55 protein-coding genes and 3 tRNA genes (2 of these 58 only partly in view) are annotated in these 56,584 nt (G+C 65.8%); 26 read left to right on the top strand and 32 right to left on the bottom strand.

Going from position 1 to position 56,584, the window contains the following annotated elements; all coding sequences use genetic code 11:
- Window positions 1–1,208 carry the 3' portion of a MinD/ParA family ATP-binding protein gene (locus AC4LGL_RS18360; RefSeq protein WP_491840020.1) on the top strand. Its footprint begins 259 nt before the window's first position, so 1,208 of the gene's 1,467 nt are visible here — the last part of the coding sequence; the start codon falls outside the window, past its left edge; its stop codon occupies window positions 1,206–1,208.
- A 10-nt stretch (window positions 1,209–1,218) separates the two neighbouring features.
- Here AC4LGL_RS18360 and AC4LGL_RS18355 read toward each other — a convergent pair whose 3' ends face one another.
- Entirely contained in the window at window positions 1,219–2,010 is a 792-nt protein-coding gene (locus AC4LGL_RS18355; protein ID WP_491840019.1) for a transcriptional regulator, read from the bottom strand.
- Window positions 2,011–2,396: 386 nt separating this feature from the next.
- On the opposite strand from AC4LGL_RS18355, the gene AC4LGL_RS18350 reads away from it, so the two are divergent.
- Complete coding sequence (locus tag AC4LGL_RS18350) at window positions 2,397–2,690, top strand: WhiB family transcriptional regulator (RefSeq protein WP_491840018.1); 294 nt, start codon at window positions 2,397–2,399, stop codon at window positions 2,688–2,690.
- Between the two features lie 238 nt (window positions 2,691–2,928).
- Here AC4LGL_RS18350 and AC4LGL_RS18345 read toward each other — a convergent pair whose 3' ends face one another.
- Entirely contained in the window at window positions 2,929–3,195 is a 267-nt protein-coding gene (locus AC4LGL_RS18345; protein ID WP_491840017.1) for a DivIVA domain-containing protein, read from the bottom strand.
- A gap of 45 nt (window positions 3,196–3,240) precedes the next feature.
- On the opposite strand from AC4LGL_RS18345, the gene AC4LGL_RS18340 reads away from it, so the two are divergent.
- Window positions 3,241–4,209, top strand: a complete 969-nt coding sequence (locus AC4LGL_RS18340) for a pirin family protein (protein WP_491840016.1) — start codon at window positions 3,241–3,243, stop codon at window positions 4,207–4,209.
- Here the strand turns inward: AC4LGL_RS18340 and AC4LGL_RS18335 are convergent.
- From AC4LGL_RS18335 to AC4LGL_RS18320, 4 genes are all read right to left on the bottom strand, one after another.
- Window positions 4,206–4,709, bottom strand: a complete 504-nt coding sequence (locus tag AC4LGL_RS18335; protein WP_491840015.1) for a pyridoxamine 5'-phosphate oxidase family protein — start codon at window positions 4,707–4,709, stop codon at window positions 4,206–4,208. The genes AC4LGL_RS18340 and AC4LGL_RS18335 overlap by 4 nt on opposite strands.
- Window positions 4,710–4,792: 83 nt before the next feature.
- Complete coding sequence (locus AC4LGL_RS18330; protein WP_491840014.1) at window positions 4,793–5,950, bottom strand: hypothetical protein; 1,158 nt, start codon at window positions 5,948–5,950, stop codon at window positions 4,793–4,795.
- A gap of 1 nt (window position 5,951) precedes the next feature.
- On the bottom strand, window positions 5,952–8,417 hold the full coding sequence (locus tag AC4LGL_RS18325) for a GAP1-N2 domain-containing protein (RefSeq protein ID WP_491840013.1): 2,466 nt from the start codon (window positions 8,415–8,417) through the stop codon (window positions 5,952–5,954).
- A complete protein-coding gene (locus AC4LGL_RS18320; RefSeq protein WP_491840012.1) occupies window positions 8,414–10,435 on the bottom strand; it encodes a SaeA-related protein in 2,022 nt (673 codons plus the stop codon). The genes AC4LGL_RS18325 and AC4LGL_RS18320 overlap by 4 nt, the downstream gene beginning before the upstream one ends.
- Before the next feature lie 163 nt (window positions 10,436–10,598).
- Between AC4LGL_RS18320 and ygiD the strand changes: the two genes are divergently transcribed.
- Together ygiD and rfbA are read left to right on the top strand one after the other, a co-directional pair.
- Window positions 10,599–11,372, top strand: a complete 774-nt coding sequence (ygiD, locus tag AC4LGL_RS18315; RefSeq protein ID WP_491840037.1) for a 4,5-DOPA-extradiol-dioxygenase — start codon at window positions 10,599–10,601, stop codon at window positions 11,370–11,372.
- Between the two features lie 99 nt (window positions 11,373–11,471).
- Window positions 11,472–12,338 (top strand): glucose-1-phosphate thymidylyltransferase RfbA, encoded by an 867-nt coding sequence (rfbA, locus tag AC4LGL_RS18310; protein ID WP_491840011.1) that lies wholly within the window; start codon window positions 11,472–11,474, stop codon window positions 12,336–12,338.
- 32 nt (window positions 12,339–12,370) lie between these two features.
- On the opposite strand, the gene AC4LGL_RS18305 is transcribed toward rfbA, so the two are convergent.
- A complete protein-coding gene (locus tag AC4LGL_RS18305) occupies window positions 12,371–13,399 on the bottom strand; it encodes a sensor domain-containing protein (protein ID WP_491840010.1) in 1,029 nt (342 codons plus the stop codon).
- Window positions 13,400–13,905: 506 nt separating this feature from the next.
- Here AC4LGL_RS18305 and AC4LGL_RS18300 point away from each other — a divergent pair.
- Window positions 13,906–14,427 carry a lipoprotein LppJ family protein gene (locus AC4LGL_RS18300; protein ID WP_491840009.1) on the top strand — a complete coding sequence of 174 codons (522 nt, stop codon included), beginning with the start codon at window positions 13,906–13,908 and terminating at the stop codon, window positions 14,425–14,427.
- Between the two features lie 460 nt (window positions 14,428–14,887).
- On the opposite strand, the gene AC4LGL_RS18295 is transcribed toward AC4LGL_RS18300, so the two are convergent.
- Window positions 14,888–14,970 (bottom strand) — tRNA-Leu (locus tag AC4LGL_RS18295).
- Between the two features lie 274 nt (window positions 14,971–15,244).
- Between AC4LGL_RS18295 and AC4LGL_RS18290 the strand changes: the two genes are divergently transcribed.
- From AC4LGL_RS18290 to pknB, 7 genes are all read left to right on the top strand, one after another.
- Entirely contained in the window at window positions 15,245–16,768 is a 1,524-nt protein-coding gene (locus AC4LGL_RS18290; protein WP_491840008.1) for an FHA domain-containing protein, read from the top strand.
- Between the two features lie 131 nt (window positions 16,769–16,899).
- Window positions 16,900–17,367 (top strand): FHA domain-containing protein FhaB/FipA, encoded by a 468-nt coding sequence (locus AC4LGL_RS18285; protein WP_029110475.1) that lies wholly within the window; start codon window positions 16,900–16,902, stop codon window positions 17,365–17,367.
- Window positions 17,368–17,425: 58 nt separating this feature from the next.
- Complete coding sequence (locus AC4LGL_RS18280) at window positions 17,426–18,946, top strand: PP2C family protein-serine/threonine phosphatase (protein ID WP_491840007.1); 1,521 nt, start codon at window positions 17,426–17,428, stop codon at window positions 18,944–18,946.
- Entirely contained in the window at window positions 18,943–20,358 is a 1,416-nt protein-coding gene (locus tag AC4LGL_RS18275; protein ID WP_064885491.1) for a peptidoglycan glycosyltransferase RodA, read from the top strand. The genes AC4LGL_RS18280 and AC4LGL_RS18275 overlap by 4 nt, the downstream gene beginning before the upstream one ends.
- Window positions 20,355–21,833 (top strand): D,D-transpeptidase PbpA, encoded by a 1,479-nt coding sequence (pbpA, locus tag AC4LGL_RS18270; RefSeq protein ID WP_491840006.1) that lies wholly within the window; start codon window positions 20,355–20,357, stop codon window positions 21,831–21,833. Before AC4LGL_RS18275 ends, pbpA begins: the two co-directional genes overlap by 4 nt.
- A gap of 31 nt (window positions 21,834–21,864) precedes the next feature.
- Window positions 21,865–23,127, top strand: a complete 1,263-nt coding sequence (locus AC4LGL_RS18265) for a protein kinase domain-containing protein (RefSeq protein WP_491840005.1) — start codon at window positions 21,865–21,867, stop codon at window positions 23,125–23,127.
- Window positions 23,124–24,995 carry a Stk1 family PASTA domain-containing Ser/Thr kinase gene (gene pknB, locus AC4LGL_RS18260; protein WP_491840004.1) on the top strand — a complete coding sequence of 624 codons (1,872 nt, stop codon included), beginning with the start codon at window positions 23,124–23,126 and terminating at the stop codon, window positions 24,993–24,995. The genes AC4LGL_RS18265 and pknB overlap by 4 nt, the downstream gene beginning before the upstream one ends.
- Here the strand turns inward: pknB and AC4LGL_RS18255 are convergent.
- Complete coding sequence (locus tag AC4LGL_RS18255; RefSeq protein WP_491840003.1) at window positions 24,973–25,647, bottom strand: aminodeoxychorismate/anthranilate synthase component II; 675 nt, start codon at window positions 25,645–25,647, stop codon at window positions 24,973–24,975. The genes pknB and AC4LGL_RS18255 overlap by 23 nt on opposite strands.
- A gap of 17 nt (window positions 25,648–25,664) precedes the next feature.
- Window positions 25,665–26,414: a DUF881 domain-containing protein gene (locus AC4LGL_RS18250; protein ID WP_055119247.1), complete on the bottom strand. Its 750-nt coding sequence runs from the start codon at window positions 26,412–26,414 to the stop codon at window positions 25,665–25,667.
- Between the two features lie 94 nt (window positions 26,415–26,508).
- On the opposite strand from AC4LGL_RS18250, the gene crgA reads away from it, so the two are divergent.
- Together crgA and AC4LGL_RS18240 are read left to right on the top strand one after the other, a co-directional pair.
- Window positions 26,509–26,793, top strand: a complete 285-nt coding sequence (gene crgA / locus AC4LGL_RS18245; RefSeq protein WP_003883285.1) for a cell division protein CrgA — start codon at window positions 26,509–26,511, stop codon at window positions 26,791–26,793.
- Between the two features lie 155 nt (window positions 26,794–26,948).
- Complete coding sequence (locus AC4LGL_RS18240) at window positions 26,949–27,365, top strand: PH domain-containing protein (protein WP_491840002.1); 417 nt, start codon at window positions 26,949–26,951, stop codon at window positions 27,363–27,365.
- A gap of 86 nt (window positions 27,366–27,451) precedes the next feature.
- Here the strand turns inward: AC4LGL_RS18240 and AC4LGL_RS18235 are convergent, their stop codons facing one another.
- Window positions 27,452–27,979 (bottom strand): peptidylprolyl isomerase, encoded by a 528-nt coding sequence (locus AC4LGL_RS18235; protein ID WP_055119243.1) that lies wholly within the window; start codon window positions 27,977–27,979, stop codon window positions 27,452–27,454.
- A gap of 153 nt (window positions 27,980–28,132) precedes the next feature.
- Here AC4LGL_RS18235 and cwsA point away from each other — a divergent pair, with 153 nt between their 5' ends.
- Window positions 28,133–28,531 (top strand): cell wall synthesis protein CwsA, encoded by a 399-nt coding sequence (gene cwsA / locus AC4LGL_RS18230; protein WP_491840001.1) that lies wholly within the window; start codon window positions 28,133–28,135, stop codon window positions 28,529–28,531.
- A 15-nt stretch (window positions 28,532–28,546) separates the two neighbouring features.
- On the opposite strand, the gene AC4LGL_RS18225 is transcribed toward cwsA, so the two are convergent.
- From AC4LGL_RS18225 to AC4LGL_RS18205, 5 genes are all read right to left on the bottom strand, one after another.
- Entirely contained in the window at window positions 28,547–29,188 is a 642-nt protein-coding gene (locus tag AC4LGL_RS18225) for an Rv0361 family membrane protein (RefSeq protein ID WP_491840000.1), read from the bottom strand.
- 115 nt (window positions 29,189–29,303) lie between these two features.
- Window positions 29,304–30,173, bottom strand: coding sequence for a hypothetical protein (locus AC4LGL_RS18220; RefSeq protein WP_491839999.1), 870 nt, complete (start codon window positions 30,171–30,173; stop codon window positions 29,304–29,306).
- Window positions 30,174–30,498: 325 nt separating this feature from the next.
- The gene (locus tag AC4LGL_RS18215) at window positions 30,499–30,951 is read right to left on the bottom strand and encodes a hypothetical protein (RefSeq protein ID WP_491839998.1); all 453 of its coding nucleotides are present in this window, start codon (window positions 30,949–30,951) and stop codon (window positions 30,499–30,501) included.
- Window positions 30,948–31,247 carry a hypothetical protein gene (locus tag AC4LGL_RS18210; protein WP_491839997.1) on the bottom strand — a complete coding sequence of 100 codons (300 nt, stop codon included), beginning with the start codon at window positions 31,245–31,247 and terminating at the stop codon, window positions 30,948–30,950. Before AC4LGL_RS18210 ends, AC4LGL_RS18215 begins: the two co-directional genes overlap by 4 nt.
- Before the next feature lie 224 nt (window positions 31,248–31,471).
- Window positions 31,472–32,263: a TIGR04255 family protein gene (locus tag AC4LGL_RS18205; RefSeq protein WP_491839996.1), complete on the bottom strand. Its 792-nt coding sequence runs from the start codon at window positions 32,261–32,263 to the stop codon at window positions 31,472–31,474.
- Between the two features lie 985 nt (window positions 32,264–33,248).
- On the opposite strand from AC4LGL_RS18205, the gene AC4LGL_RS18200 reads away from it, so the two are divergent.
- Complete coding sequence (locus AC4LGL_RS18200; RefSeq protein WP_491839995.1) at window positions 33,249–33,518, top strand: site-specific integrase; 270 nt, start codon at window positions 33,249–33,251, stop codon at window positions 33,516–33,518.
- Window positions 33,519–33,629: 111 nt separating this feature from the next.
- Here the strand turns inward: AC4LGL_RS18200 and AC4LGL_RS18195 are convergent.
- The 11 genes from AC4LGL_RS18195 to dnaA all read right to left on the bottom strand — a co-directional run bounded on the left by AC4LGL_RS18195 (window position 33,630) and on the right by dnaA (window position 46,095).
- Window positions 33,630–33,702: transfer RNA gene (locus tag AC4LGL_RS18195), tRNA-Ala, on the bottom strand.
- A 153-nt stretch (window positions 33,703–33,855) separates the two neighbouring features.
- Window positions 33,856–33,929 (bottom strand) — tRNA-Ile (locus AC4LGL_RS18190).
- A 56-nt stretch (window positions 33,930–33,985) separates the two neighbouring features.
- On the bottom strand, window positions 33,986–34,888 hold the full coding sequence (locus tag AC4LGL_RS18185) for a DUF3566 domain-containing protein (protein ID WP_491839994.1): 903 nt from the start codon (window positions 34,886–34,888) through the stop codon (window positions 33,986–33,988).
- A gap of 52 nt (window positions 34,889–34,940) precedes the next feature.
- On the bottom strand, window positions 34,941–37,445 hold the full coding sequence (gyrA, locus tag AC4LGL_RS18180; protein ID WP_491839993.1) for a DNA gyrase subunit A: 2,505 nt from the start codon (window positions 37,443–37,445) through the stop codon (window positions 34,941–34,943).
- Between the two features lie 89 nt (window positions 37,446–37,534).
- Window positions 37,535–37,816 carry a putative quinol monooxygenase gene (locus tag AC4LGL_RS18175; RefSeq protein ID WP_491839992.1) on the bottom strand — a complete coding sequence of 94 codons (282 nt, stop codon included), beginning with the start codon at window positions 37,814–37,816 and terminating at the stop codon, window positions 37,535–37,537.
- A gap of 12 nt (window positions 37,817–37,828) precedes the next feature.
- The gene (gyrB, locus tag AC4LGL_RS18170; protein ID WP_055119227.1) at window positions 37,829–39,856 is read right to left on the bottom strand and encodes a DNA topoisomerase (ATP-hydrolyzing) subunit B; all 2,028 of its coding nucleotides are present in this window, start codon (window positions 39,854–39,856) and stop codon (window positions 37,829–37,831) included.
- A gap of 220 nt (window positions 39,857–40,076) precedes the next feature.
- Entirely contained in the window at window positions 40,077–40,664 is a 588-nt protein-coding gene (locus AC4LGL_RS18165) for a DUF721 family protein (RefSeq protein WP_491839991.1), read from the bottom strand.
- Window positions 40,661–41,815, bottom strand: a complete 1,155-nt coding sequence (recF, locus tag AC4LGL_RS18160) for a DNA replication/repair protein RecF (protein WP_491839990.1) — start codon at window positions 41,813–41,815, stop codon at window positions 40,661–40,663. The genes AC4LGL_RS18165 and recF overlap by 4 nt, the downstream gene beginning before the upstream one ends.
- Window positions 41,816–41,824: 9 nt before the next feature.
- A complete protein-coding gene (gnd, locus tag AC4LGL_RS18155) occupies window positions 41,825–42,751 on the bottom strand; it encodes a phosphogluconate dehydrogenase (NAD(+)-dependent, decarboxylating) (RefSeq protein WP_491840036.1) in 927 nt (308 codons plus the stop codon).
- On the bottom strand, window positions 42,744–43,937 hold the full coding sequence (dnaN, locus tag AC4LGL_RS18150; RefSeq protein ID WP_491839989.1) for a DNA polymerase III subunit beta: 1,194 nt from the start codon (window positions 43,935–43,937) through the stop codon (window positions 42,744–42,746). Before dnaN ends, gnd begins: the two co-directional genes overlap by 8 nt.
- Window positions 43,938–44,571: 634 nt before the next feature.
- Complete coding sequence (gene dnaA, locus AC4LGL_RS18145; protein ID WP_491839988.1) at window positions 44,572–46,095, bottom strand: chromosomal replication initiator protein DnaA; 1,524 nt, start codon at window positions 46,093–46,095, stop codon at window positions 44,572–44,574.
- Window positions 46,096–46,607: 512 nt separating this feature from the next.
- Between dnaA and rpmH the strand changes: the two genes are divergently transcribed.
- From rpmH to AC4LGL_RS18100, 9 genes are all read left to right on the top strand, one after another.
- Window positions 46,608–46,751 (top strand): 50S ribosomal protein L34, encoded by a 144-nt coding sequence (rpmH, locus tag AC4LGL_RS18140; RefSeq protein ID WP_491840035.1) that lies wholly within the window; start codon window positions 46,608–46,610, stop codon window positions 46,749–46,751.
- Window positions 46,752–46,781: 30 nt separating this feature from the next.
- On the top strand, window positions 46,782–47,138 hold the full coding sequence (gene rnpA / locus AC4LGL_RS18135) for a ribonuclease P protein component (protein WP_491839987.1): 357 nt from the start codon (window positions 46,782–46,784) through the stop codon (window positions 47,136–47,138).
- Window positions 47,135–47,491, top strand: coding sequence for a membrane protein insertion efficiency factor YidD (yidD, locus tag AC4LGL_RS18130; RefSeq protein WP_491839986.1), 357 nt, complete (start codon window positions 47,135–47,137; stop codon window positions 47,489–47,491). Before rnpA ends, yidD begins: the two co-directional genes overlap by 4 nt.
- Window positions 47,484–48,557: a membrane protein insertase YidC gene (gene yidC, locus AC4LGL_RS18125; protein WP_491839985.1), complete on the top strand. Its 1,074-nt coding sequence runs from the start codon at window positions 47,484–47,486 to the stop codon at window positions 48,555–48,557. The genes yidD and yidC overlap by 8 nt, the downstream gene beginning before the upstream one ends.
- 39 nt (window positions 48,558–48,596) lie before the next feature.
- Complete coding sequence (locus AC4LGL_RS18120) at window positions 48,597–49,139, top strand: Jag family protein (RefSeq protein ID WP_055119208.1); 543 nt, start codon at window positions 48,597–48,599, stop codon at window positions 49,137–49,139.
- Between the two features lie 59 nt (window positions 49,140–49,198).
- Entirely contained in the window at window positions 49,199–49,915 is a 717-nt protein-coding gene (gene rsmG, locus AC4LGL_RS18115; protein ID WP_491839984.1) for a 16S rRNA (guanine(527)-N(7))-methyltransferase RsmG, read from the top strand.
- 2 nt (window positions 49,916–49,917) lie between these two features.
- A complete protein-coding gene (locus AC4LGL_RS18110; protein WP_491839983.1) occupies window positions 49,918–50,904 on the top strand; it encodes a ParA family protein in 987 nt (328 codons plus the stop codon).
- A gap of 72 nt (window positions 50,905–50,976) precedes the next feature.
- The gene (locus AC4LGL_RS18105; RefSeq protein ID WP_491839982.1) at window positions 50,977–52,011 is read left to right on the top strand and encodes a ParB/RepB/Spo0J family partition protein; all 1,035 of its coding nucleotides are present in this window, start codon (window positions 50,977–50,979) and stop codon (window positions 52,009–52,011) included.
- 222 nt (window positions 52,012–52,233) lie between these two features.
- The gene (locus AC4LGL_RS18100; protein ID WP_491839981.1) at window positions 52,234–53,115 is read left to right on the top strand and encodes an acetyltransferase; all 882 of its coding nucleotides are present in this window, start codon (window positions 52,234–52,236) and stop codon (window positions 53,113–53,115) included.
- A gap of 29 nt (window positions 53,116–53,144) precedes the next feature.
- Here the strand turns inward: AC4LGL_RS18100 and AC4LGL_RS18095 are convergent, their stop codons facing one another.
- The 5 genes from AC4LGL_RS18095 to AC4LGL_RS18075 all read right to left on the bottom strand — a co-directional run.
- Entirely contained in the window at window positions 53,145–53,576 is a 432-nt protein-coding gene (locus AC4LGL_RS18095; protein ID WP_491839980.1) for an SRPBCC family protein, read from the bottom strand.
- A gap of 258 nt (window positions 53,577–53,834) precedes the next feature.
- Window positions 53,835–55,025 (bottom strand): N-acetylmuramoyl-L-alanine amidase, encoded by a 1,191-nt coding sequence (locus AC4LGL_RS18090; protein ID WP_491839979.1) that lies wholly within the window; start codon window positions 55,023–55,025, stop codon window positions 53,835–53,837.
- A 120-nt stretch (window positions 55,026–55,145) separates the two neighbouring features.
- A complete protein-coding gene (gene trxA / locus AC4LGL_RS18085; protein WP_055119196.1) occupies window positions 55,146–55,478 on the bottom strand; it encodes a thioredoxin in 333 nt (110 codons plus the stop codon).
- A 34-nt stretch (window positions 55,479–55,512) separates the two neighbouring features.
- Window positions 55,513–56,448 (bottom strand): thioredoxin-disulfide reductase, encoded by a 936-nt coding sequence (trxB, locus tag AC4LGL_RS18080; RefSeq protein ID WP_491839978.1) that lies wholly within the window; start codon window positions 56,446–56,448, stop codon window positions 55,513–55,515.
- Between the two features lie 80 nt (window positions 56,449–56,528).
- A protein-coding gene (locus tag AC4LGL_RS18075) for an RsmA family anti-sigma factor (RefSeq protein WP_491839977.1) crosses the window boundary here: on the bottom strand, window positions 56,529–56,584 show its end. The gene runs 694 nt beyond the window's last position; the window shows 56 of its 750 coding nt (coding positions 695–750); its start codon lies beyond the right edge, outside the window; the stop codon is at window positions 56,529–56,531.

The following is a 56,584-nucleotide window of genomic DNA, read 5'->3' as shown; positions in this document are numbered from 1 at the left end:
CGACCCCGCCGCAACAACAGGCACCTCCTCCTCCGCCGCCACCACCCGCACCGCCGCAACCGCCGCACGACACCCATCAGGCCCCGCCCCGGCCGGATGCCTGGGAGCAGGGTCCGCCCGGCTGGCAGCTTCCGTCGCAGCGTCCTCCCGGCCCCGGGGGTCCGCCGCATCCGCCGTACGGACCACCGCCCGGTCAACCCTGGCCCGCCGAAGGCGGATTCGCACCGGATCCGGGTGCGCCCGCGCCCGGTGTGCCGCCCCTGCCGACCGGCTCCTACGCGGACCGCATCCGGGTCAACGACCTGGTTCCGCCGAAGCGTCAGCCACCGGGCAGCGGTTGGCGCTTGTTCGTCTATCGGGCCACGTTCGGGCTGATCAATCCCGGCCCGTCGCCCGAAGATCTCCGGGTCGCCGAGCTGGAGACCAAGATCAAGGGGCTCCTGCGCGGCCACTACAAGGTCGGGGTGATGGGCAAGGGCGGGGTCGGCAAGACCACCGTCTCGGCGAGCGTCGGATCGATCTTCGCCCAGTTGCGCCAAGACGATCGCGTCGTGGCCATCGACGCCGACACCTCGTTCGGCAAGCTCGGCAGCCGCGTCGATCCCCAGGCCCAGAGCTCGTACTGGGAGCTGGCCAACGACAAACACCTGGACTCGTTCGCCGACGTCCGCAGCCGGGTCGGCACCAACGCGGCGGGGTTGTTCGTCCTGGCGGGCGAGGGCACCCCGGCCCGCCGCCGCGTGCTCGACGCCGCCATCTACCGCGAGGCGACCACCCGGCTCGACAAGCATTTCTCGATCTCGGTGGTGGACTGCAGCTCGACGATGGACTCACCGGTGACCCAGGAGGTGCTGCGCGATCTCGACGGCTTGATCGTGGTGTCCTCCCCGTGGGTCGACGGCGCGGCGACTGCCGGACAGACGCTGGACTGGCTGGCCGCCCATGAGATGACGGACCTGCTGCAGCGCACCGTCGTGGTGCTCAACGACTCCGACGGCCACGCCGACAAGCGCACGCGGACGATCCTGGCCGGACAGTTCTCGGGTCAGGGGCAGCGGGTGATCGAAGTGCCGTTCGACGGGCATCTACGTCCCGGTGGTGTTGTCGATCCGCGGGAGATGTCGATGCCGACCCGTCGCCGGTTCCTGGAGATCGCCGCGGCGCTCGCCGAGCACTTCCCGACCCACGACGAGCGGCGGGACCGCTAGCCGGGCCTGCTCAGCGCATCGCGCCGATCAGCGCCTCCAGAGCGTGGACTGCGGGGGCATCGACCGGATACTCGGCCTCGGCGCGCGCCACGATGTCTTCGGAAACGCCGGCGGCCGTTGCGGTCTCACTGATCGTGAGATTCGACTGCCGACGGGCGGCATACAGGCGCTGCCCGAGCGTGGCGCCGGGCGCGGTGGCGGCCAGGGTGGTCAGCTCGTCAATCTGGCGCCGCACCGCACTGAGTGCTTTGATCAGCGCCGGGGTCACCATGCTGAGCCGCGCCGCGCGGGCAGCGACCGCCTCGAGCTGACGCAGGTCGGCGAGTACTGACGTGACCCGCGGGGTGAACTCCGGGTCCCCGACGGCGGGCAACGTGGCGATCGTCGACTCGAGGGTGTTCACCGCGGTGAGGACCGCCTGGGCGATCAGCGGTACCTCGTCACTGGCCGGCGGTGTGGTCGTCAACGGCACGGCCGCGGGTAGCGCGGTGACAACTGTCGGCGGCTCGATGTGTGCCGGAGCGGGCATCGCCGGATCGGGTACCGGCCCACCCTGTCGGAGCCGGGCGATGGTGCCCGGCGGCCAGCGCAAGACCTCTTCGAGCTTGAGCCGGGTGCGCTCGCGGGGCCAGCTGCGGCCCTTCTCGAACGCGATGAGCGCTCCGGCGTTGATGATTCCGTCGGCGGCGAGGCTGCGCTGGCTGATGTCCAGTTCGCGGCGCCTGGCAGCGGCTGCAGCACCAGCGCGGATGAGTCCGACATCGAACTCGCCCGTGGCGAGATCGTACTCAGCGTCGGTCATACGGGGCTGTTTCCTCGCCAATGTGCTCAGCCTCAGCCAAGTGCTGAAGCGGTTGCCGGGACCCCTCAATCCTAACCCCAGACTGCAGCACCGCTACGCATTGGGTTTTTCGCATTCGTAGCAAACAACCCCGACGCTACGGCTTCGCGGCAGGACAAACCGCAGCCCTGCTACGGGTACACAGAGGTACCTGTCGAGGTTCTGACGTGCACTTTTAGATCTATATCGACTTTCCGCTGGTGGTTCACCATCGTTACCAATGCAAGTTTCCGTAGCGTTGCACCGCTGCGGTTTGAACAAAACTGTTGCATCGCTACGGTTCTTGCTATAGCGTTCCCCTCAACGCGGTACACACCGCAACAAAAGTCCTAAACAGGAGCAGCAGCATGAACGCACTCATGGCCAACGGCATCCCGCTCGGCGTGTGCACCAGTGACCCGGAGCGGTGGACCTCCACCCCCGACGATCAGGCGAAGGTCATCTGCCGGGAATGCCCGCGGCGCTGGCTGTGCGCACGCGAGGCCTGCGAACTGCCCCGCGCGGAAGGACTTTGGGCCGGCATCATGGTTCCCGAGGCTGGCCGTGGCCGCAGCTTCGCGCTCAAGCAGCTGCGATCGCTGGCAGAGCGCAACGGCTACCCGGTGCGCAAGCTCGGCCTGGTTTTCCACGAAGCCGCCTGATCCCGCTCGGCAACACGGTCTTCACCAGATCTTTTTTCTGGCCTTCTCGCTGCCGATTCGAGGGGACGGCAGGGCGAGGGCGAGTTTCCACTGGGGGAGGAATAGGGGCCCGGGGTGTGTCGTTACACCCGCAGACGGTGCCGGGCATTGCCCCGGGCCCCACACCAGAAACGTCGCTTCGAGCGACCACGCGCCGCGAGGCGCAGTGACGGCACCGTCCCCCAACTTCTCTCTCCCGTTACCGCTCGAGCGTGACGACCACCGCGTCGAGCAGACTGTCCACCTCGTCCTCGTCGTAGCCGCGCTGAAACATCGGCGGCTTCGGGAACACGATGTTGCGGACATCATCGGCACCCAGGTGCCCGCGGCCGTCGAGCCTGCGGGCCACCAACGCCAGAAAGTCGTCAACCGACTTCTTGTCGTAGCCCCGCTTACCCAGCGGCGGCTTCGAAAATTCGGTGCTGCGAACATCTTCGGCAGTCAATCCCCCGGTCATGCCGGTCATGCTAACCGCGCACCGAGGCCGCCGGACGCGGTTACCGTGAGGTTCATGAGCAACACCGACACGGCGCCCGCCGAAGTCACGTGCACCAACTCGGAGTTCACCGGGGTGCTGCATCCGCGGGAGGTGCCGCTGGGCGGGCCGCGCGCACTGCTGGTCCGGCGCACGCTGCCGCAACGTGACCGGTCGATGATCGGCGCCTGGTGTTTCGCCGACCATTACGGGCCGCACGACGTACGAGCCGCGGGCCGAGGCATGGACGTAGCGCCCCATCCCCATACCGGGTTGCAAACCGTGAGTTGGCTTTTCGAGGGCCTGATCGAGCACCGCGACAGCGCCGGGGTCCACGCCATGGTCCGCCCGGGTGAACTCAACCTGATGACGGCCGGTGCCGGGATCTGCCACTCGGAGGTCTCGACGCCGGAAACGACGATCCTGCACGGCGTCCAGCTGTGGGTGGCGCTGCCCGATGCCGCCCGCGACACCGGCCGCGACTTCGCGCACTACACGCCTCCGCCGCAGACCGTCGGCGGCGCCACCATCCGGGTGTTCCTCGGCGAACTCGAGCAATCGCAGTCACCGGTGCACACCTTCACGCCGCTGCTGGGCGCCCAGATCGACCTCGACCCGGGCGCCGAGTTGACGCTCGACGTCGATCCGGCCTTCGAACACGGCGTGCTCCTGGACCAAGGCGCGATCGAGGTGTGCGGGACCACGCTGGCAGTCGCCGATCTGGGATACCAGGCCCCGGGGCGTACACAGCTTCACCTGACCAACCGTGACAGCGGCCCGGCCCGCGCGGTTCTGCTCGGCGGACCGCCGTTCACCGAGGAACTGGTGATGTGGTGGAACTTCGTCGGCCGCAGCCACGACGACATCGCGACCTACCGCGAACTGTGGCAGGCCAACGATGCCCGCTTCGGCGACGTCCGGGGCTATGTCGGCAACATCGCGCGGTTACCCGCGCCGCCCCTGCCGAACGGACGGCTCAAGCCCCGGCCGCGCCCCTCGAGCTAGGCGTTCAGATACTGGGCCGTGCTGCCCCCCACCGGCATCTCGGGCAGCCCGAGCTTGCGGTGGTCCCAGCTGCGCAGCCGGCTGGGAACGACCCGCACCGCGATGCGGTTGTTCATCATCTGGTCGACGAACGGGCGCATCTCCTCGGTGTAGGGACCGGTGTAGCGCTCCCACACGCTGATACCCACGCGCAGAATGGTTTCCGGATCGTCGACGATCTCCGCGGTGCCGTCTATCGACACCCCACGCAGCGTGTTGTAGGTGTCGCCGTCCTCGATCATCGTCGTGATCGTGGGATCCCGACGCAGGTTGACCGCCTTCTGCGACTTGGCTTTCGTCTCGAACCAGATCTCACCGTCGAGCACCGCGTACCACATGGCGACCAGGTGCGGTCGGCCGCTGGGCAGCACGGTGGCCATCGTCGCGGTTCGGCTGCGCTCGATGAATTCGGCGATCTCATCGTCACTCATGACGATCTTCGTGCGCTCGTTCTTGCCCACCTGTCACCTCTCTGATCGGTCAGCCCACCATAGCCACGGCCCCACCGGCCCCCGCGAACGCGGTCGGTAACCCGACCGGCCGCCTACAGCACGCCGAACTGTGAGGTCACCCACCGCACCGGGTCCACACACCGGAATGGGGCAATACCCCTGGCGTGCAGCCGATTTCCGGTTGGCGGATGCCCGAGCGCCGACACCGCGAAGTACCGGGTGGCCAGCCGCGCTCCGGCCGACGGGTTCTCCACGGCTGACACGATCGAGCCGCCGTGCAGACGGGCCAGCAGGCTGCGCACCTCCTGATCGAGCAGTTGGCCGTCGACATCGTCGTACTGCTTGCCGTCGGAGGTGTCCCGCAGGAAAGCCGCTCCCCCGTTGGACATGACCAACGCCCATTCCGAACCCTGCACGTCACGCAGGGCCCGCAGCACGTCGAACTTGGACAGGATCACCGCCAGCTTGGGCTGACCGGGATTGACTGCCACCAGCAGATTGCCCAGGACCGAGCGCGGCTCCCCGCCGCTGAACGGCTGCGGCGGCAGGAGATCCTGCAGTTGGTCACGGATGGCCTTGACCCGCAGCGGGTCGAACATGAAGAACACCGCGTCGGCGTGGCCGAAGAACTGGAAGGGCGGCGCGCGCAGGTCACCGTTCTCCAGGTCCTCGCCCGCCACGTCGCGCAGTACCAGGAACCGGCGCACACCGTGCCAGATCCCGATCGAAAACACCAGGGGTTCACGCTGATTCGGAGCTTGGGTGTGCACCGTCGGGGTGGGAGGGAGCAGGCCCCGCTGCACATACAGCGGGCCTTCGTAGTTGGTGGCGTAGTTCTGGGCAGTGGCCCGGGTGACCGGTTCCAACACCACACCGAACCGCTCGCAGAGCAATTCCAGCTGCTTGATCAGCACGGCGATGTAAAGGCTCTTGCCCGTCGCCCGCGCACCGGCCAGCGCGATGCAGATGGCGTGGCCCTCCCGGAAACCCTCGGGGAGGGTGAAATGGCAGACCGGGCAGATCTCCACAGCGGGCCCCTGCAACGCCCGGTTCGCCTCGGACACCGGAGGCGGCGGACCGTTGTACCCGGGAGATCGGGTCCAGGTGTACAGCGGCCCACAATCGGCGGGCGCGCCCACGTAGGTCGAGGCGACATCGTCGCGGTACCGGGTGCCGCCGGCCTGGGCCGGCAGGGTCCACAGATGGTTGTTGGGACTCAGCTGGGTGAAGCAACGCGGGCACTTGCTCATGTCAGCCCCGGCTCCCCCTCAGTCGTTCCGCCAGCGACGGATTCGCACCCCGCCGCGTCATCAGCCTGTCCACCATCTTCCGGTACCCGCGCATCGTCCCCTCAGAGGAATCACCCGACAACTGCGCCATCAACACCACCACGGATTCCGCGTCGGCGCCGCCCATCGTGGCAGCCACCTTTCCGGCCAACACGCCCGCGAGCTGCTCGACCGGGTCAGGGGCATAGGCGGCGGACTCCGCTGCCGCGTTGCGCAACAGACTGAGCGCCACCACCGTCACCGGCGCCAACTGGCCGCCGTCGACCAACGGTAGTACCCGGGCCACTGCCTGTGCGCCGCAACCGCTTTCAGCGGCCAAAGCGTTACAGGCCTGCGGATAGGGCTGGCCGGCGAGCACACCCAACAGCGCGAACGCCAGCAGCCGCACCGAGAAATCCGGGTGGACGGTCTGCGGTTCCACCTCGGCCAGCACCTGATCCCACAGCGGCGAGTACGCGCTCTGGTGGGTATGCAGGTACCGCTGCTGCAACCAGTTCCGCGGCTCGATGTGGCGGACCGCTGCGCAGGCCACCACCACGCCGTCGCCGTCGTCGTTGTCGTCGATCACCTTGCCGGCCAGCTGTTGCAGTGCCGCCGAGTCCGCGGCACCGAGAAGTGTGCGCACCGCGGCCCGGCCCGGCAGCTTGTCGGTACCGACCGCGAGCAGGAGATCCCGCGGATTCCAGACCGAGGCCGCCACGGTGGCCTCAAAGCTGTCCGGATCGGTGGTCCGCAGCCACCACAACTGCGCGCCGGCATCACCCGGATGCCGCGCTCCGCTCCGACGCGACCGGAGCCCGCGCAGGGCGGCGCGGATCCACACCGAATCCCAGGACTGGGCAGCGGAGAGTTCAGCCGGCTCGGGCACCGGGCCGGCCTCGGCCAGCCAGTCCAGCACGTCGTCGCCGATGACGCTGCCCTCGGCGTCGCCGTCGCGCAGCAACCAGGTGCCCAACGCCAGCCGCTCGGCGCCGCCGATCACCCCGCGCACCCGCGGATCGGCCAGACCGGGCAGCACACCGTCGGTCAGGGCGACCTGGAGTCGGTCATCTACAACCCCGGCCCGCAACAGCAGATCGACGACCCGTAGCAACCGGTCGGCGCCGTGCTGCCTGCCGCGGTCCAGCGCCGGTCCGATGGCCGCCCGCAACGACGAAGGTGTTGGTTTCCCGTGAAACGTTCTCGGCCCCAACGGGATTGGTCCGTCCTGCGCCATCCAGGCGTCGTCGACGATGGCCCGGGCGAAGTAGGTGGCATCGGCGTACGTCGCTCCGGCACCCTCCGGCAGTTCGTGCCGCGCCCGCCAGGCGTCGGCGGTGGTGACGCCCACCACAGCGGCGAGCACGTCGGCGATGATGTAGGCCGCGGCGGAGCCGACCAGTGCACCCGCCGGGGAATGCGCGGCGATCACCTCATGGGCCTCGGCCTGCGCGTCGGCGAACTCCGGGTTCCCGGCCACCGCCATCGCGATCGGCCAGGCCGGATGCAGCCCGTCATCGCGCACCTGGCTGGAATACGTGTCGATGTCATCGAGGGCACCGCGGGCCGACGCCACATCGAGCAGCACCACCTGCGCCATCACCGACCACCGGGTCACCTCGATCCGGTGCCCGCCCGCGGTGCGGTGCGGATCTCCGCCGAGCTCACCGAGCGACACGGTCTCGGATTCGCTGATCACCACCATGCCGGGTTCGACCGCGGAAAGGTCATCGAACGGCACCGCGCTCAGCACCTGGCCGTTGTGCGGCGCGACCTGCTCGGCACGGTCGAAGGTGGAGAAGCTCAGCCTCGCCGCGGTGCCCGGCGACATCAGGAAACTCACCAGACCGATCCACTGTGCCGCCGCATCCGGGGACTGCACACCGAGCACCACCGGCGGCCCGCCCGCGAGCGCCGCGGCCACCGCATCGAGGAGCGCGAACAGCGTGGCCAGCCGCCAGGTGGTGGTGTCCAGCGCGAACGCCACCACGCTGTCCTTGGTCACCGAGCTGCCCAGCTCCGGCAGGGTCGCCGGGAGTTCGGCACGGGCCACCGCGGCGGCGCCGTAAGGCTGCAGCCAGTGCGGTGACCGCCACCGTTCGATGGCCCGGCAGCGCGGGTGGGTGTCGGGCGCGCGGTCCAACAGCACGTGGGCGAACACGTTGCCCGGCCGGCCCGTACTGTCCGAGCCCGCCGGGAAGGTATGCCAGTACCCCGCGCCGCCGGGGACATCGCGGTACGCCAGCCGGCGCGGGCCCAGCTCGAGCTGCTCGGGGGTCGGGAAATCGGGCGTCTGGTCCACCGGCCGGAAGACCGTGTGGACACCGGCCATCAATGCCTGGGTCTCGGCGGGCGTGAGCCCACCGGTCGTTTCCTTGACCTGCCAGCCGCCGACGGTCCCGACGGCATCGAACGACGTGTAGGCGAGCTGGCCGTAGCGCGACGTCATAACACCGTCGCGGTGAGCTGCAAGGTCGGCGACGGCGGGTCCAACAGTGCGACGGTGCGCAACTGGAGTGGGTCGGTGATATTGAGGAAAAGCCGGATCCAGCCGTGCAGACCACTGACGTTGGCGGCCCACAGTTCGCCGGCTCCTGACGCCGTCGCCGCCGTCCAGCGCAGGTACTTGGACGGATGATCCGCCAGCTGGCCCTGCGCATCCAGCGGAGCGACGTCGACGGGCTGACCGTCATGCACACTCAACGGCATCCGCTGCGGATTGTTGACCAGAACGAACGCCGGCGAGCCCGGCACTTCGTACTCCGACCGCACGGCGACGGTGGCCGTCGTGGGGAACCCGCCGGGATCGCGACCGATCCGCACCGCGTACTGCAACCTCAACATGCCCGCGTACTCGATGCTGGCCACCGGCCCGGTCACCCTTCGGCCGCCGGAGAACGCCACCGGCGCGAGGTGCAGTGAACATCCGCCCACCGGGAGCGCACCGGTCAGGTGCATGCCACCGTACTTCTCGTAGTCCTCCAGGGAGATCTCGAAGGATCTGCCGGTCAGGCCGGACCGAGGGTCGTGACCCTTGGGCGCGAGAGTCACCACCACACCGGCCGCGCCGGCCGGCCATTCGAATGTCAGCACCTGCTTGTTGCAGTACTCGACGAGTTCGACTTCGCGGATGGTTCCGGTGTGTACCGCCGATACCGTGCGGCCGAGGACCGCCCGCCCGGCCAGGATCGTCACCGGCGTGACATAGGCCCGGCTCCACCCCTGGGGCCACGGCACCCCGGTCATCAGGGTGCGGGTGCTGCCGTCTGGTTGTGCCTGGTTGGCCGCCGGCTGCCGCAGGCGTAGGTCCGGCGCCAGCCCCACCTGCTCGAGGGCGTTCTCGGGAAGTTCGGTGGACACACTCCCCGCGCTCGGACCGGTCTGGCTGAGATAGATCGCGACCTCTGCTCCGGGAGCCGCCCAGGACACGTCGAACGACTCACCGTCGAAGGCGGTGTCCACCGAGATGTCGGTGACCGCGGCGAGCACCGCAGACACCTCCACGTCGGCGTCGACGGCTTCCGACAGCTGCACGCCCCCGTCGACGTCCACCGCGCACCGCACCCGGTAGCGGTAACGCATACCTCGGGCCGCCCCGGAGTCGACGAAACCGGTCCGGTGCTCGCCGTCGGCCAGGATCCGGTAGCGGGACTCGTCGATCGCGGGTGCGTCAGCCTCCTCGAGCGGGATGCGGTGCACGTGCACGGCGCTCGTCGCGGGCGGTGACGTCCACTTCCCGATCACCAGGCCGCTGTCCTCGCGGATGGACACATCACCGGGCGGTGCGACGAACACCCCACTGGCGTAGAGCACCGGCCGGGTGCTCAGGGCGTCCGCGCGGGACGTGCCGGTGATGACCCAGACCTGGTAGTAGCGCACGGGCCCGGTCAACGGCCGGTCGTCGCTGGCCGCCGACAACGGCGTCGCGGCGACGAGGTCAGCGTTCTCCGATGATCGGGGCGCCCGGTCCTCGGCGCTGACCACCCGGTACAGCACCACTCCCCCGTTGGCCTGATAATCCGGCCAACTCAATTCGACGACGCCGGGGCGGGACTCGCCGTGGCGGAAGGCAATCGGGTGCACGTCACCGGCCGTCGACGGCTGCTGCTTGTCGGGGGCCCGGGTCTCCAACTCGGCCAGTACCCGGGCCATCTCTTCGGCATGTTCTGCCACCGAACCGGGCAACATCTCGCGGATCTGCTCGACATCGGTGCGCCCCGACCGGAGCACGAGCCGCAGATGGGCTTCCTTAAAACTGCGCGCTGCGACCGCGCCGGAATCGACCAGTTGCTGACGCCAGGCCAGCAACGGCGCCAGCCGGGGATCCGCGTCGTCGGGATCGTCGACGGGATACAGATCGGGCATCAGAACACCAAATCCCCGCCGGACATGAGCGCTACGCGTCACGTGCTCCGGCAGCTCGAACAGCGCGAACTCCTGAGGTGCCGGGCCCACACTGGCCGACACACCCAGAAACGCTACCGCAGCAGCGGCCTGGTCACTGCCACATGGTGGGCCGGGCCGATGCGACATCACTGCACACACGGCATAAGTTCGGAACATGTCTCCTGCCGGCTCGTCGGACGCCGACCCGCTGCCTGCACGCCGCGTTGTCGGCGACACCGGCCTGATGCCCGCGGCGTTCATCGGCCACGGCAGCCCGATGAACGCGCTCGAGTCCAACCGCTTCACCACTGCCTGGCGCAGTTTCGGTCAGACCGTGCCGCGGCCGCGGGCGATCCTGGTGATCAGCGCGCACTGGTACATCAACGCCACCGCGGTCACCGCGATGCCGAGCCCACGGACCATCCACGACTTCTACGGATTCCCGCGTGAGCTGTTCGAGGTGCAGTATCCGGCGCCGGGGTTGCCAGAGCTGGCCGAGGAGGTCGGCGAGGTGGTGAAGCCGACGTGGGTGGGTGCCGACGTGGACAGCTGGGGCATCGACCACGGCACCTGGTCAGTACTGGTACACGCCTTCCCCGACGCGTCCATACCTGTTGTGCAACTGGCCATCAACGCCAACGAGCCGGCCGAGTACCACCTGCAACTCGGCGCCACGCTGGCGCCACTGCGTGAGCGCGGTGTGCTCATCGTGGGCAGCGGAAACATCGTGCACAACCTCGCCGGCATGGACCCCACCCAACCCGAAGACGGGTTTGCCTGGGCCAAGAGATTCGACGACGACGCCCGAGAACAACTCACCCACTCCCCCGCCGACGTCCTCGATCTCGCGGCACATCCGGACTACGCAGCCGCCGTTCCCACCCCGGACCACTTCATCCCGATACTGTACTTCGCCGGGCTGGCCGGTGCCGCACCAGATTCCGGGAGATCACTGGACACCCTGGTCACCGGCTACACCTACGGGTCGTTGTCGATGACGTCGTATGTACTGCGCTGAGGCAGCTCAATTCGTCGAACCCACGCTGAAAGGCACGCTATGGTGACGGGCGTGTTGAGCCATGATGAGCAGGTAAACCCCGTCGGGGTGTAGGCACACGTGCGCGGAATCATCCTGGCCGGCGGTTCCGGCACACGACTTCATCCGATCACCATGGGCGTCAGCAAGCAATTGCTGCCGGTGTACGACAAGCCGCTCGTCTACTACCCGCTGTCCACTCTGATCATGGCCGGCATCCGCGACATCCTGGTGATCACCACACCGGTCGATGCCCCGGCGTTCCAACGGCTTCTTGGGGACGGCTCGGCCTTCGGGGTGAACCTGACGTACGCAGTCCAACAGCAGCCCGAGGGCCTGGCTCAGGCATTCATCATCGGAGCCGAGCACATCGGCACCGATTCCGTGGCACTTGTGTTGGGCGACAACGTCTTCTATGGACCGGGCCTGGGCACGAGCCTGCGCCGGTTCCAAAATGTCAGCGGCGGAGCGATATTCGCGTACTGGGTGGCGAACCCGACGGCCTATGGCGTCGTCGAGTTCGACTCCAACGGGGCAGCGCTGTCGCTGGAGGAGAAGCCCGTCGTCCCCAAATCCCAGTACGCGGTGCCCGGGCTGTACTTCTACGACAACGACGTCATCGAGATTGCCCGGTCGCTGCGCAAGTCGGCCCGCGGCGAATACGAGATCACCGGCATCAACCAGACCTACCTGAGCCAGGGCCGACTCTCCGTCGAGGTACTGGCCCGCGGCACCGCGTGGCTGGACACCGGCACCTTCGACTCGTTGTTGGACGCCAGTGACTACGTCCGCACCATCGAACGCCGCCAAGGACTGAAGATCGGTGTGCCAGAAGAGATCGCGTGGCGGGAGGGCTACATCGACGATGCCCAACTGGCCGCACGCGCCAAAGAGCTGCCCAAATCCGGATATGGCGACTATCTACTGGAGCTTCTGGCGCGTAAGTAGGTGCGGATGCGCACCTACTTACGCGGCACCGGTCAGCGTTCGCCGTTGATCTTCTTGCCGATATCACCGGCGATTGAAAAGCCGGCCGTCACGATGTCACTGCTGCATGCCCGGACGTCGACGACCACATTGGCCCTCCGGGACACTCCGCGACTGCAGGTGATCGCATCGGCGGCCCCGCTGATGTCGGTGAAGATCGACATATTCAGGAACTCTTTGTCCTTATCCTCACCGTTGCCGGAGGTTTTCACCGTGTCGGTGCCCAGCCCGTCGTAGGTGGCGTTGATTGTCTTGTATCGGCACTCCTTCCAGTCGGAGGCCTGCTTCTGGAACGCCGCCTTTGCCGCCGCCTCGTCAGGGAACAACACCGCGGCCTGGACCATATGGAATCCCGTCCCGCCCTGCACAGTCTGGATCGCCACTCCCGTGTAGCCGGAATCGCCATATGTCGATTGCGCACCCGGAGCCCATACACCCGCGCAGTTCGGCGGTGTGACGGGGTCGGTGGACAGTGACGTCTCGACCGGCCCGGGCGTCAGTCCCGAAATATAAAGTCGCTTCTCGATCTCACTGGCCGACAGCAGCACACCCTCCAACTCCGACGCCTCCACGGTGCCGTCGGCGCCGGGCAGTGCCGCCGTTGCCGAGGTGGTGGCCGGACTCTTCGACGTCGTCTGGGTAGACCCCGACGGAGGTGCACTGGTGGTACCGGTCGCGACCGGACCATCACTCGTCTCATCGCTGCCACCGAGCTTGACTGCGACCAGGACGATCGCCAGCACCAAGACGACCACGCCGGCAATCGCGCCCCCGATGATCCACGGCCCCTTGTTGTTGTTGGGCGGCTGGCCGTACGGCGGGTTCATCATCGGCGGTGCGTTCCACGGACCGGGTTGACCGGCCTGCCATTGCCCGCCGGGCATCGGAGGCGGCGGATACGGCGATCCCTGCGGAGGCCCCTGCGGAGGGCCCGCCGGAAGCCAGGGTGACTGCGACGGGGCCGGCTCATTGCCAGGCCAGCCGCCACTGCCCTGGAACGGGTCGTTTCCACCAGGATTCATTTGTGCTCCATATCTTGTTGTGAACGAGCTCGAGCCACCTGCCCGCGTCGCCGGCCCGGTGTTCGCGAAAGGGCTTCGGCGGCGGGAGCTTCGGTGCCTTCTCCTGGTTCCCGGCTGAATTCCCCACGGGAAGGTATCGCTCGGTCCGCATGACGCGGACGCATCGCCAGAACTGCCCTCTGGTCCCCAAGATCCGGGCGTACGGGTCTTTGTCGAACGGATGCAGCGGGTCTCCCGTTGGCCACCACACGGATTGGCCGGCCACCCGCGCGATTGCGCCGGTTACGCACCGTGATCCGGTCGGCCGCTGCGCCGCCGCATATCGGACAGCGCAAAGGACCCCTCCAGTTCTTTGGTGCTCTCGACAGCCCGGACCACCCTAACCCTGCGGAACACCAGCTGAGGACACCAATCTGCCGATCCGATCTGGAACCTCGTTGCCGTCCCGCAAAGAAGTGTGATCGAAGCGTTGCCTGCGGATTTAGGCTTTTGTTCATGGGTGGGCGATGCGTGCCAATCCGGACTCGCTGCGTAATGCTGCGCGCGCTCACGTTGAAGTGAGTCAGTTTGTCTCAGGTCTGGGAGCGGGGCAACGACCATTGACACGCGTATGGATTCGAATCGCCGAAACGCTGGCGGGGCTGCTGTGCCTGGTGGGGTGCTCTGGCGCCGTGCGTAATCCGATATCCCCCGAGGAGGCGCGCCGCCAGGTTATCGATGTGTCCGGTCAGGTGATTGTGGATCTCGGCGCCGAGGTGGCTGACGCGAGGTTCGGCTACGACTCGTGCAATGACTCCGGCAAACCACCGTTCCAGGGCCACAGCAGGCTCAAGTTGTGGATGCCCGGAGCCGACCGGTCGCGTGACGTTTCATCGGACTCGGTGCTGAATAGATTGCGACAATACGGTTGGCAGATCGATCCCGACTTTCATTCCCACGCCACCACATTCAAGCGCGACGCGGTCGATGTGAGTGTGTGGGTGATACCGCCGCCCGAGCCCGACCAGCCACCCGTTGCTCACAGATGATCGACGTGTTGGGCGAATGCCGCGACAATTTCGACCATCGCAGCAACCAGACAAACTCGCTGTCGGAAGACATCAAGGGAGAACTGGCCTCCGGTTAGAGGTACAGAAATCGATTAGCGCGCAACGGGTCCGTTCCTGAGACTCAGGGCGGCTCCACTTTTGTCCTGGACCGTGCGTGGAGCGGCTCGGAGCTAGAGGCGCCGCGACGACTGGGTGCCGGCCACCGGCCACGAGATATGCGGCGGGGACGAAGCCATCGCCCTGCGCGTCGATAGAAGGAACGGACAGCACCAGCGGCAGACGCCGGGAAGTCTGAAGTTCGAACCTCGCGCGACGATGCCCGGCCTTCGGCGGCGGCCCGCACGCGCCGAACGCACTGGGTCTACCCCACCAAACACAAAGGCCGCGAACCCAGTTGGGTTCGCGGCCTTTGAGTTGCAGTTCGTAGAACCGCTCTCTGTGGGCGAAGGGGGACTTGAACCCCCACGTCCCGAAGGACACTGGCACCTGAAGCCAGCGCGTCTGCCATTCCGCCACTCGCCCGAATGACCGAGGCAGCGTAACACTGCGAGCGCGCCGTTCCCAAACCAGCCGATCAGCGGGCCGATCAGGCGGCCGTCAAACTGTCAGAAAACCCTTAACCTCATCTAGATCAGGTCACTGACCTGCATCGATCGAATTCTCAGAGTTCTGTTGGTCCCGCATTACGGCACCAGGCCGATACCATGCTTGTGAGCAGTGTGGCCAGAGCGACACGCGGGAGCACGGGTGGCCGTGCCGAGGCGACGTACGACAACGAGAAAAGGCGGGCGGTGACATGGGTCTGGTCGACCGCATCGAACGCAAACTCGAGTCAACCGTCGGCGATGCGTTCGCCCGGGTCTTCGGCGGCTCGATTGTGCCCCAGGAAGTAGAGACGGCGTTGTGCCGGGAAGCCGAGTCCCGAGCCCGTACGGTGGCCGGTGGACAAGTTTTGGCACCGAACGACTACGTAATTACGCTCAGTGGCACTGACTATCAGAAAGTAAGCGCCGATACTGACCTGACCTCGACCGCGTTCGCCAAACATCTGGGGGGATTCATTCGTGATCAGGGGTGGCAAACGTATGGTGATGTGGTCGTTAGATTCGAGCAATCACCGAACTTGCACACCGGACAGTTCCGCGCACATGGCGCGGTTAACCCCGATTCGACCGCTGGCGAATCCGCGCGAGCCCAAGGCGACCATGCGTTCACCGCAGAATCAGGAGAACCACCTATGACCGATAACCCGAATTACCGCGGCGGCCAGGGACAAGGGCGGCCCGGCGACGATTATTACGACGACCGTTACGGCCACCCGCAGGATGACCCCCGTGGTGGGCAGTACCCGCCGGATCAAGGCGGCTACCCCCCGCAGGATCAGGGTGGTTACCCTCCGCAGCGCGGCGGCTACGGCGGCGACCGCGGTGGCTACCCCGACCAGGGCGGCTACCCCGATCAAGGCGGCTACCCCGACCAGGGCGGCTACCCCGACCAGGGTGGTTACCCCGATCAAGGCGGCTACCCGGACCAGGGTGGCTACCCTCCGCAGTCCTACGAGCAGCAGCGCCCGCCCGCCGGCTACGGCGGCCAGCAAGGTGGCCAGCCGGGCGGTGGTTATGACCGCGGCTACGGCGGCCAGCCGGGCGGTGGCTACGGCCAGCCCCCGCAGGCCCCGCAGGGTGGCCAGCCCGGTTACGGCGGCGGCGGTGACTACGACTACGGACGTCAGGACCCCCGGCAGGGCGGCGGCTACCCGGAGCAAGGTGGCGGTTACCCCGAGCAGGGCGGCTACGGCGGCGGCGGCGGACAGTCTTACGGACGTCAGGACTACGGCCAGCCGCAGGATTACGGCCGCGGCTACGCCGAGCCTCAGCAGGGCGGCGGCTACGCGGAGCCGGGCTACGGCGACGCCGCAGGTTATGGCGAGCAGGGCGGCTTCGGCGGCGGCGACTACGGCGCACCGCAGGGTGGCCAGCCCGGTTACGGTGCCCAGCCGGGCGGCTACGGCGGCGGTGACTATGCCGCAGGCGGCGCTGCAGTCACCCTGCAACTCGACGACGGCAGTGGCCGCACCTACCAGCTCCGTGAAGGTGCCAACGTGATCGGCCGCGGTCAGGACGCACAGTTCCGTCTGCCCGACACCGGGGTGTCACGCCGGCATCTCGAGATCCGGTGGGACGGCCAGGTCGCGTTGCTGTCAGACCTCAACTCCACCAACGGCACCACGGTGAACAACGCACCGGTGCAGGAGTGGCAGTTGGCCGACGGTGACGTGATCCGGCTGGGCCATTCCGAGATCATCGTGCGCGTGCACTGAGCGTCTGAGACCGGACACACCTGAGTGGCAAGCACCCCGCTTCGCCCTCACGGCGAACGCCGTCCAAGTATCGTGACGTTGCCGACGGTAGCTGAGCGATACCAGTGGGGCGGATACGGAGAGGACGTCAGATGCAGGGGTTAGTGCTGCAACTGACGCGTGTCGGATTCCTCCTGCTGCTGTGGCTGTTCATCTGGTCGGTGCTGCGCATCCTGCGGACCGATATCTATGCGCCCACGGGCGCTGTGATGGTGCGCCGGGGGTTGGCTCTCCGCGGCTCTCTGCTGCCGAGTCGGGACCGACGCCACATCGCGCGGCAATTGGTGGTCACCGAGGGAGCACTGGCCGGTACCCGCATCACGTTGGGTGCCCAGCCGGTGCTGATCGGCCGTGCCGACGACTCCACTCTGGTGCTCACCGATGATTACGCTTCGACGCGCCACGCCCGGCTCTCGCCACGAGGTTCGGAGTGGTACGTCGAGGACCTAGGATCGACCAACGGCACATACCTTGACAGGGCGAAGGTGACAACAGCGGTAAGGGTTTCGATCGGGACGCCGGTCCGAATCGGTAAGACGGTAATCGAGTTGCGTCCGTGACGCCGCGCACGCGAGGAGCAGATCGGATACTGCGCATGCGAGGAGCACGAGAAACAACATGACCCTCGTACTCCGATATGCCGCGCGCAGTGATCGCGGGCTGGTTCGCGCCAACAACGAAGACTCGGTGTACGCCGGGGCGCGGTTGCTGGCACTGGCCGACGGCATGGGCGGCCACGCCGCAGGTGAAGTGGCCTCACAACTGGTCATCGCGGCACTCGCCCACCTCGACGACGACGAACCCGGCGGCGACCTGCTGGGCAAGCTCAACACGGCCGTCGCCCAGGGCAATGCCGCGATCGCGGCACACGTCGAGGCCGACCCTGAACTCGAGGGTATGGGCACGACACTCACCGCGATCCTGTTCGCGGGGAACCGGCTCGGGCTGCTCCACATCGGCGATTCCCGGGGATACCTGCTCCGCGATGGCGAGCTCACCCAGATCACCAAGGACGACACCTTCGTCCAGACCCTGGTCGACGAAGGCCGGATCACCGCCGAGGAGGCCCACAGCCATCCGCAGCGCTCGCTGATCATGCGGGCACTGACCGGCCACGAGGTCGAGCCGACCCTGATCATGCGCGAGGCCAAGGCAGGCGATCGCTACCTGCTCTGCTCGGACGGTCTGTCTGATCCGGTCAGCCACGAGACCATCCACGAGGCCCTCCAGATCGAGGACGTCGCCGAGAGCGCCGACCGGTTGATCGAGTTGGCGCTGCGCGGCGGCGGACCGGACAACGTGACGGTGGTGGTCGCCGACGTCGTCGACTACGACTACGGGCAGACCCAGCCGATTCTGGCCGGCGCGGTGTCCGGGGACGACGACCAGAGCGCGCCGCCCGACACGGCTGCCGGACGGGCTTCTGCGTTCAACCCGCGCCGCAACGAGCCCAAGCGCGTGGTCCCCCAGCCGGCCGAGCCGGACCGCAAGCCACGGTCACGGCGCCGGATCCTGATCGCGGCCGTACTGCTGGTGCTGGTGCTCATCTGCGGGCTGGCCGTCGGACGGCAGATCATCCGCAATAACTACTACGTCGCCGAACACGACGGCACGGTGTCGATCATGCGCGGGGTGCAGGGCTCGTTTCTGGGCATCTCCCTGCAGGAGCCGTACCGCCTGGGCTGCTTGAACGCCCGCAACGAACTGTCGCTGATCGGCGTTGACGAGGACCGGAGCCGGCTCGACTGCCGGTTGATGGCGGTCGACGACCTGCGTCAGTCCGAGCGCACCTCGGTGTCGGCCGGCCTGCCCGGCGGCACGCAAGACGAGGCCATCAAGCAGATCAACGACCTGGCCCACGGCTCCGTCCTGCCGGTGTGTACACCGCGCACCGCGCCGACGACGTCGAAGCCCGCCCCGCCGCCCAGTCCGTCGCCGTCACCCACTCCGGGTGCCGCGCCGACACCGACTCCGGCACCTGGCGCCGAGACGCCGGCACCCGAGACACCTGCGCCTGAATCCTCGGCGCCAGGGACCGCCGTTGTGCCGGCCCCGGTGCTACCGACACCGTCCCCGACCGTCACCGCATTGCCGCCCCCATCACAAGAACCGGGGAAGAACTGCCGAGCCGTGTCATGACGACTCAACCCCAGTCGCCGGTTACCGTCATGCCGCCGCTACCCAATCGGCGCAACGCGGAACTTCTGCTTCTGGGGTTCGCGGCCTTCATCACCACCATCGCGCTGCTGATCGTCGAGGCCAACCAGGAGCAGGGTCTGAGCTGGGACCTGGTGGGCTACGTCGTCACCTTCATCGCCCTGATGGGCGTCGCCCACCTGGCCATCCGGCGGTTCGCGCCGTATGCCGACCCGCTGCTGCTGCCGGTCGTGGCGCTGCTCAACGGGCTGGGCCTGGTGATGATCCACCGGCTGGATCTCGCCAAGGGTGAAACCGCAACGGATGGGCTCGGTGGCACCGCCAGCCAGCAGATGACGTGGCTGCTGATCGGCGTGATCGGCTTCTCCGTCGTGGTGGCGTTGCTGACCGACCACCGCATGCTGGCCCGGTACGGGTACATCTGTGCGCTGACCGGCCTTGTGCTGCTTGTGATTCCGGCATTGCTGCCGACGAGATACTCCGAGCAGTACGGCGCGAAGATCTGGATCCAGTTCCCCGGCTTCTCGATTCAGCCCGCCGAATTCTCCAAGATCCTGCTGCTGATCTTTTTCGCCGCGGTGCTGGTGGCCAAGCGCGATCTGTTCACCAGTGCGGGGAAACACTTCTTCGGACTCGATCTGCCGCGCCCCCGTGACCTGGCTCCCCTGCTGCTGGCCTGGGCTGCCTCGGTGGGCGTGATGGTCTTCGAAAAAGACTTGGGCACTTCCCTTCTGCTGTATGCCTCGTTCCTCGTACTCGTCTACGTGGCTACCGAGCGGCTCAGCTGGGTGGTGATCGGGCTGACCCTCTTCGCCGCGGGAAGCGTTGTGGCATACCAGGTTTTCGGCCATGTCCGAGTGCGGGTCGAGACCTGGCTCGACCCGTTCGCCGATCCCGATGGCGCCGGCTATCAGATGGTGCAGTCCCTGTTCAGCTTCGCCACCGGCGGCATCTTCGGCACCGGTCTGGGCAACGGACAACCCGGCACGGTGCCCGCCGCAGCCACCGACTTCATCATCGCCGCGATCGGCGAGGAGCTCGGATTGGTCGGGCTCGCAGGCGTTCTCATGCTCTACACGATCTTCATCATCCGCGGCATGCGCACCGCGATCGCGGTGCGTGACAGCTTCGGCAAGCTGCTCGCCGCCGGCCTGTCCGCCACCCTGGCCATCCAGCTGTTCATCGTCGTCGGAGGTGTCACCAAGCTGATTCCCCTGACCGGGCTGACCACCCCGTGGATGTCCTACGGGGGATCATCGCTGCTGGCCAACTACATCCTGCTGGCCATCCTGGTGCGCATCTCGCACTCCGCGCGCCGGCCGATCACCACCACACCGGCGCCCAACCCCACCCCGATCGCAGCGGCCAGCACCGAGGTGATCGAGAAGGTATGAACACCTCCCTGCGCCGGGTGGCAGTCACGATCATGGTGCTGATCGTGCTGCTGTTGGCGAACGCCACGATCACCCAGGTCTTCACCGCCGACGGGCTACGCGCGGACCCGCGCAACCAGCGGGTACTGCTCGACGAGTATTCGCGCCAGCGGGGCCAGATCACCGCAGGCGGCCAGCTGCTGGCCTATTCGAAGGCCACTGACGGCCGGTTCCGCTTCCTGCGGGTCTACCCCAACCCCGAGGTGTACGCCCCGATCACCGGGTTCTACTCGCTGGGCTATTCCAGTACCGGGCTGGAGCGGGCCGAAGACACCATCCTGAACGGCTCCGACGAGCGCCTCTTCGGCCGCCGGCTTGCCGATTTCTTCACCGGCCGCGACCCACGCGGTGGCAACGTCGACACCACCATCAACCCGCAGGTGCAGCAGGCCGCCTGGGATGCGCTGCAGCACGGCTGCAACGACGGCCCCTGCAAGGGCTCTGTGGTGGCCCTGGAGCCCTCGACGGGCAAGATCCTTGCCATGGCGTCGTCTCCCTCGTACGACCCCAACCAGCTCGCCACACACGATCTGGGCGCCCAGAGCCAGGCCTGGCAGCAGTTGCGCGACAACGAGCAGTCCCCACTTCTCAACCGCGCCATCTCGGAGACCTACCCGCCGGGCTCGACGTTCAAGGTGATCACCACCGCCGCGGCCCTTCAGTCCGGCGCCACCCCGGACACCCAGCTGACCGCGGCGCCGCGGATCCCGCTGCCCGACAGCACCGCGACGCTGGAGAACTTCGCCGGGTCCTCATGCGGCCCCGGTCCCACCGCGACGCTGCGCGAGGCGTTCGCCAGATCGTGCAACACCGCTTTCGTTCAGCTGGGCCTCAATACGGGTGCCGACAAACTCAAGTCCACCGCCCAGGCGTTCGGACTCGACGAAGCGCCGCCCACCATCCCGCTACAGGTGGCCGAATCGACCACCGGCCCGATTTCGGACGCGGCGGCACTGGGTATGTCCAGCATCGGGCAACGGGATGTCGCTTTGACACCCCTGCAGAATGCGCAGGTGGCCGCCACCATTGCCAATGACGGGATCGCGATGCGCCCGTATCTTGTGGATAGCTTAAAAGGACCCGACCTGGCCACGATCGCCACCACCGCCCCCGCCCAGGAGCGCCGGGCGGTGTCACCCCAGGTCGCAGCTACACTTACGGACTTGATGGTCGCCGCCGAGCAGGTGACTCAGCAGAAGGGAGCCATCGCCGGCGTGCAGATCGCTTCTAAGACCGGTACGGCAGAGCACGGGACCGACCCCCGTAACACTCCGCCGCATGCCTGGTACATCGCATTCGCACCGGCCAGCGACCCCAAGGTCGCGGTCTCGGTGTTGATCGAGGACGGCGGGGACCGGTTGTCGGCCACCGGCGGCGCACTCGCCGCCCCGATCGGACGTGCCACCATTTCGGCGGCACTGCGGGAGGGTTCATGAGTCCGCGAAGGCGACTCGTAGGAGGCGAGCCATGAGCCCGCGCGTTGGAGTCACGCTGTCCGGGCGTTACCGGCTGCAGCGGCTGATCGCCACGGGCGGCATGGGTCAGGTCTGGGAGGCTGTCGACTCCCGGTTGGGCCGGCGCGTCGCGGTCAAGGTACTCAAGGCCGAGTTTTCGACCGATGCCGAGTTCGTCGAGCGCTTCCGGGCCGAGGCTCGCACGGTGGCCATGCTCAACCACCCCGGCATCGCCAGCGTGTACGACTACGGCGAGACCGAGCTCGACGGCGAGGGCCGCACGGCGTACCTGGTGATGGAGCTGATCAACGGCGAGCCGTTGAACTCGGTGATCAAGCGCACCGGCCGGTTGTCGCTGCGCCACGCCCTGGACATGCTCGAGCAGACGGGCCGCGCCCTGCAGGTGGCCCACACCGCGGGCCTGGTGCACCGCGACGTCAAGCCCGGCAACATCCTGATCACCCCGACCGGTCAGGTGAAGCTGACCGACTTCGGTATCGCCAAGGCGGTCGACGCCGCCCCGGTCACCCAGACCGGCATGGTGATGGGCACCGCCCAGTACATCGCGCCCGAACAGGCCCTTGGCCATGACGCCACCGCGGCCAGCGACGTGTACTCGCTGGGAGTCGTCGGCTACGAATCTGTTTCCGGCAAGCGGCCGTTCACCGGCGACGGTGCGCTGACGGTCGCGATGAAGCACATCAAGGAGACCCCACCGCCGCTGCCCGCCGATCTGCCGCCCAACGTGCGCGAGCTGATCGAGATCACCCTGGTGAAGAACCCGGGGATGCGTTACAAGTCGGGTGGACCCTTCGCCGACGCGGTCGCCGCGGTGCGCTCCGGTCGTCGTCCCCCGCGTCCCAACCAGGCTCCGACGCTCGGTCGGGCCGCCCCGGCGGCGGTTCCGTCGGCCGCGCAGGCTCGCGCCGCAGCGGACCTCAGCGGCCGCACCCCGGTGACCGCTACGCGAGCCAGGCCGACCACGGCCGCACACCGGCCCGCGCCCGCCCCGCGACGTACGTTCTCGTCGGGTCAACGTGCCCTGCTGTGGGCCGCCGGGGTACTCGGCGCGCTGGCAATCGTGATTGCCATCCTGATCGTCCTCAATGCTCAGGACCGCAAGGATCAACCCCCGCCCACCGTCACCGACACGGTGACCCAGACGACGCCCTACCAAACGCCGGCAGCGTTGCCGGACCTGGCATTCCACGCGATCGTGCCCAGGGGAGCCGCCGTTCAGGTTGTCCCGAAAGCACCAGAACAGATACTGCAATGACGACGCCTCAGCATCTCTCTGACCGATATGAACTCGGTGAAATCCTCGGCTTCGGCGGCATGTCCGAAGTTCACATCGCACGCGATACGCGGTTGCACCGCGATGTCGCGGTCAAGGTCCTGCGCGCCGATCTGGCCCGCGATCCCAGCTTCTACCTACGTTTCCGCCGGGAAGCGCAGAACGCGGCCGCGCTGAACCATCCCGCCATCGTGGCGGTGTACGACACGGGCGAGGCCGAGACGCCCAATGGGCCGCTGCCCTACATCGTCATGGAGTACGTCGACGGTGTCACGCTGCGCGACATCGTGCACACCGAGGGTCCGATCCCGCCGAAGCGCGCGATCGAGATCATCGCCGACGCCTGCCAGGCGCTGAACTTCAGCCACCAGCACGGCATCGTGCACCGCGACGTCAAGCCGGCCAACATCATGATCAGCAAGGCCAATGCTGTGAAGGTGATGGACTTCGGTATCGCGCGGGCCCTGGCCGATACCGGCAACAGCGTCACGCAGACGGCTGCGGTGATCGGCACCGCGCAGTACCTGTCGCCCGAGCAGGCCCGCGGGGAAACCGTCGACGCTCGTTCCGACGTGTACTCACTGGGCTGCGTGCTCTACGAAATCCTCACGGGCGAACCACCTTTCATCGGTGACTCCCCGGTGGCGGTGGCCTATCAGCATGTCCGGGAGGATCCGGTCCCGCCGTCGAGCCGGCACACGGGCATCTCTCCCGAACTCGACGCCGTCGTGCTCAAAGCCCTGGCGAAGAATCCGGACAATCGCTATCAGACCGCGGCCGACATGCGCACGGATCTGATCCGCGTACACAGCGGCGAGGCCCCCGAGGCACCCAAGGTGCTCACCGAGTCCGAGCGGACGTCGATGATGAACTCCGGGCCGATGCTCACCCAGGGCGGCGGTGCACCCACCCAGAACCTGGTGGTGCCTCGTCCCGCCGACCGCAACGCCTCGCTGGCCCGTTGGCTGATCGCCGTCGCGGTACTGGCGGTGCTGACCGTCGTGGTGACGGTCGCGATCAACATGTTCGACGGCAAGCCACGCGACGTGCAGGTGCCCGACGTGAGTGGCCAGCGTTCGGCGGATGCCATTGCCACGCTGCAGAACCGCGGCTTCAAGACGCGCACCGAGGGCAAGGAAGACAACAAGGTTCCGCCGGAGTACGTGATCGGCACCGACCCGTCGGCCAACAGCATGGCGGCCGCCGGCGATGAGATCACCGTCAACGTCTCTCGCGGGCCCGAGCAGCGGGTGGTCCCCGACGTCGCCGGTCTCTCCCCGAGCCAGGCCCGGCAGAAGCTCAAGGACGCCGGCTTCGAGAAGGTCAAGGAGTCGGCGAGCCCGTCGACTCCTGAGCAGAAGGGCCGCGTGCTGGCGACGAACCCGCCGGCCAACCAGACCGCGGGCATCATCTACGAGATCACGCTCGTGGTGGGTTCGGGCCCGGAAGACACCGCGGTTCCCGACTGCAAGGGTCAGAGCGCCGACGTGTGCAAGCAGATTCTGACCGCGTCGGGGTTCACCAACACGGTGGTCATCGACATCGACAACACCGCGCCCTCGGGGCAGGTGGTGGATACCGAGCCCACCTCCGGTACGTCGGTTCCCAAGGACACCCCGATCCAGATCCACGTATCCAAGGGCAACCAGTTCGTCATGCCCAACCTGGTCGGACAGTTCTGGGATGACGCCTACCAGCGTCTGAGCGCGCTGGGTTGGACCGGCAACCTGGACAAGGGGCCGGACGTACGCGACAGCGGTCAGCGCACCAACGCCGTGGTCACCCAGAGTCCGCCGGCCGGGACCGGGGTGAATCGCGGGGCGAACATCACGCTGAGCTTCGCGTCGTAGCCGCCGCTACGGCGCTGGCCACCTCGGCCTCGAGCGCGGCCACCAGACGTTCCTCCGGGGCGGCACCGCAGACGCCGAGCCAGTTGGCCAGCATGCGGTGTCCGCCCTGGGTCAGGATCGACTCCGGGTGGAACTGCACGCCGTGGATGGGGAGTTCGGTGTGCCGCACCGCCATGATCACTCCGCTGTCGGTCTGCCCGATCACCTCGAGCACATCCGGCACGGTCTCGGGCAGGATCGTCAACGAGTGATAGCGGGTCGCGGTGAACGGGTCGGGAAGGCCCTTGAGCACCCCCGCATCGGAGTGGTGCACCACGCTGGTCTTGCCGTGCAGCAGTTCGGGTGCGCGGTCGACGGTGCCGCCGAAGGCAACCCCGATGGCCTGATGACCCAGGCAGACACCGAGTAGGGGAGTACCTGCCGCGGCGCACGCGTGTACCAGCGGGATCGTGGCGCCGGCCCGCTCGGGGGTGCCGGGGCCGGGGCTGAGCAGGACGCCGTCGAAGTCGGCCGCCACCTTGGCGAGGTCGGCGTCGGTGGCCAGCCGCTGATCGTCATTGCGCCAGACCTGCGCGTCGACCCCGAGCTGACCCAGATACTGGACCAGGTTGAACACGAAGCTGTCATAGTTGTCGACGACCAGAACCTGCATCGGCCCAGGTTACCGGCTCAGTAACCGACAGGGCCCGCGGGTTTCGCGTAGCGCATCCGCACCGGCTCGGTGTGCCCGGTCAGCTCTACCTCGGCCCGAGGCTCCTCGACATAGCCCAAACCGAAGCGCACCACGTACTGCTTGTACAGGGTGACCAGTGGGGCGGCCGCGAGGGCGGCCTGCATGGCCGGGGCGTCGCCGATCGCGGTGATCACGTAGGGCGGGCTGTAGGTACGGCCGTTGAGCAGCAGGGTGTTGCCGACGCAGCGGGGCGCCGAGGTGGCGATGATGCGTTGGTCCTGCATCTGGATGCCCTCGGCACCCGCACTCCAGAGTGCGTTCAGGACGGCCTGGATGTCCTGTTGATGCACCACTAGGTCATCCGGGGAAGCGTCGCGCGGGAATCGGCCCTGGGCGTCGCGTTGGGCATCGTTGAGCGTGACCACCAGGCCCGGCCCACGCATGGGCACAGTGCCTGCGTCGACGGCCAACTGGGCCGAACGTCGGGTGATGGCCTCGAGCGCCGCGTGCGAGCCGGGTGATCCACCGTGATGGCTGTCGATCTCGGTGGCCAGCGAATCGCGCTGGGCCGTCAGCCGGTCGACGGACTGTTGGGCTTCGCGGACCAGGTCGACGAGTCGGGGAGCGTCGCTGCGGCGAATCTCGTCACCGCCGGAGACCCCGTGGGTGGCGGCCAGCAGCAAGCCGGCGGCCAGGCAGACCACCGGGACGCCGAAGCGCCAGGGTGAACGATCCGGTTGGTCCATCGCAGTCTCTCCTGGACGTGCAGCTACGTTAGGCTCGTGAGGCATCCTGCCTCATCGTCGCACCGTGTGACGCCGACTGTCCGCGAAGGTACCCATGCCCAAGTCCAAAGTCCGTAAGAAGAACGATTTCACCATCAAGCAGGTGAGCCGGACTCCGGTCAAGGTGAAAGCCGGACCGTCGAGTGTGTGGTTCGTCGCGCTGTTCATCGGTCTCATGCTGTTCGGCCTGTTGTGGCTGCTGGTTTTCCAGCTCGCCGCGACCAACCCGGTGGACACCCCGTCCTTCCTTCAGTGGATGGCCGATATGGGTCCGTGGAACTACGCGGTCGCCTTTGCCTTCATGATCACCGGGCTGTTGCTCACGATGCGCTGGCGCTGATCGGAGAGCGGACGATAATGAATTCATCTTACGTTTTCAGCGTTTCCAGCTCAGCAACGCCGGCGATGCTCAATCACATCGTTGTGATTCATCCCCATTGGGGATAGCACCTGTGGATAACTCCATTAGTCGCGGTAAGAGGGTGTGAAGAACCCGTGCAGCAAACTCATTGGAGCCCACCGGCCGCTGGAGTCGCAGGTTGCGCCATAGCCGGACTAGCGATGGCTATCGCAGCTGTGACCGTGATCACAGACCCGCCTGGACGTGTTCTTGCCGGCATAGCTGGGGTGGGATTGCTCACGTTCGCAACATTGTCGTGGCGGGCCCGGCCGAAACTGGCAATCAACCAAGACAGTCTCATCGTCGCCAGTTGGCTGCGGACCCGGACATATCGCCGCGATGAGATCCGGAAGATCCGCATCACCGAGTTCCGCCGCATCGCTCGCAAGGTCCGCCTGCTCGAGATCGACACGATCGATGACCGGCTGGAAGTCCTCACGCGGTGGGATCTGGGAACAGACCCCCTCGACGTCCTCGACACGCTCACCCAGGCCGGTTTCTCGACCGGGTAGGCCCGGTAAAGGAAGCACCCCACACAACACGCGACGCCCCCGAGACCCGGGGGCGTCGCGCATTGGTATGTGCGGGGGAGGACCCGTTATGACACGGTGATCGATTCCACGACGACCGGATCGGTCGGGCGGTCGGAGCGATCGGTCGGGGTGGAGGCGATCGCGTCGACCACCTTCTGCGACTCGGGGTCGACGACCTCACCGAAGATGGTGTGGCGCCGGTTCAGGTGCGGCGTCTTGCCGACCGTGATGAAGAACTGTGAGCCGTTGGTGCCCGGGCCGGCGTTGGCCATGGCCAGCAGGTAGGGCTTGTCGAACTGGAGCTCAGGGTGGAACTCGTCGGCGAACTTGTAGCCGGCGTCGCCACGGCCGGTGCCGGTCGGGTCGCCGCCCTGGATCATGAAGCCGTCGATCACCCGGTGGAAGATGACGCCGTCGTAGAACGGACCGGAGGTACCGCCCGAGGCGTTCTCGGTGGTGTAGTCCTTGGTGCCCTGCGCCAAGCCGACGAAGTTGGCCACGGTCTTGGGAGCGTGGTTTCCGAACAGTGCGATCTTGATGTCGCCGCGGTTGGTGTGCAGTGTCGCCGTCGCGGTCTGAATGGGGCTCGTCACGGCTACTCAGTCTGCCATCCCGGTTCGCGGCGAGGGTCAGATACCCCACCAAGCGCCCCAGACTCCCGCAGAGATGGCAGTCTGGATCTCAGCCGACAGATGGCCCACCCCGGTCCGTCGCCAGTGTCCCGCCAGTGCCCAGAAAGGTGCCAGATGACCGCGAACGTCGATACCCGGTTGGCCCCCCGTCAGCGCCTAGCCCGCGGCTTGAAATACAGCACTGTCGGTCCGGTCGATGTCACCCGCGGCGTGGTGGGTCTGAGCGCGAACACCGTGTCCGCCGTCGCCGCCGGGCTGCGTAAGCGCTACGACTCGGGCAAGCTGCGCCGTCAACTCGCCGCCGCCGCGGGAGCGGTGGCCGCGCTGCCCGAGGTACTTCAAGAGGCAGCGGCAGCGCCCGAGCCCAAACGACGTCGCCGCCGGTTGGTACTCGCCGGGGTCGCCGCGGCAGTCCTCGCCGGTGGGGCCGTGACGTTCTCGATCGTGCGGCGGTCTACCCGACCCGAGCCCTCTGCGCTGCCGCCCAGCGTCGAGGTCAATCCGAAGCCCTGACGCCGCAGCGCCCGGCTATTCGTTGAATTGCGCCTCGGCCGGGTCGCACACCTTCCACACACCCGATTCCTTGCGTAGGTACAGCGAACCGGAGTGGTCGGAGTTCGGTCGCAGGAATTGGACCTGCGCCACATCGTCTTTCACCGTGACATCGGTGACTTCGAACGGCTGGCCGTTGTCCTTCGCCCCCGGGCCAGAGTCCGCAGGATCGAAGCCGTCACCGTCGGTGACCAGGTCATGCTCTTCCTGACAGAGCGTCGCCAGCATCTTGTCCTGATCCTGGGTATCTATCGCGTCCGCGAATTGGGAAGCGACGTCCTTGATCGCCCCCTTTTCCCGACTCGACGAGAACCACATCCAACCGCCGACACCACACGCGATCAGTAGCACCGGCACGGCGATCGCCAACGCGATCAACAACTTCGACTTTCCCCGACTCTCATCGGGCTGCTGCTGATTTCCCTGCCAGGGTTGCGGAAATCCCGACTGCGGAAACCCGTAGACCGGCGGAACGTTGCCCAGCACCGGGTATCCCGATGGGGGATAGCTCGGTGGCTGCCCGTAATCCGTTGGCGGATAGGGCTGTTGCGGCGTCCCCCAGTCCGGCGCGCCTGGATGGTTCGGGTCACCACCAAACGGTGACGTCGGTCCTGTCATCACACATCCAACCGGGTTGAGTCGATCCGTCGGTACCGCTGCGGCATGATCAACTCCGCTTTGCCCTTCGAGGTCAATTCGGCGGCCACCTGATCGGAGTCGATCTCCACCCGACTCACTCTCCGTTGGCCGTGACGAGGTTGTTGATGATGTCCCGCAGCTGATTTCGGGTCTCGTTCTGTAGCTGCATCTGTTTTCCCGCCCAGTTCCGGTCGGGCTCGGGCAGCATGCGTGCGGCGCTGCCCGAATTCTCGGCGGTGTTCGCGGTCCACGACATCCACCGGTAGTTCAGCGGTGCCTGCGACAGCAGAAACATCTGATCTGAAGTCAACTTCAGGAAACCCGGAAGCTTGATCAGCTCCGCCAGCGGAACGATGTGGTCGGGCGTGACTTTCGCGTCGCCGGCCGGTGTCTCTCCGATCTTCTGCCCCGGGTAGACCGGGTCGGGGGCTCCTGCCGGCGGCGCGGCTACACCGGCGAGGCGGACGTCTTTCGGCACGCTCCTCGGGTTGTCTCCGCGCAGCGCTTCGTACAGTGGCCGCTCGGGCGCGCCCTTGGGGACGGTTTCCCGGTCTCCCTTGCGGACGGACTGCGGCTGATAGCCCGCGGGGATCCCTTTCCTGGCGTTGTCGACCGCGAGCCGCTGGGCGGCCGAGGCCGTGGCCAGCTGCAGGCCTGACGGGTCCTTGGGCGTGAGTACCTCGACTGCGGCATCGCACGCGTCGATACGCGGCATCAGCGCGCTGCGATCGGCCTCGAGCTGTGCCTTCTCCGCGTTGAACACCTCGACAGCGGCGTGGTCGTATGCATTGACGGAGCCGGTCCGGCTGTTGTGATCGTTCGCCCGCTGCAGCCACGAATCGAGTTGGGCAGCGGGATCGGGGCACACCTGATGAAGGGCGTCGGCGCGAGCCACAGACAGGACGGGTCCGGCGATGACGGACGCCCACATCAGCCCACCTGCGAGCACCAGCGCGAGCAACATGCTCGCCAACCTGCGGACCACCACTTGCCCCCCGACTGCCCGAAAACTCCCAGCCACATTCAAGCACGCAGGTTATGGCCGGTCTGTGGTCGGAGACCAGAAAAGCGGCCCCGGATGGCTGTCACCGGAACCGCTTTGATCGAACTTGATTGTGGAGCCTAGGAGATTCGAACTCCTGACATCTGCCTTGCAAAGGCGAATCCTGCTGCTGTTCAGGGCATTACAGCGCTGCTAACCTGCTGCGATGAATAACGGTGGCTAAACCGTAGTTATCTGTAACTGTGGTCAGATTTGGCCACCGCCCCCACAATCCTGGCGGCTCTTGCTACTGCGGCTGCTGTCCGTCCCCCCAATGGACGATCTTCGCTTTCCTCGCCAGACGACTGCACCTGTCCCCCCTCTTGCGAGGCTTGAGTCCCTCTTCATGGACCATCAGGGCATGCGCCTTATCGTGGCGCTCCAGCTCGTTCCTCGGGATGTACTCAGGGTCAGGGTCGGGAGCCACGCCCAGATCACTCTCGCGCACGTCGACGGCATCCACCGAGATGATCCCGTTCTCAGGCACTTTCTTGATACACCGCCAGTCAAGTTCCACAGACTCCAGGACCTTGTGGCGGTAGCAGGACACCCCATCTTCATTCCAGACGAACGCACCAGCGCGGACCCGATGCCCCTGCCGGCCCTCATCGAAGATGGTCCAGTTTTCGAGAGGGAGCTTCGGCGCACGCCAATAAAGGGTCTCAGCACCGTCAATCGACGATGGGTCGTCCGCCTTCACCTCGTAAGCAGGCGGTGCTGAATCCCGGTGCTGATCTTCTCCAGAAAGCGTGATGCGCTTACGAGGACCCTGCTCAACGCCTCGGCACTGTCGTGCTGGATATCCCAGCAGAGCGGCGGGAATGCGTACTCGCCGTTGTCGAACTCAGCGATGAGCGACACACCTTCACCATCCACGGTCAGACTCAGTGAGTCACCCGCCACCAGCCACTCGACGTTAAGACCGCCTTCAGGCGTCGGTGCGATCTGTGGTGTAGCCAGATCATCAGTCTGAATCAGAAAATCCAGGAGGGACATCGTCGCCGCCGCAATGCTAGTTGGAATCGGCGTCCAGCCCTGGTCACGACCGGGGGCCCCCGCGCTAGTCAGTTCGGCAATCCGAACCTGCGCGTGCGTCAGCAGGTGGGAGCGACTCGAGTCCCCCTCCTCGGGACGCCAGCCCCGTGCAACCCATCGGCGGGTTTGCACGTCACCGCCGATGTCCCGCAGACGGGGAACATCGTGCCGAGACAACGTTGCAGTCATCCCTTCCCCCATCTCTCATGCATCTTCGGCGTAGTCAAAGCTTCAAAACTCCTCACCCCGGCCTCGTGCGCGAAATCCAACGCTCCGAAAGTATCTAGGTTAGGGGTACCCAAGTCTATTCGGGTGACCACCTCAAGGTAGCCGTATTCTTGCTCAGAGGCGTCAATTGCTGCGAGCGTGTTGATCTGCCCGACCTGGGCGTCCTCGGCCCACAGCGGGATGACTTGCCGGACCTCAGTGCCACAGTCTGGGAACGCGTCCCAAGCCGGGTTTAAGGGCGCGAACGCATCCTTAAGCGATTCGCCACCATCGAGCGCAAATCGATTCACATATGTAACAACGGCCGTATGGGGCTGAAACGTTCCTACGTCGCCATTTCTCTCGATGTGATCTTGAAAGCGAGACAGTACCTGCTGATATACCTCGCGGAGGTGCTCGTACCGCGGATACGTCCGATCACTATCGGACGATTTACGCCAGTTTAGGAAGAGACGGTCGTTTTGAACCTGTAGCAGCTCGTCCTCGTCGTCATTCAACATCCATACCCGCAGCGGTGGCAGTCCGCCGCCAATCTGGAAGTGGAATCGACCCTGCATTTCCATCGCGGCGGTCGGAGGAAGAGCTGGTTGCTCCTGAATCTTGGGGAACTCAGCCCTCCACAGTTCGTGCAGGCCGACAAGTTTGACTGCACCCAGTCCTGGGAGCTGCAAGAACTCGATTCCGACCGCCACTTCCACAGCGGGAGGGTGATCAAACGACGGGAGATCGCCAAACCACATTTCTCCCATGCCGTCATCGTAATCATCTCGGCTAGCCCCAGCAGCGCTACCTGGCGGTTTTGAGGCGCGGTCGTGTCGTCTTACTGCCATCACTGGCTCCTATCTCGGACAGTTCCGTCTGCGCATGCGTTGTGCAGAAAGGCGCTTGCCCAAGAGTTTCGTGTTTTGCACACACAGGCAGGACCTATGCCATCCGGCGAGCTGCCGAGGGGGCAGTGGGGCCTCCCCGCGCCGGTTCCGGCCGGCACGGTCGAAAGTCGACTCGACCACCTAACACCCCCCCTCTCGTCCATCTGACGTTCACGGCGTGACGAGCCTTCGTCGTCCGCGTAGCCCACCGATCACCACTCCCCGACGTCGTACCGGGCTCGGCATCGTCAACGTCCGGAAGCGCAAGCTGCTCAACCAACGAGGTGAACGTAGCGCGTGCTGCCGCAACTCCGGAATCAACGGATTAATCACCGGCTGACCCTGCGAACCACGCACCGTCAACGGGGTGCCAACCATCTCCATACGGACAGTCTCGATCAGATCCAACTCCGCCGCCGCAGCCTCCAAAACACGCAGCTCATCAGCCCGAAGCGTGTAATTCCGGGTCGTTTTCACGCCAATTGGGTACCAGCAGGACCCAAACCGGGCGGTGTTTTACGTCTCGTCATATTCCAAATCCCTTATCTACCAACGAATACCCCGTGCGGCAAAACACCAGAAAACGCACGCAGGATCAGAATTGCCAAGGCATGTCGGTCTTTGGATGACGGGGGTGGGGTTATCCGGTAGGGGTGCGGGCCGGCTCGTGTGAGTTCATCGAGGGCGGCGTTCTCGGCGGCTCTGCGGACTGAGACCTGTCCGGCGGTTCGGATCTGGTCAGCGTCGAGGGTGGCCGGGTCGATCTTGGTGACAGCATCGGCGTGGAGCGCGGCGACGGTGGGTGGTGTGTCGATGGTGAGTTCCTTGCCGTCTGCGAGGCGGGCTCCGCGGCTATATGCGGGGCATGAACGTGCGGCGCCGCTGGTGGTCAGATGCCGTCGCGGCAGCCGAGCTGTTCCCCCCTACGGAGCAGAACGCAGCAGGGAATCAGGTGACGGCCTACGACTTCAAGCTGCACGAGCTGGGGCACACCGCGGCCAGTCTGGCGATCCAGGCCGGCGTGAACATCAAGGCCTTGCAGAACATGCTGGGACACGAGTCCGCGCGGGGCTCACCTTGGACCGGTACGGCCACCTGTACCCATCCGATGTGGAGGCGGTTGGAGTCGCCATAAACAACATGCTGACCGGGGGGATTGCCTGAATGTGTTGTCAGAATGTGGTCATGAACGAAAAAAGCGGCCCCGGATGGCTGTCACCGGAACCGCTTTGATCGAACTTGATTGTGGAGCCTAGGAGATTCGAACTCCTGACATCTGCCTTGCAAAGGCAGCGCTCTACCAACTGAGCTAAGGCCCCTCATTTGGCCGAGGTGGCGCATCTGCCAAGTCATGCCAAACTTCTTCACCGTGTCGTGATCGCCATACGATCACCGCCGCGGCTGCGATGCCGGCCAGAAGCATGAACCGCATGGCACAACCTCTCGGTGATCACCGGCTACACCGGGTGTCGTGGGCCTAGGAGGACTCGAACCTCCGACCTCTTCGTTATCAGCGAAGCGCTCTAACCGCCTGAGCTATAGGCCCGAAAATTGGGATCGACCGAGCGCAGAGATTACCGCACCGGAGCGCAGAGTCCCAAATCAATCCCTGTCGGCCAGCGTGACCTCGACCCCGCCGACCAGATCGGTGGTCAGGTTGTAGATGAAGGCACCGATGGTCGCCATCGCGCACAGCACCACGATGTTCACCAGGCCGACCAGCGCCGCCCCGCCGAAGATCGTTCCGCTGGAGACCAATTCGCCTCCTGAGGCACCGCTGGCGCTGGTGAGGAGGTCGCCGACATTGCTGTTGAGCTTGCTCCACACACCCATGGCGCCGAGCACCAGGTACAGGAATGCCACCGCGATCATCCACACGAAGAACAGCACCACCGACAACACCAGTGAGACCTTGAGCACAGTCCACGGGTCCACCCGGCGGATCTGCATGCTGGCCCGGACCGGCCCCTGATGCGAGCCGCGGTTGGCGACCTGGATCCGGGTGGTCGGGCTGTTGCTCGAGCTGCGGGCGGCAGGCGCCTCAGTGGTGGTCTTACGTTGCGGGGTACGCGGCGAGGGCCCGGAAAGGTCGGGGATCTCGCTCGCATAGGCCTCGGGCCGCACCTGCTCGGTGCGGGTCGCCGACGGGGCAGGAGGCGCCGGACGGGCAGGCCGGGCCTGCTGCTCGGTGTCCTTGGCCTCCGTGCCGGCGACGAAGCGCTGCAGCCGGGCTTCCACGCCGGGGGAGTGGGAGCCCGGAGTACGGGCGCTTTCCTCCCGCGGCTCGGTTGCCGGCGGCGGGGTGGTGCGGGCGGCGGTGCCCCGCTGCCACGGCGGTGCCTCCCCGGTCTCGGTGATCTGACCGCCGGCGGGCCGGGCCTGCGTCCCGGCCGTCTTGCCGGCGGCCGGGGTGGCCTCGGCCCCTGCGGCCCCGGTACCCGAGCCGTTGGAGCTGCCGGACCGGTCGCCCGTTCGCGGGTACCCCGGCTCGTTCGGTGAACTCACCTAACAGCTCCTTAGCTCAGGCCGAGGTCCGGGTTGGGCCTCGGCGACAGCGTCACTCTTCGTCGGACTCGGCCTCATCCGCTTCCGAGTCCTCCTCGGCGTTGCGCGCAATCGCAATCAGTGTGTCGCCCTCGCCCAGGTTCATCAAGCGAACGCCCTTGGTCTGACGCCCAGCTTTGCGAACCTGACGTGCGGCGGTCCGGATGACGCCGCCACCGGAGGTGATGGCGTACAGCTCCGTCTCGTCATCGACGATCAGCGCTCCGACCAGACTGCCACGTTTGCGGTCGTACTGGATCGTCAGGATGCCCTTGCCGCCTCGGCCCTGAACCGTGTACTCGTCGATCGCGGTGCGCTTGGCGTAGCCGCCAGCGGTCGCGACCAGCAGGTACGTGTCCGGTTGGACCACATTGAGGGACAGCAACCGGTCATCCTCGTTGAACCGCATACCCTGCACGCCGGAGGTCGCGCGACCCATCGGACGCAGCGCCTCGTCGGTTGCAGAGAACCGGATCGACTGGCCGTTGGCGCTCACCAGCAGCAGGTCGTCGTCGGCCGAGCACAGCACCGCGCCGACCAGTTCGTCACCTTCGCGCAGGTTGACCGCCACGATGCCGCCGGAGCGGTTCGAATCGAAGTCGACCAGCCTCGACTTCTTCACCAGACCGTTGCGGGTGGCCAGCACCAGGTACGGCGCATCTTCGTAGCTCTTGATCTGGATGACCTGGGCGATGCGCTCCTCCGGCTGGAAGGCCAGCAGGTTCGCCACGTGCTGGCCACGCGCGGTGCGCGAGGTCTCGGGCAGCTCGTAAGCCTTGGCCCGGTACACCCGGCCCTGCGTGGTGAAGAACAGGATCCAGTCGTGGGTGGAGCAGACGAAGAAGTGGTTGACGATGTCGTCGGCCTTGAGCCCCGCACCCTGCACACCCTTGCCGCCGCGCTTCTGAGAGCGGTACAGGTCGGTCTTGGTCCGCTTGGCATACCCGGTCTCGGTGATCGTGACGACCACGTCCTCGCGGGCGATCAGGTCCTCGTCGCTGACCTCACCGTCGGCCGGCATGATGCGGGTCCGACGGTCATCGCCGTGCTTCTCCGCGATCTCGGCGAGCTCGTCACGGACGATCGCGCGCTGTCGTTCCGGTTTGGCCAGAATGTCCTCGAGATCGGCGATCTCGGCTTCGATCTTGGCCAGATCGTCGACGATCTTCTGCCGCTCGAGGGCGGCCAGCCGGCGCAGCTGCATGTCCAGGATGGCCTGGGCCTGGATTTCGTCGATATCGAGCAGCTCGATCAGGCCGGCCCGGGCGATCTCGACCGTCTGCGACGCCCGGATCAAGGCGATCACCTCGTCGAGTGCGTCGAGCGCCTTCACCAAGCCGCGCAGGATGTGGGCCCGCTCATTGGCCTTGCGCAACCGGTAGCGGGTGCGCCGCACGATGACATCGAGTTGGTGTGCGACGTAATGGCGGATCATCTGGTCGAGCCGCAGCGTGCGCGGCACCCCGTCGACGATCGACAGCATGTTGGCGCCGAAGCTGGTCTGCAGCTGGGTGTGCTTGTAGAGGTTGTTCAGCACGACCTTGGCGACGGCATCGCGCTTGAGCTCCACCACAATTCGCAGACCGACGCGGTCGCTGGACTGGTCCTCGATGTTGGAGATGCCGGCCAGCTTGCCGTCGCGCACCTGCTCGGCGATCGAGGTGATGAAATTGTCGTGGTTGACCTGGTACGGCAGTTCGGTGATGACGATGCCGGTACGGCCCCGGCTGTCCTCTTCGATCTCGACCACGCCGCGCATCCGGATGGAACCGCGACCGGTGGTGTAGGCGTCGTGGATGCCCTGTGATCCGACGATCAGGCCGTGGGTGGGGAAATCGGGGCCCTTGACCCGCTCGCAGACCGCGGCCAGCGTGGCCTCTTCATCGGCCTCGTGGTTCTCCAGGCACCAGTACACCGCCTCGGCCAACTCGCGCAGGTTGTGCGGCGGGATGTTGGTGGCCATACCGACGGCGATACCACCCGAACCATTGGCCAGCAGGTTGGGGAACCGGCTCGGCAGCACGGTGGGTTCCTGCACCCGGCCGTCGTAGTTGGGGATGAACTCGACTGTTTCCTCGTCGATTTCCCGCAACATCTCCATGGCCAGCGGCGTCAGCCGGGCCTCCGTGTAACGCATGGCCGCCGCGGGATCGTTACCCGGTGAGCCGAAGTTTCCCTGGCCGTCGACCAGCGGGTAGCGCAACGACCAGGGCTGGGCCATCCGGACCAGGGTGTCGTAGATCGAGGAGTCACCGTGCGGGTGGTAGTTACCCATCGTCTCGGCGACCGAACGCGCCGACTTGGCGTGGCTGCGGTCCGGGCGGAAGCCGGAGTCGTACATCGCGTACAGCACGCGGCGGTGCACGGGCTTGAGGCCGTCACGCACCTCCGGCAGGGCGCGGCCGACGATCACGCTCATGGCGTAGTCGATGTAGCTGCGCTGCATCTCGTGCTGAATGTCGACCGGTTCGATACGGTCTGAGGCTCCGTCGCCGGGTGGCAACGTGGTGTCGGTCATGTGTTCCTCGCTCGTCGGCTCGGCTTGTTGCGGTCAAAGGCCATGCGGCGTGAATTACGGTGGCGCGCAGGGTAGGTGCGTCTTCGGGGTCACAACGCCGCCGTGTGGTTGTACTCCCACTTTTCGATGCTCGGCCCCAGCTCCGTCAGGAAGGTCGCGACGTGCGCGGTGGTTCCGTGGGCATCCATCGACTCCCTCGAATCCCAATGTTCGAAACACAGGAACAGCGACGGGTCCTCGAGATCTCGATAGAACTCGTAGGTGATGCAGCCCGGCTCGGCCAGTGTGGGATCGACGAGATTCTGCATCGCCGTCGCAGCGCGCTCGGCCGCCTCGGGGGCAACCTTGACCCGGATGAATGCTGTGTGCATCGTCGTTCCCGCCTAAACGTCCAGGAACCGAACGTCTTTGGCGTTGCGCGTGATGAAACTGCGGCGGGCTTCGACGTCCTCACCCATCAGAATGGAGAACAGTTCGTCGGCCGCGGCCGCATCGTCGAGCGTCACCTGACGTAATACCCGCACTGACGGATCCATGGTGGTCTCCCACAGTTCCTTGGCGTCCATCTCGCCCAGACCCTTGTAACGCTGGATACCGTCGTCGACATTGATCCGCTTGCCGGCCGCCTTACCCGCCTCGAGCAGGCCGTCGCGCTCGCGGTCGGAGTAGGCGAACTCCGGTTCCTGACGCTGCCACTTGAGTTTGTACAGCGGCGGCTGGGCCAGGAAGATGTGGCCGTGTTCGACCAGCGGTTTCATGAAGCGGAACAGCAGCGTCAGAAGCAGGGTGGAGATGTGCTGGCCGTCGACATCGGCGTCGGCCATCAACACGATCTTGTGATAACGCAGCTTGCTGATGTCGAACTCGTCATGGATGCCGGTACCCAGGGCGGTGATGATGGCCTGGACTTCGGTGTTCTTCAAAACCCGGTCGATACGAGCCTTTTCGACGTTGATGATCTTGCCGCGTAGCGGCAGGATCGCCTGGAACATCGAGTCGCGGCCACTCTTGGCCGAGCCGCCGGCCGAATCACCCTCCACCACATACAGTTCGGACTTCGTCGGATCGGTAGAGCGGCAGTCGGCGAGCTTGCCGGGCAGGCCGCCGATATCGGTGGCGCTCTTGCGCCGAACGAGCTCACGCGCCTTGCGGGCCGCGATACGCGCCTGGGCCGATGAAACTGCCTTGTTCACCACAGTTTTCGCCTCGGCGGGATTCGCCTCGAACCAGTGGGTCAGCTGCTCGTTGCAGATCTTCTGAACGAACGACTTCACCTCGGTGTTACCGAGCTTGGTCTTGGTCTGGCCCTCGAACTGCGGCTGGGCCACCTTCACCGAGATCACCGCGGCCAGGCCTTCACGGATGTCGTCGCCGGTGAGGTTCGGATCCTTGTCCTTGAGGAGCTTCTTGTCCTTGGCGTACTTGTTCACCACCGTGGTCAGTGCCGAGCGGAAACCCTCTTCGTGGGTACCGCCTTCGTGGGTGTTGATGGTGTTGGCGAACGTGTGGACCGACTCGGAGTAACCGGCATTCCACTGCATCGCGATCTCGACCTCATGACCGGGGCCCTTGCCGTCGAAATCGATCACGCTCGGCTGGATCGCGGTCTTGGTGCGGTTGATGTGCTTGACGAAGTCGACCAGACCGCCCGGGTAGTGGAAGGTCCGGTGCTTCACCTTGTGGGGAGCGGCGGCCTCGGCCGCCGTCTCCTCCGCGGATTTCGGGGCGGCGGCGGTGTCGGCGACCACTTCGTCGACGACCTCCTCCCGAGACACCCGCTCATCGGTCAGCTCGATCGTCAGGCCCTTGTTGAGGAAAGCCATCTCCTGCAGACGCCGGGCAATGGTCTCGAAGTCGTACACGGTGGTCTCGAAAACATTCGGGTCAGCCCAGAACCGGATGGTGGTGCCGGTCTTCGTTGTCTTGTCACCCTGCTTGAGGGTTCCCGGCACCGAGTTGTCGTAGGTCTGGAACCACTCGTAACCGTCCTTGTAGATGTCGGCCTCGAGCCGGGTCGACAGGGCGTTGACCACGGACACACCCACGCCGTGCAGACCGCCGGATACCTGGTAGGCACCTTCCTCGAACTTGCCGCCGGCGTGCAGGACGGTCATCACGACGTCAACAGTCGGGATGCCGGTCGCGTGCATGGCTACCGGAATGCCTCGGCCGTCGTCGGTGACCTGGACGCCGCCGTCCTCGAGGATCCGCACGTCGACCTTGCTGGCGAACCCGGCCATGGCTTCGTCTACCGCGTTGTCGACGACCTCCCACACCAGGTGGTGCAGACCCCGCTCACCGGTGGAACCGATATACATGCCCGGACGTTTACGAACGGCCTCCAGTCCTTCGAGCACCTTGATCGAATCGGCGCCGTACTCGGTTGGAGCATTCTTCTTCTGGGCAGCCACGTCGGACGCGTCTCCTTGGGGTTCGCGGGAAGCGGTTGCGTCGCCGCCCTGCAGATCTCGCCACAGTCTACCGGTCCAGACGTACAGGGCCGACTCTGTAGCGGCGTTTTCACCTACCTAACTGCGCCGTGCGCTGAATTTCTCGGGTCTCGGTGCCTTCGGACGCTTCAGAAGATCGCTTTCGGCCGTCTCGACGCTCTCAGCGCAATACCGCCCCGGGCTAGCCGTAGGTATCGCGGGGACCTCGGCCTGGCACGTGATACCGACCTTTCCGCCACGACGGACCGACCGGACCCACGATCTTCAAGGAGGTCACCACCCCGTCCCCGACGGCGGCCGCGATCTTGGCCAGCAGCTGGGCCTGCACCATCCGCAGCTGGGTGGCCCACGCAGTCGACTCCGCCGACACGGTCAACACACCCTCATTCAGGGCAGTCGGATTGGCATGGTCGGCGATCTGGTCGCCGACGACGGTCCGCCACCGACCGAATACCGAACCCTCGGCCACCCTCGAGCCCCAGCCTCGGACCTTCGCCAGATCCTGGGTCGCGGACCCGAGCAGTTGCGGATCACGGACATCAGGGCCGGGACCGGACCAGCTGCGACGCCGACCGGTATTTCCTGCGGTGCGCCGGACCGGGGTTCTGCGGCCCCGGCCGACATCCTTACCCTGACTGCGGGCTGCCCCGCGGGCCTCCTCGAGAGTCCGCCGCACCAGATCCATGCCGCGCATGCGGCTGAGGTCCTCGGGAGAGACGGCGGGGGAGGGGATGGCCGGCTGGTCGGATTCTGCGGGATCGTCCGTCATGACTGCACCACCGATATCCGCCCCTGGTCCCCTTCGGTCATCCTGATCTCGACGCGGTTGACCGCCCAGTCCGGCGGGATGTCCTCACCCACGGCCGCGGTGACCAGAACTTGTTCGGCCTCGCCGGCCACCGCCGCCAGTGCCTGCCTCCTCGAGGTGTCCAGTTCGGCGAAGACGTCGTCGAGCAGCAGCACCGGATCCACCCCGTCGGAACGCAACAGCTCATAGGCGCCCAGCCGCAGAGCCAACGCCATCGACCACGATTCACCATGGCTGGCAAAGCCTTTGGCGGGTTGGTCGCCCAGCCACAGCTCGAGATCGTCACGGTGTGGGCCGACCAGACAGACTCCGCGGTCCAACTCCGCATCGCGTCGGCGGTTCAGTGCGTCCAACAGCGCGGCCTCGTAGAACTCGACGGACTCGAGGCCGGGAGCATTCGCGATGGCCTCCACCCCGGAGCGGTACCGGATTGTCGCGGGCCGGCTCGAGGGTGCCAACAATTGATAGGCCTTCTGCACCTCCGGGTGCAGCTGCTCGACCAGCGCGATGCGTGCGGCGGTCAACGCCGCACCATGGGCGGCGAGGTGCCCGTCCCACACATCGAGGGTGTCCAGTACGCTGCGGTCACCCCGATAGCGGGCTCCTGCAGCGGTTTTCAACAGTGCGGTGCGTTGCCGGACCACCTTGTCATAGTCGGCACGGATACCTGCGACGGTCGGTCGGCGGGTGGTCGCCAACTCGTCGAGATAGCGCCGCCGGTCACCTGGATCACCACGGACCAGTGCAAGGTCTTCCGGGCTGAACAGCACGGCCCGCAAGACCCCGAGGATTTCGCGCGGGGAACGCACCGGCGACCGGTTCAACCGTGCCTTGTTGGCCCGGCCATTGGTGATCTCGAGGTCGACCGCGAGTTCCCGGCCTTCGTTGACGACGATGCTCGAGACGATCGCTCGTTGCTCCCCGGCCCGGATCAACGGAGCATCAGAAGCCACCCGGTGCGAACCCAAAGTTGCGCAATACCACAGTGCCTCAACGAGATTCGTCTTACCGAAGCCGTTCGGTCCGACGAATACGGTCCGGCCGGGCTCCAGCTCGAGCTCGATCTGTGCCCAGGACCGGTAGTCGGTCAGCCCCAGGTGACGGACATACATCGGAATCGCCTAACCGGACTCACTGATCCGGTGCACAGCATGGCCACCGAACTGGTTGCGCAGCGCCGACACTGCCTTCATGGTGGGGGAGTCCTCTTGCCTCGAGGCGAACCGGGCGAACAACGACGCGGCGATGACCGGCATCGGAACCCGATGGCTGATGGCCTCTTCCACAGTCCAGCGACCTTCCCCGGAATCCTCGGTGTATCCGCTGATTGCCGCGAAGCCCGGGTCTTCCTTGAGCGCTTTCGCCAGCAGTTGCTGCAGCCACGACCGCACCACCGTGCCATTCGTCCAGGCCTGGATCACCGCTTGGGGATCGACGATCAGGTTCTCGGCCGACAGCAGCTCGTAACCCTCGGCGTAGGCGTGCATCAGGCCGTACTCGATGCCGTTGTGCACCATCTTGGCGTAGTGGCCGGCACCCACGGGACCGGCGTGGACGAAACCGTCGGCCACATCACCCGGGGGACGCAGCGTGTCGAAGATCGGCATGGCTCGAGCCACGTCGGTGTCACTGCCACCGACCATCAGCCCGTACCCTTCCTTCAGACCCCAGACGCCGCCCGATACCCCGGCATCGACGAAGTTGATTCCCTTGTCGCCCAACAACTTTGCGTGCGGTCCATCCTCGGTGTAACGCGAGTTCCCCCCGTCGATCACCAGGTCGCCGGCACCCAGCACATCCGCCAGCGCGACAATCGTCTGGTGCGTCACCGTGCCCGACGGGACCATCACCCAGACCACCCGCGGCGCCTCGAGGGCGCTCGCCAGGTCGGCCAGGCTCGCCACGTCGCTGACCTCGGGACGCGGGTCGTAGCCGACGACCTCGTGGCCACCGGTGCGCAGGCGCTCGCGCATGTTGAAGCCCATCTTGCCCAGGCCGACCAACCCCAGTTGCATGTGCGCCCTTTCTCGACCACGCCGGTCAGCCAGGAAGGCGAACCGGCATCAACAGATAGACGTAATCGGTCTTGGCGGCCGGGAACGGGCCCGAACCACCACCGGTACCACCATCCTCGCTCGTGGGCCGCAACACGGCAGGGCGACTCGGCGTGGTGAATCCGAACGTCACCCGGTCCGAACGCAGCGAGCTCAGCCCGTCGGTGAGGTAGGTCGGGTTGAACGCGATGGTCAGCGGGTCGCCGGCGAACTCGACCGGCAGGTCTTCCTCGGCGCGACCCACATCGTCGGCGCCGGCCGAGAGCCGCAGCACGTCATCGCCGAACTCCATGCGGATCTGGGCTCCCCGGTCGGCCACGAGCGCCACGCGCTTGATGGCCTCGGTGAGTTCGGCCACGCCGATGGTCGCCACCGCGGTGTGCTCATTCGGCAGCAGCTGACGGAACTTCGGGAACTCCGCGTCCAGCAGTCGGGTGGTGCTGCGCTTGCCGTTACTGCGGATACCGAGCAGGCCGTCCTTGCCGACCGATTCTCCGGAACCCAGCGACAGGTGCACCTGGTTGCCGTCGGTGCCGGCCTTGGCCGCCTCGGCCAGAGTCTTCGCCGGTACCAGGACCGCCGCCTCGACGTCGGTGGCACTGGTTTCCCAGGTCAGCTCACGCACGGCCAGCCGGAAGCGGTCGGTAGCCGCCAAAACCACTGATTCACCGGAGATCTCGACGCGGATGCCGGTCAGCATCGGCAGCGTGTCGTCACGGCCGGCGGCGACGGCCACCTGACCGATGGCCTCGGCGAACAAGTCGGACGACACCACGCCCGTCTCCTCGGGCAGCGTCGGCAGCGCGGGGTAGTCCTCGACTGCCAGGGTCGGCAGCGAGAACCGGGCGCTGCCACAGGTCAGTGCCACCCGGGTGCCCTCGACACTGAGTTCCACCGGCTTGGCCGGCAACGCCTTGGTGATGTCGGACAGCAACCGTCCGGATACCAAAACGCTTCCAGGAGAAGCGATTTCGGCACTGACACGCACCTCGGCGGAAACTTCGTAGTCGAAGCCGGAGATGGTCAGACCGTCGTCGGTGCCGGTCAGCAGGACCCCGGCCAGAACCGGGATGGTGGGCCGGGTCGGCAGATTGCGGGCCACCCAGGCCACCGCGTCCGCGAAGTCCTCACGCACCACGCGGAACTTCAAGTCGGTCAGCCCAGCCGTCGTCGTCGCCACGTGCTATGCGCCCCTTCGATGATCCCCATAACGAGCTCTACCAGCGTCTTCCCAGAACACCGCCACGCAGCATCGCGCTGAATGACAAAGCTGGAACCGCTGTCGTTGAACCACCGTAGAGCTTTCCGCATCAACTTGAAAGCTAATCCACCGGGGTGACATGGGGGCTTGCATGTGCTTCTCGAGCTCGGACGAAGCCGAGGTTTCGTCCGGTGTCCCCAACCCCCTTCTTCTAGAAAGAACTCTTAGAAGATATTTGAGTAACAGTATTAGGGACTGTGAAAACTGGGGATGAACGGGTGTTTGCCCAGTACCTCAGGTGTGTCGGAATGTGAGTCGGCTGTGGAGACCGGTGGACGGACCGGCTGCCGAGTGTGGACAAATGACATCGTGTGGATGATTTTGTCATTCATCCCGTGGTTTGCCCGCAGGTTGTCCACAGCGGTATCCACAGCGGTCGGCTGTGACAAGAGGCGAGTTCTGAGGCGAAAGTTGTTACAAGATTTTTCGCCGGCGAGGTCTGAAGAGACCACGATGTGAGACGCCGAGGGGAGTTCGGGAGGCAGTTCGGCGGCATGACCGAGCGCCCTGTCGAGGTCGTCTCGAGAGGTCAGGGAGGGTTGGCGCGCGGGATTCAGCGCTTGGCGCGCTGACGAATCCGGGTGGTGAGCTCCTTGACGTGATCGAAAACCTCACGTCGCTCGGCCATCTCGCCGCGGATCTTCTTCTCTGCGTACATGACCGTGGTGTGATCGCGCCCGAAGGCCTGGCCGATCTTCGGCAGGGACAGATCCGTGAGCTCACGGCACAGGTACATGGCGATTTGGCGGGACTGCGCCAGTGCCCGAGTCTTGCCGGGCCCGCGCAGCTCCTCGACCGTGGTCTCGAAGTACTCGGCGGTGGCGGCCATGATCGCCGCGGTACTGATCTGCATGGTCGTGGCGTCGGCGATTAGATCGCGCAACACGACTTCGGCCAGTGCCTTGTCGATACGGGTCTTGTTGAGCGAGGCGAAGGCGGTGACGCGGATGAGCGCGCCCTCGAGCTCGCGGATGTTCCGTTCGATACTGCTGGCGATGAGCTCGAGCACGTCATCGGGCACGTCGAGACGATCCATCTGCGCCTTCTTACGAAGGATCGCGATGCGCGTCTCGAGCTCGGGTGGCTGCACATCGGTGATCAGGCCCCACTCGAAGCGGGTCCGCAGCCGGTCCTCGAGGGTGGCCAGCTGCTTGGGCGGGCGGTCGGAGGAGATCACGATCTGCTTGTTGGCGTTGTGCAGGGTGTTGAAGGTATGGAAGAACTCTTCCTGGATACCTTCCTTGCCCTCGATGAACTGGATGTCGTCGACGAGCAGGATGTCGATGTCGCGGTAACTCCGCTTGAACGAGGCCTTGCGATCGTCGCGCAATGAGTTGATGAAGTCGTTCGTGAATTCCTCGGTGGAGACGTACTTCACGCGCATGCCTGGGAAGAGACGTTGCGCATAGTTTCCGGCGGCGTGCAGGAGATGCGTCTTGCCGAGGCCGGATTCACCCCAGATGAACAGTGGGTTGTAGGCCCGGGCCGGTGCCTCGGCGATGGCCAGGGTGGCAGCGTGGGCGAAGCGGTTGGAAGCACCGATGACGAAGGTGTCGAAGGTGTAGCGCCGGTTCAGATTGACCGCGTTGTCGTCGCTGACCGTGGAGTCGCGCTGCGGACTGCTGAAGTACCCCGGCCAACTTTCCTCGGCGCTGACCTTGGCGGCGCGGTCGTCGTCGATCTCGTCGACGTCGGCGGCCGAGGCTGAAGCGGCAGAGTCGGTCAGGTCGTCGGTGGCGGACCCGGAATCGGACGCGGCGGGGGAGTCCTCGGATTCCTCCGGCGGGGTGGCGATGCGCACACCCAGCTCGACCCGCTGACCCAGCTTGCGGCTGAGCGCGTTGATGATCGGCTCGCGAAGGTGCCGTTCGATCTCGTTCTGGACGAACGGGGTGGGAACTGACAGCAGAGCAAACCCCTCGGCGATGACGAGGGGTTTCACCAGCTTGAGCCAGGCTCTTTGCTGAGGAGTCAGCGGGGGGAGAGCCGGATCGGAATTTGCATCCCGGTCGCCGTTGAGTTCGGCGACGACGCTGTTCCAGACTGCGACGAACGGTGGGTCGGGGTCAGCTGGCAACGACTGTTCCCCCTTAGAGGTGCTTCGAGGTCGACCCGGTGACGACCAAAAAGAACGATGACGAACTGTCCACATATTTATCCACAGCTTGTGGAGAAAGGACAGTCGTCGTCGCTCTGTTGTCTGTTGTGAGAGCGTCGTAGCCGGATACGTCGCATGCCGCGAGGGTGTGCCGCGCCGCGAGCTCTCGTTTCATTTTCCGGGGCCGATCCAGGCTCGGAACGGCATTGCCAGAAGCTAACAGTTTTCTCTCGATGTGCCAACAGTTCTGCAACATCCGATACGCAGCATGTAGGCGGGTCGGCGCAGGTTTGACCGAGGGAAATCTCATCAGTACCCTCGAGCAGTCGCCCGCACGTGGCGATACGGCTGCGCCCGGGAGGTTTCCGGAGAACGCGCCGGTTAGTAAAGCACGACGGACGAGCTTAAACAGAGCTTGCAACGGCAACCGTTTTCGGCGGCACTTCGGTGCCGGCGGATGCGGGTGCCAAATGGAACAAGGAGAGATTGACGTGGCCAAGGGCAAGCGGACCTTCCAGCCCAACAACCGCCGCCGTGCGCGCGTGCATGGGTTCCGGCTGCGGATGCGCACGCGCGCCGGCCGCGCCATCGTCGCCAACCGTCGTGGCAAGGGCCGTCGCGCACTCACTGCGTGATACTGCGGCTCTCAGGCAGGATCTAGCGCGGTGCTTCCGGCTCGATACCGGATGAGGCGGTCCGCGGAGTTCAGTGCCACCGTCAGTCGTGGTGTGCGTGCAGTGCAACCTGATGTTGTCGTGCACGCACTACACGAGGGAACGGACGCAACCGGCCCGCGGGTCGGTCTGATCGTGTCCAAAGCCGTCGGGAATGCCGTGGAGCGTCACCGGGTATCCCGGCGGCTGCGTCATGCCGCCCGTTCCGTCATCCCGAAACTGGATGCCACGGACCTTGTGGTGATCCGGGCGCGCGCCGGCAGTAGTGAAGCGCCGTCGCCGCGGTTGGAGCAACAGTTGCAGCGCGCTGTCGAGCGCCTGGAGGCACGGCGCAGGACGTCACCATGATCCGCAAGGCGGGTGCCGGTGCAGCCCGCGGTGCGATCTTCTTGATTCAGCTCTACCGTCACACCATCTCTCCGCTTCGACTGCCGTCGTGCCGATTCATGCCGACCTGCAGTCAGTACGCGGTCGACGCCCTCACCGAATACGGCTTGTTCCGTGGTGCATGGCTGACGTTGATCCGACTGCTCAAATGCGGACCGTGGCACCCGGGGGGATGGGACCCCATCCCGGACCGGTGCCCCCACGATCACGAGTCCGTCAATTCTGATGAGACCGTTTCTGGCGAGATCGCCGCCGCCGAAAACCTTGTCTGGGATACCCCAGCGAAGCGAGGGGAGAGCAAGTCGCGTGTTTAATTGGTTCAGCCTGGACATCATCTATTACCCGGTGTCGGCGATCATGTGGGTTTGGTACAAGGCATTCGCCTTCCTGCTGGGCCCCGAGAATTTCTTCGCCTGGGCGCTGTCGGTGATGTTCCTGGTCTTCACCCTGCGCGCGATCCTCTACAAGCCCTTCGTCAAGCAGATCCGCACCACGCGGCAGATGCAGGAGTTGCAGCCACAGATCAAGGCGCTGCAGAAGAAGTACGGCAAGGACCGCCAGCGGATGGCGCTGGAGATGCAGAAGCTCCAGCGCGAGCACGGCTTCAACCCGATCCTCGGCTGCCTGCCGATGCTGGCGCAGGTGCCCGTGTTCCTCGGTCTGTATCACGTGTTGATGTCCTTCAACCGGACCCAGACCGGTATCGGCCGGTTGGGGTTGTCGGTGGAGGAGAACCGCAGCCTCGCGAACTATGTGTTCAGTGCGACCGACGTGAGTCACTTCCTCGACGCGAACCTGTTCGGTGCCCCGCTGGGCGCGACGATGGTTCAGCAGCACGGTCTCGAGGCGTTCACGGAATTCAACCGGTTGTCCGTGGTTCTGGTCGGCGTTCCGATCATGATCCTGGCCGGCATCGCCACGCACTTCAACAGCCGCGCCTCGGTCGCCCGCCAGAGTGTGGAGGCCGCCGCCAACCCGCAGACCGCGATGATGAACAAGCTCGCGCTCTACGTGTTCCCACTCGGCGTGGTCGTCGGTGGGCCGTTCCTGCCGCTGGCCGTGATCATCTACTGGCTGTCCAACAACATCTGGACCTACGGTCAGCAGCATTACGTCTTCGGAATGATCGAGAAGGAAGAAGAGGCGAAGAAGGCCGAGGCGATCGAACGTCGTTCGGCCAATGCCCCGGCGCCCGGCGCGAAACCGAACCGTGCACGTAAGGCCGAGACCGCGAGTGCGGCGTCCGCTACGGAAGACGCCGAGCCGGAGTCGGATCCGGCGCAGACGAAAGACCAGAAGGACACGGCAGGTGAATCGGCAGCCCCGAGCGTGAACCGCACGCCCAAGCCCGGTGCACGCCCCAAGAAGCGGAAACGGTGACCAGTTCTCACACTGGCTACAAGTAGGGAGAAGACGGATATGACGGACGCACAGACGACCGAGCCCGGCGCGGAGCTGGAGGAGGACACCCAGTCCGCGCCCAAGAGCGAGGACGACCTGGAGGAGCGATTGGTCGCCGAAGGCGAGATCGCCGGCGACTACCTCGAGGAGTTGCTCGACCTGCTGGACTTCGACGGCGATATCGACCTCGATGTCGAAGGTGACCGGGCGGTGGTGAGCATCGACGGCGGCGGTGATCTGAGCAAGCTGGTGGGGCGCAAGGGCGAGGTGCTCGACGCGCTCCAGGAACTGACCCGATTGGCCGTGCACCAGAAGACCGGCGAGCGCAGCCGGCTGATGCTGGACATCGCGCGGTGGCGTCGTCGTCGCCGCGATGAGCTCGCGGCGTTGGGTGACAAGGTGGCCCGGCGCGTGCTGGAGTCGGGTGAGCGTGAGGAACTGGCTCCCATGACCCCGTTCGAGCGGAAGATCGTTCACGATGCAGTGGCCGCGGTCGATGGCGTCCGCAGCGAGAGCGAGGGCGTGGAGCCGTCGCGACGCGTCGTCGTTCTGCTTGGCTGAGTTTTAGTTACAAAGGTGTAGTTCGTTTTGCGGCGACGGTGCCGTAGGGAGTGCGGAGGATGTTTCACGTGAAACATGGACCGGTCCCCGCGGCACCGGACGCCGCGGCGGAGGTCTTCGGAGAGCGTCTGGAGACCGCCGAACGGTACGCGGCGATTCTTGCCGGTGCCGGTGTCGAGTGGGGTCTGATCGGTCCGCGGGAAGTGGACCGGCTCTGGGATCGACACATTCTCAACAGCTCGGCTCTCGGAGAGCTACTGGCTCCCGATGAGCGCGTCGCCGACATCGGCAGCGGCGCCGGCCTCCCGGGTATCCCGTTGGCCCTGGCGCGCCCCGACGTTCATGTCACGTTGATCGAACCGCTGCTGCGTCGCAGCGAGTTCCTCCGTGAGGCGGTCGACGAATTGGGACTCGACATTGCGGTGGTCCGCGGTCGGGCCGAAGACTCAGACGTTCGCAAATCGGTGGGCGAGTTGGACGTGGTGACTTCACGTGCGGTCGCCTCACTGGACAAGTTGACGCGGTGGAGCATGCCGCTCCTTCGTGTCGACGGAAGGATGCTCGCCCTCAAAGGCGAGCGCGCCGAGGCTGAGATCGAAGAGCACCGGCGTGTGATGGCTTCCCTGGGTGCAGTCGATGCCAGGGTGGTGAAATGTGGCGTGAACTATTTGAACCCGCCCGTAACCGTCGTCGCCGTGCGACGCGTGGCGGTGACACCGGGCAACCGGTCAACGGGCAGAGCCTCCGGGTCGCGGGGGAGATCGGGCAGGAGATGAGGATGGGTTCTGATCGGCAAGCAACCGCTGGCGCGGGTGCTACGCCCGCCGTTTCACGTGAAACGGTTTCACGTGAAACATGGAACAACAGTGGCGGCGCCGCGTGGTCCACGGACGCCAGCATGGACACCCCGATAGCGGCAGAGGCGGAGCAGGCGACCCGCGTGCTCCACACCTCGCATGGACAGCTTCCCCGGCCATCGCGTCAGCGGGTGTTCACCATCGCGAATCAGAAGGGGGGCGTCGGTAAGACGACGACTGCGGTGAATGTCGCGGCCGCGCTCGCACTGCAGGGGTTGCGCACGTTGGTGATCGACCTCGATCCCCAGGGCAATGCCAGCACCGCGCTGGGCATCGAACACCGCCCCGGAACCCCGTCGTCGTATGAGGTCCTCATCGGAGACATTCCGGTGGAGGAGGCCCTGCAGCAGAGCCCGCACAGCGACCGGTTGTTCTGCATTCCCGCGACGATCGACCTGGCCGGCGCAGAGATCGAGTTGGTCAGCATGGTGGCTCGTGAGGGGCGGCTGCGGTCGGCGCTCGCCGCACTCGCCAACCACAACTTCGACTACGTGTTCATCGACTGCCCACCGTCTCTCGGACTTCTGACGATCAACGCTTTGGTGGCGGCCCCCGAGGTGCTCATCCCGATCCAGTGCGAGTACTACGCGCTGGAGGGTGTGGGACAGCTGCTGCGCAACATCGAGATGGTGAAGGCGCATCTCAACCCGGAGCTGTCGGTGTCCACCGTGATACTGACGATGTACGACGGGCGGACCAAGCTGGCGGATCAGGTGGCCGAGGATGTGCGCGAGCACTTCGGCGACAAGGTGTTGCGCACGGTCATCCCGCGGAGCGTGAAGGTGTCGGAAGCCCCGGGCTACGGGATGACGATTCTCGATTACGATCCGGGTTCCCGTGGTGCGTTGAGCTACCTCGACGCGAGCCGCGAGATCGCCGAGCGCGGGGCACCGCCTCGCGCCCAGTAGGCGCTAGCACCACGCCAGTGACCACCAGCCAGTAGACAGACAGCGGACGGCAGAGATGAGCAGGAGACGACCATGAATCAGCCGGCACGGAAGCGGAGTGGTTTGGGCAGGGGACTGGCAGCCCTCATTCCGACCGGTCCCGCTGAGGACGGTACCGACGTCCTGAGCCCCAAGATCGGCGCAACGGCGGCCGACGTTCTGCTCGGCCCGTCGTCCGGCTCGGGAGACGCGGGGACGACGGCTCCGACGTCCGCTGCACCCGATGGTTCCGACCCGGTCCTCGCCAGCGATGTGGGCGCCACCTATCGGGAGATCGATCCCAGCCTGATCCAGCCCAATCCCCGTCAGCCCCGCCAGGTGTTCGACGAGGAGGCGCTGAGCGAGCTGGTGCACTCGATCCGTGAATTCGGATTGATGCAGCCGATCGTCGTCCGCGCTGTCGAGGAGAACGGTGAATCCCGCTACCAGTTGGTGATGGGGGAGCGGCGTTGGCGGGCCGCCCAGGAAGCCGGCCTGGAAGCCATCCCGGCGATCGTCCGCGAGACCGGTGACGACAGCATGCTGCGTGACGCACTGCTGGAGAACATCCACCGGGTACAGCTCAACCCGCTGGAAGAGGCCGCCGCCTACCAACAGCTGCTCGACGAATTCGAAGTCACCCACGATGAACTCGCCGCGCGCATCGGCCGCTCGCGGCCACTGATCTCCAACATGATCCGTCTGTTGCGCCTGCCGATCGCCGTGCAGCGCCGCGTCGCGGCCGGAGTGCTGTCCGCGGGGCACGCACGTGCACTGCTCGCCCTGGAAGGGGGAGCGGAGAAGCAGGAAGAACTGGCCGCGCGCATCATCGCCGAGGGCATGTCGGTGCGCGCCACCGAGGAGGCCGTGACGCTGGCCAACCGCGACGGCAACACCACGCCACCGGCGCCGCGACGCAAGCCGATCCAGATGCCGGGCCTGCAAGACGTTGCTGAACGGCTCTCGTCAGCGTTCGATACCCGGGTCACCGTGAGCCTTGGCAAACGAAAAGGCAAGATTGTGGTCGAGTTCGGATCGGTGGATGATCTCCAGCGCATTGTCGAAATTATGAGCGCCGAAGACCACTGAGAACCCACGACCTACGACACCAGGTTGTTCCGTCACTGTGACACATCAGTGATCAGAGCCTGCAGTCGCGAGCGCCACATGGCGCAAAGCTTCTGTGCGGCATAGGATTTCACTTCGGAGGCGGAACTCGATGAGATTTTCAGGGCGCAGTGGTCCGACTCCGGCGGACTCTCCTATCCTTGAGGGGCAGCCACGCACACAGTGTGAAAGCCAGGGACCTCAGTGACCGCACGAATAACGCCGCTTCGGCTCGAGGGCTTCGAGCAGCTGCCCAAGCATGCGCGGCGCTGTGTGTTCTGGGAAGTCGATCCGTCGACCGTCGGTGACGACCACCTGACCGATCCCGAATTCGAGAAAGAAGCGTGGCTTTCGATGGTCATGCTCGAGTGGGGGTCGTGCGGCCAACTGGCCGTGACAGCTCGCGCGGACGGACCGGACCAGGATCCAGGTGCTGGGTCAGATGCCGGTTCCGCTACCGCGTTCGATTTGGTAATACCCGCCGATGCCGCAGACTTGGTGGTGCCGGCGGGGGAGGACTGGTCGGCTCCGGCTGTCGTGGACGATCCGTGTCTGGGCTTCGCGTTCTATGCGCCTCCCGGCGCCGTTCCGCGGGCCCGGCTTTTTCCGACCGCTCCCGTCAGCGCTGATGCGATTCTGTTGACGGCGATCGGCGTGGAGTGTGCCGAAGACCGCGGGCTGTTGTCGCAGAGTCTGCTGGCTGCGGTGGTCAATGATCTGGTGCGACGCGGTGTTCGGGCCCTCGAGGCGTTCGGTTACACCTCGGCCATGACCGAATTGGCCGACGGCGGCAAGCTTCCCGATGAGTTGTCTCCGGTAGTTGCAGTGCTGGGTGACTGTTCCGTCGACGACTGCATGCTGACTTCGGACTTCCTCGAAGACGTCGGCTTCACCGTCGTAGCGCCGCACCCGTACTTCCCCCGGCTGCGCTTGGAACTCGACAAGGGACTCGGTTGGAAGGCTGAAGTAGAGGCCGCCCTCGAGCGCCTCTTGGAGAACGCGCGGATCGAGCTGCCGATCGGCGCCGGGATGTCCGGAGCCGGCATCGGGGCGAAAAGTGTTGTCCGACAGGACAGTCTGGCGTAGACCGCCAACTGCAGACCATGCCGCCGGCCTCAGCTAGCTCGGCGGTCGGCGGCGCGGGCAGCTCGAGCACTGGCAACACGGATCGCGATGGCGACGAGGAGCTGGCTGCCAGGAATAACGGTGGAGAAGCTGATCTCCGTGGAGATCCGGCTTCCACCGTCGTGGGGCTCGACGGTGATCTGACCGGTGTAACCACGGAACGGTAGCCCGGAGAGCAGTTCATATCGCAGGGTCGTCGGGACGTCGAACGTCGTAATGCGTTCGCGGATAACCGTTCCGAACGAATGAATGGCGCGGATCGCGCCCACTCCGTCCCGATCAGGACTGCCGGCCGCCTCGAGGATGACCTTGCGTGCAGGCATCCACTCCGCCATCCGGTCGTGATCGGTCAGCACTTGCCAGGCGACGAGGGGGTCGACGGCCACTTCGCGGCTGTCGGTGTAACGGTAATGCCGGGCCATCTCGTCAGGTAAGCACGCCGTGGCCCTGACGTCGAGAGGTCTCGACCCAATCCGCGCGATGACGAGACGTATCCGGCTCGCCGGCGACTGTCGGGCCTCGGACAACCGAGTGGTCGATCTGACCACGCAGATTTCACCAGATATGTGATGTCACATGACGAAACGACCATCGCATGGCCCGGTGGTCAGTTGCAGGGCTGAATTGGCGCTCACGCGCTCAAGTCAATTGGCGCTCACGCGCTCAAGCTGAACTGGCGCTCACGCGCCGCGGCTCGCCTGTTCCACCGAAAGCTCATGCGCCAACAACTCGGCAAAGGTGAATGTCCCTGTCGGCCGGTCGTTCTTGCCCAGCAGATACAGTCGCTTGACCGCCGCGAGGATGCCCTCGGCGATCGCGTCGCGGGTTTGGGTGGACAGCAGCAGACCGCGATCATGGGGATTGGTGATGTAGCCGATGTCCACCTCGACGGTGGGCATCCGGGTCAGCCGGAGCAGATCCCAGGTGCGGCCGTGGGACCGGCAGTCACGTAATCCGGTGCGGGCCACCACTTCCCGCTGTATGAAGTCGGCGAGGTTACGACCGATGGTCGACACCGACCCATGAGAATTCCCGAAGTGGAACGAGGCCACACCGTTTGCGGAGGGGGAGCGCTGACTCTCACAACGCAGGCTGATCATCAGATCCGCACCGACGCGGTTGGCGGTCGCGGCACGTTCGGCGTCCAGCGGGCTGCGGTTGGCCGGCCGTGAGATGAATGTCTCCATGCCGATCGCCGTCATCCGGCCCTCCAGCCGACTTGCCAAGTCCCACAGGATGTCTGCTTCGCTGATCGGGCCGTCGGGCCCGTTCATGATCATCCCGTGATCGGATCCGCCGCGGCCCGGGTCGATGATGACGTGTTTACCGGAGAGCTGCGGACCTGAGCGCCGTACCAGCTCTTCTTCGCGGATCGCGTGCGGAGAACCACCGGTCACCCGCGAACCCAGGAAGTACAACGAGCGCAACGTTTCCGGGCCACAGATACCGTCGGGGTACAGCCCGTACTCACGCTGGTAGGACGACAACGCGTTGTGGGTCTGCAGGCCGAAATGCCCGTCGACCATGCCGGTATAGAAGCCGAGGTCCTGCAGGCGGGCCTGCAGGGTGGCCACGTCGTCGCCGTACATGGGCGCACCGAACTGGTGGGTCAGGGTGCGGGCACCGAGCCGGTAGGAGGCCTCACGCAGGGCGCGATAGGTGGCCTCCCCGACGATGCCGTCCACCAACAGGCCCCGGTGCTGCTGAAATGCCCGGACGGCGCTGTCGAGCTCGTCATCGAATGCGTCGAGCGCAACATGTCTGCCGGTGCTCAGGTCGGCGTCAGGGTTGTCGATCAGACCTAACGCGGCCAAGGCTGCCCGGATCTCGGTGACTGCTCCGCCACGATCACCGCGACGCAGACTCGACATTCGGCCCCTCCATGCTGGTTTCCGGCGATCTGCCAGGCTAGCTAGCCAGCATTGTCTCAGATTTCGGCCACAATCCGGAAAACGCCAGGCGTATCCGGGGTGTGTGGGGTGTGAGTGAACTCAGAGTGCGTCGGCAAGTTCCCGCAGCAGCGCGGCCTTGCCCTTGGCGCCGACGATGCGCTTGACCGGTGCGCCGTCCTTGAACAGGATCAGCGTCGGGATCGACACCACCTGGAAGTCACGCGCGGTGGCCGGGTTGGCGTCCACGTCGATCTTGGCGACCCGCAACTCGCCGGCCTTCTCGCTCGCGATCTCCTCGAGCACCGGGGCCACCATCTTGCACGGGCCGCACCAGGTGGCCCAGAAATCAACCAATACCGGTGTGCTGCTGGTCAGGACGTCGTTGGAGAACGAATCGTCGGTGACCGTTACTGTTGCGCTGTCCGCACTCATGGAGCTCTCCTGTCGGGTCGAAATCTGTTGAGGGTCAGTCGTTGTCGGCGAGCCAGCGCTCGGTGTCGATGGCAGCCGAACAGCCGCTGCCCGCGGCGGTGATGGCCTGGCGGTACGTGTGGTCGACGAGATCGCCCGCGGCGAACACCCCGTCGAGCGTGGTCGCGGTGGTGCGGCCGGCGACCTTCACGTAACCCTCGTCGTCGAGATCGATCTGGCCGCGCACGAGTTCCGAGCGCGGGTCGTGACCGATCGCCACGAACACGCCGGTGACCTGGAGCTTGGACTCCTCGCCGGTGACGATGTCGCGCAGGCGCACGCCGGTGACCTTCGGATCGCCCTCGATCTGGGTGATCTCGGTGTTGGTCAGGAACGTGATCTTTTCGTTGGCCCGGGCGCGTTCCAGCATGATCCTGGAGGCGCGGAACTCGTTGCGGCGGTGGATCAGGGTGACCGAACGCGCGAACCGGGTGAGGAACGTCGCTTCTTCCATCGCCGAATCGCCGCCGCCGACCACGATGATGTCCTCGTCGCGGAAGAAGAAGCCGTCGCAGGTGGCGCAGGTGCTCACACCCATGCCGGTCAGTGCTTCCTCACCGGGCACGCCGAGGTGGCGCGCGGCGGCACCCATGGCCAGGATGACCGAGCGCGCCTGGTGGGTCTCGTCGCCGACGGTGACCGTCTTCACGGGACCGGTGAGGTCGACGGCGTCGACGTCCTCCATGCGGAGATCCGCACCGAAGCGCAGGGCCTGCTCACGCATCTCGTCCATGAGTTCGGGGCCGGTGATGCCCTCACGGAACCCGGGGTAGTTCTCCACCTCGGTGGTGGTCATCAGCGCGCCGCCGAACTGCGTTCCCTCGAACACCAGCGGCTTGAGCTGGGCGCGGGCAGCGTAGATGGCTGCGGTATATCCGGCGGGGCCGGAACCGATGATGATGACGTCGTGGACCGTCGCTGAGGAGGACATGTAGGCCTTTCTGCCGTACTCGGCACGGGTTGCAACGTCAGCCTAGGCCGGATGTGTTCCCACCTGGCTCGCAGGACACATTACGGACGTTTCACCGGGTGTTTGACCACGGTGTCTGCCAACGATCCGGCATGAG

Source organism: Mycolicibacterium arcueilense, assembly GCF_058536225.1.
The sequence above is the reverse complement of the archived record's forward strand: the minus strand, read 5'-3'. Positions and strand labels throughout refer to the sequence as shown.

Excerpts from the sequence above, each read along its gene's own strand:
- AC4LGL_RS18355 (WP_491840019.1), bottom strand. The coding sequence starts at position 2,010 with ATGACCGACGCTGAGTACGATCTCGCCACGGGCGAGTTCGATGTCGGA.
- AC4LGL_RS18350 (WP_491840018.1), top strand. The coding sequence starts at position 2,397 with ATGAACGCACTCATGGCCAACGGCATCCCGCTCGGCGTGTGCACCAGT.
- AC4LGL_RS18345 (WP_491840017.1), bottom strand. The coding sequence starts at position 3,195 with ATGACCGGCATGACCGGGGGATTGACTGCCGAAGATGTTCGCAGCACC.
- AC4LGL_RS18340 (WP_491840016.1), top strand. The coding sequence starts at position 3,241 with ATGAGCAACACCGACACGGCGCCCGCCGAAGTCACGTGCACCAACTCG.
- AC4LGL_RS18330 (WP_491840014.1), bottom strand. The coding sequence starts at position 5,950 with ATGAGCAAGTGCCCGCGTTGCTTCACCCAGCTGAGTCCCAACAACCAT.
- AC4LGL_RS18325 (WP_491840013.1), bottom strand. The coding sequence starts at position 8,417 with ATGACGTCGCGCTACGGCCAGCTCGCCTACACGTCGTTCGATGCCGTC.
- ygiD (WP_491840037.1), top strand. The coding sequence starts at position 10,599 with ATGCCCGCGGCGTTCATCGGCCACGGCAGCCCGATGAACGCGCTCGAG.
- AC4LGL_RS18305 (WP_491840010.1), bottom strand. The coding sequence starts at position 13,399 with ATGAATCCTGGTGGAAACGACCCGTTCCAGGGCAGTGGCGGCTGGCCT.
- AC4LGL_RS18300 (WP_491840009.1), top strand. The coding sequence starts at position 13,906 with ATGCGTGCCAATCCGGACTCGCTGCGTAATGCTGCGCGCGCTCACGTT.
- AC4LGL_RS18290 (WP_491840008.1), top strand. The coding sequence starts at position 15,245 with ATGGGTCTGGTCGACCGCATCGAACGCAAACTCGAGTCAACCGTCGGC.
- AC4LGL_RS18285 (WP_029110475.1), top strand. The coding sequence starts at position 16,900 with ATGCAGGGGTTAGTGCTGCAACTGACGCGTGTCGGATTCCTCCTGCTG.
- AC4LGL_RS18280 (WP_491840007.1), top strand. The coding sequence starts at position 17,426 with ATGACCCTCGTACTCCGATATGCCGCGCGCAGTGATCGCGGGCTGGTT.
- AC4LGL_RS18275 (WP_064885491.1), top strand. The coding sequence starts at position 18,943 with ATGACGACTCAACCCCAGTCGCCGGTTACCGTCATGCCGCCGCTACCC.
- pbpA (WP_491840006.1), top strand. The coding sequence starts at position 20,355 with ATGAACACCTCCCTGCGCCGGGTGGCAGTCACGATCATGGTGCTGATC.
- AC4LGL_RS18265 (WP_491840005.1), top strand. The coding sequence starts at position 21,865 with ATGAGCCCGCGCGTTGGAGTCACGCTGTCCGGGCGTTACCGGCTGCAG.
- pknB (WP_491840004.1), top strand. The coding sequence starts at position 23,124 with ATGACGACGCCTCAGCATCTCTCTGACCGATATGAACTCGGTGAAATC.
- AC4LGL_RS18255 (WP_491840003.1), bottom strand. The coding sequence starts at position 25,647 with ATGCAGGTTCTGGTCGTCGACAACTATGACAGCTTCGTGTTCAACCTG.
- AC4LGL_RS18250 (WP_055119247.1), bottom strand. The coding sequence starts at position 26,414 with ATGGACCAACCGGATCGTTCACCCTGGCGCTTCGGCGTCCCGGTGGTC.
- crgA (WP_003883285.1), top strand. The coding sequence starts at position 26,509 with ATGCCCAAGTCCAAAGTCCGTAAGAAGAACGATTTCACCATCAAGCAG.
- cwsA (WP_491840001.1), top strand. The coding sequence starts at position 28,133 with ATGACCGCGAACGTCGATACCCGGTTGGCCCCCCGTCAGCGCCTAGCC.
- AC4LGL_RS18225 (WP_491840000.1), bottom strand. The coding sequence starts at position 29,188 with ATGACAGGACCGACGTCACCGTTTGGTGGTGACCCGAACCATCCAGGC.
- AC4LGL_RS18220 (WP_491839999.1), bottom strand. The coding sequence starts at position 30,173 with ATGTTGCTCGCGCTGGTGCTCGCAGGTGGGCTGATGTGGGCGTCCGTC.
- AC4LGL_RS18210 (WP_491839997.1), bottom strand. The coding sequence starts at position 31,247 with ATGTCCCTCCTGGATTTTCTGATTCAGACTGATGATCTGGCTACACCA.
- AC4LGL_RS18205 (WP_491839996.1), bottom strand. The coding sequence starts at position 32,263 with ATGGGAGAAATGTGGTTTGGCGATCTCCCGTCGTTTGATCACCCTCCC.
- AC4LGL_RS18200 (WP_491839995.1), top strand. The coding sequence starts at position 33,249 with ATGAACGTGCGGCGCCGCTGGTGGTCAGATGCCGTCGCGGCAGCCGAG.
- gyrA (WP_491839993.1), bottom strand. The coding sequence starts at position 37,445 with ATGACCGACACCACGTTGCCACCCGGCGACGGAGCCTCAGACCGTATC.
- AC4LGL_RS18175 (WP_491839992.1), bottom strand. The coding sequence starts at position 37,816 with ATGCACACAGCATTCATCCGGGTCAAGGTTGCCCCCGAGGCGGCCGAG.
- AC4LGL_RS18165 (WP_491839991.1), bottom strand. The coding sequence starts at position 40,664 with ATGACGGACGATCCCGCAGAATCCGACCAGCCGGCCATCCCCTCCCCC.
- recF (WP_491839990.1), bottom strand. The coding sequence starts at position 41,815 with ATGTATGTCCGTCACCTGGGGCTGACCGACTACCGGTCCTGGGCACAG.
- yidD (WP_491839986.1), top strand. The coding sequence starts at position 47,135 with ATGATCCGCAAGGCGGGTGCCGGTGCAGCCCGCGGTGCGATCTTCTTG.
- AC4LGL_RS18120 (WP_055119208.1), top strand. The coding sequence starts at position 48,597 with ATGACGGACGCACAGACGACCGAGCCCGGCGCGGAGCTGGAGGAGGAC.
- rsmG (WP_491839984.1), top strand. The coding sequence starts at position 49,199 with ATGTTTCACGTGAAACATGGACCGGTCCCCGCGGCACCGGACGCCGCG.
- AC4LGL_RS18110 (WP_491839983.1), top strand. The coding sequence starts at position 49,918 with ATGGGTTCTGATCGGCAAGCAACCGCTGGCGCGGGTGCTACGCCCGCC.
- AC4LGL_RS18105 (WP_491839982.1), top strand. The coding sequence starts at position 50,977 with ATGAATCAGCCGGCACGGAAGCGGAGTGGTTTGGGCAGGGGACTGGCA.
- AC4LGL_RS18095 (WP_491839980.1), bottom strand. The coding sequence starts at position 53,576 with ATGGCCCGGCATTACCGTTACACCGACAGCCGCGAAGTGGCCGTCGAC.
- AC4LGL_RS18090 (WP_491839979.1), bottom strand. The coding sequence starts at position 55,025 with ATGTCGAGTCTGCGTCGCGGTGATCGTGGCGGAGCAGTCACCGAGATC.
- trxA (WP_055119196.1), bottom strand. The coding sequence starts at position 55,478 with ATGAGTGCGGACAGCGCAACAGTAACGGTCACCGACGATTCGTTCTCC.
- trxB (WP_491839978.1), bottom strand. The coding sequence starts at position 56,448 with ATGTCCTCCTCAGCGACGGTCCACGACGTCATCATCATCGGTTCCGGC.